Consider the following 56,430-nt stretch of genomic DNA (forward strand, 5'->3'; position numbering starts at 1 on the left):
GTCGGCAGCCCGCCTTGCAGCACATCATCTGCTTCTTGAACGGCTTTCTTTAATTTATCTGGATTCTTTAGTAAGAAATAAATCGCAAATGATAGCAGACCGCTTGTCGTTTCATGCCCCGCTATTAAGAAGGTAATAATCTGATAACGGATATTTTCATCTGACAGACGCTCACCTGTTTCAGGATCCGTTGCATGCAGCATTAGGGACAGCAAATCATCGCCCGTTTCATCTTGTTTTTTACGTTCTTTAATAATGTCATCTACTAACTGTTTCATGAAGTCGACATTATGCTCAAATTCTTTTCTTCTTTTGATCATTAACTTATCTGCAATCGGCCATCTCTTCGATTGGTCCATCGCTTCATTTAAGCCTTTCAGCATGCTTTCGATGAATGGATGCTGATTTTCTTTATAAAAGCTGTTAAATCGAAAATCAAAACCGCAAAGCCCGATCGTATCTAACGTAAGCTTTGTCATATCCTCTGCTACTTCAATTTCTTCATCAAGGCCTGATCTTTGCCATTTTTGCACAAGCTGCGTTGCAATATCGAGCATCATCTCGTGATAGCCCTTCATGGCCTGCTGGCTAAACGCCGGCATCAAGATTTGATGAGCTTTTCTCCAGTTTGGTTCTTCTGTCCAGCTCGTAAATAACCCATCCCCAGCAAATGCTCTTGCTTTATCGAGGCTAATCCCAATGTATTTATCAAAACGGCTCTCATCACATACTTCTTGAGCAAGCTCATGACTGGAAACAAAAACACTAGTTGTTTCTGAAAATTCAAATTGAAAGATCGGTCCAAGCTCATCTGCCAGCCGCCAAAAAGTTTGAGAAAGCTCTCCCTTTTTCAGCAGGGGAATATTTTTTAACGGTCCGTATGTTTTTGGTTTTGGAATGATTGATGTTTGTTGCATGTTCCCACTCCCTTTATTTCATTATGATGCAACGCTAATGGCGCGCCATAAACATTGCTCAATTTCCTCTAAAAATTCAATCGTTGGCTCTATTTCTTCAGCAAGGATCTGTTTATGAAGCTGTACAAAGGCGCCAAATACAATTGATAAAATGGTTCTACCAGAGAGATTTGGGTGAATCCCATCCTTCTTCCCTTCTTCAAAGATGTGAAATAGTTCATTTAATAAATGCTGCATTTTCTCTTTGCTCGTCTCATCTAAGTAATGTGACCGTTTATCAATTTCTAAAAAATAAAGACCGCTTGGATTCTCCTTTGTAAACAAAACCAAGCAATAAAATACATGCTTGAAGTAAGCCCTAATACTTCCCCTTGGATCTGGACTGTTTTTGTTCATTTTTTCGATAAATGCAGTGAGGCTGCGCTGGTACAAAATATTGACGAGTGCTTCTTTGCTATCGAAATACCGATAAATGGTACCTGCTCCGACGTTGGCTCTTTTTGAAATCATCGGCATCGTGGTGCCATCAAAGCCTCGTTCAATAAATAAGTCCAGTGAAGCCTTCATGATCTGCTCTTGTTTATCAGGAGCTGCTGGCATTTTATCCCCCTCCTCTCGCTTTAGGAATGAATGTTCATTCCGCATGGGGTATATTATATTAATATTTTAATTTCTTCTATTTATACTTAAACACACTTATTTTACCCCGTCACCACATTTTCTGAAAATAATAATAATTGAGAAATGATACCTAGTTACATTGCATCCAAAGGACTTATAAATATTGGCAGTTTTGTGACATGCGGGTGTCCTCAGCACTACATATTCATTCCTGATCGATTGGAGAATGAATGTGATCATCATAGGCATCAATATATACCTCCCTTTACTTGCGTGGACGGCGTATCCTCATGTACCCATTACAACATCATGATAAGCTTTTTTGTTCCATTCAATGATTTCTTTACTGGAAAGCATTTTGACCTTCACTCCTTTCCTTTGTTCAGACTATATTATTAAAAAGGGAATTCAGAAATCGGTGATATTGCTGCCAGTTAATCTACAACAATTTGAGGTGGAACATGTGTAATGTTGATGAGTACAACATTTTAACAGGAGCTTGGATTGATGCGCTTGGTACAATCATTTCTGCAATTGCAGAAATCAGATCTTTAGCAGGAATGAATGAAATCAATAATAAACTTGTAGCAATTGGAGAAGGTCTGCAAGCAGTCGGATCTTTTGTTATAGCAATAGCGCCTGAGGAGAATTCTTATGCTTTTACTGGAAACTTAATTGATGGTGCTGGTGCATCAACAAGCTCATTAGCTGCTTATTTACAAGATGTGGAGGGTGAAAATTCAGATAATCTTCGTCTAGAGATACTTGGTGATTCCTTTCAATCGATTGGTGCCTCTATCGCTGCTACTGGAGATTATATCATTGGAGAGCAACTATTTGCTGTTGGTAATTCGATTCAAGCATTAGGTGCTGGTTTAGAAGCAATTGGTGGCGTTTATGAATTAAAAAACAAGGAAGAAGGAGCACAAATTCTATCCACTTTGGGGGCTATTTCACAGGCAATTGGTTCAAACTTTGTTGCCCTTCTCTTAACTGATGAGTTCATAGCCAGCAACATATGTCCATATAAAGAGACTTGGAGGGGCTAGAAATAGACCTATATATTGAGACTACTTGCGCTCGCCGCTTATTCCTCTTTAAGCCATTTCAACCTTCCCTGATCCATATATCAACACTTTTAATAATCTTTTTTTCTGCATATTTTCTGCACATAAGAAGAGAAAGGACTAAAACAAAGATTATTTTAGTCCCTCTGGCAACTATCTCAGCTCTTGTTTAGAAAGACTCTTTTTTACACTATGCATTTATTTCGTCATGATTCAATTGGGCTGCTTCATTTTGCTCAAATTGTGATCGCAGCTCAATAATTGAGCGTTTTCTCACATTCTCTGGTTCTTGCTCAAGCAGCCACGTATAAAATCTTGCTTGCTCCGCCGTTTTGAAAGCCTGCATATATTTTTGCGCGGAACGTTTCTCTGCAACGCGCTGCTTAATAGCACGCATCTGCTTCCAGAATTGATAATAAGGAAGCTTGAGCTTGGTCATAAAGCCTCTGTCATCCTCAATGACATATCCCTCTTCTTTAATCGAGTTGTCATGAGATACTGCCTGATACCATTTATAAAAAGACGTCCAATCCTGGAACGCAGCCACTTTCTGCTTGGATGACATTCCAAGCTGTTCACTTAATCTTTTCACTTCAGCAAATGGTGCTTTTTCATAGCTCAGCTGCCGCTTCACAATATCAAGTAAAATAAGTTGATCTTGATCATATGTGATAATATGTGGATCTTTCTCTGGCAAAATGACTTCAAACACAAGAGATACATTGTTGTCACGTACGTATGATTTGATGTAGTCGACCTGCACATTGTCAAAGGTTGCAAAAAATAGCTCTTCGACCCAGGAAGCATGCGGATTTTGCTTCACATGTGATGTATACGATTTGGATGTAAACACCAATTCATCCTCCATTTCGTTATACCCAACAGTTCCTAAGTATCCATTTGCTTTATCATATACGGTGACAGGGAATTGTAGGTGATTCACTAAATGCTGCATTCTTGTCTCAGGACGCTCATCAATGTTAAAAAATTTATTATAGCTTCTAGAAACAATCTGCTTTGAAGCCATATTGACAAACAAACCTCTTGCCTTCACATTCACGTCGTCCCATTGCCGTTCACTAAAAGCCTTTTTTGTAAAATTAAAAGATGAAATGTGGTGCGGAAGCTTTAATTCCTGTACGTACTCATGCTGATCTAAATGAGCCAAAAAATCCTCCAGCGAAATATCTGGTTGAACAGAGACCGATTGTTTTTTCTCAGAGGCTCTATATACAGGATTGTCAATTTCATATGTCTCAATCCCGTCAGCTGTGATTTTCAGCACCCGCAGCTGTCCGCCAAATTCAACCTGACCTTCGAGGTTATAAGACCTATCTGCTGCTTGAATAGGCAGCCTGTATAAATTGCGATGTCCATGAATTTGAATGATATCTAATCCAGCTGTGTTTTGAACGAATAAGTGGTCAATGTCATCTGAATATTCCCCTACTCCGTGAATAAGCTGCTGGGTCGAGACATGCAGAAGCTCTTCTGGCAAATGAGCAAGCCCGCCATGGGTGACAAGATATGTCTGGCCATGGTACGTAAAATAAGTAAGCTGATGAAATGTTCTGACAAACTTTCTTACTTCTTTTAAATCAAAGTCCCCTGCTTCGATTTCAGGCGCAGTATGACGATTAAACATGTTGCTTCTTACTTTTTCGCCATGTGCAAACCGGTATAAATGCTGATCATGATTGCCTTCGATCACAATGACATTCCGGCATTCTCGATGTGCGAGCATCCATTCTAAAACTTCTTTGTTTTCTATTCCTCTATCAAGCAAATCACCTGCAAAGATGTAAAGTTCGTTTTCTTTGATGTCCCCTTGCAAATAGGTGTTAAGGGCTGTATGACAACCGTGAATATCACCGAAGACATGAATGGCCTCATATTGATCAAAGGATCGAGACTGATAGGTCATCACGTGCGGATATTCCTCTGGCTGCAAAACGGTCACCCACGACGGTACCTTTTCTGTTTTTAACCGTTCGTTCATTTGATACAAAACAGACTCCCTCACAACTTTGTGCGGTTCTCGTGAGCGATTTTGCAGGAGGGCTGTTTCAAGTGGCACTTGCGTGAAATCGACGACATACACCCTGTAACGATACGTAGAAGCTAACGACTTATATTGAGAAATCGACTTGCTTGTGACATGTGTCGCATCAATCACAGTAAAGTCTCCGCGTTCCATTCGGGCTGTGAGTAAATCAAATAATAAAGACCACACTTTATGATCATGCTTGCTCGTAATTTCCGGTTTCCCATTGACTGATAACTGCGGCGGCTGGGTCAACAAACGGATCTGATCAGCTGATAAAGTATATGGCTCTAAGCCTTGCTCTTTGATCCATGTTGATTTACCTACACCTGGGAGACCTCGTAAAAGGACTAAAGTTCTCATATTGGTTCTCCTTTAATGAGTGATATTTTACCTATTATAGATAAATTATGGATAAATCTCAATCTTTTATTGATTATGGTAATATATAGATAGAGAAGGAGGTTTTACACATGTCTAATGGAGAGAATGTTGCATTCAACATTGGAGATATCATATTTCAAGTATTTCCTCTTCTATTCATCGCATTTATCGTAACAAGCATTGTCATCGCATTTCGAATGATTAGAAAGAAACGAATGGAATTAAAGAAAGTCGAGGCTAGATTAAACCAAGTCATTGAAAAAAATCATTTAAAAGAGTAAAAAATCCGGAGATTAACCGGATTTTTTTGTTTTCATCACGATCCCTTGACGCTGCTGCATCAAAAAGAAAAAGACACCTAAAAGGACAAGCAGACCGCCTAACATTTGAAACAGTGTGACTTTCTCTCCAAGCAGCAATACAGCAAGTATCGTGGCCCCAACAGGTTCACCGAGAATACTCATTGAAATGGTTGTCGCATTGACATAGGTTAATAACCAATTGTTAATGACATGAGACATGGTGGGAATAATGGCGAGCAATAAAAAGATTCCCCATTCTTTTCCCGGATAGCCTGTAAAAGGAGTGTGCTGAAGCAGGTTGAAAAGAATTAAAAAAAGGCCGGCAAAACCAAATACACAAAAACTATAAATCCAATGAGATATTTTTCTCACAGCTTGTTGGCCTATTAATAAATAACAAACAACTGCAATCACACTTAAAAAGGATAAAATATCTCCTACAATTGCTTCCTGGCTATGCCCTATATCTCCCCACCCAATCATCAGTGCACCAACAATCGCCGCACACATCGTGAATATAGCAGACATCGTTGTTCGTTCACGGAAAATGAGAAATCCACCTATCAGGGACACCATCGGCTGAAGAGCGATGATAATCGTAGAACTTGCCACTGTAGTCAGCTTCAGTGAGCCAAACCACAACACAAAATGAAGTCCTAAAAAGAAGCCTGACATACATAATAAAAACCAGTCTCTACGCTTAATCGAGAGAAACTCTTTTTTCCGCGGCAGGATAAACGGAAGCATCAAAACAGCCGCCAAGATCATTCGATACATACTTAAAATAGCAGCAGGAGCACTTGACCATTTCACAATAATTGCAGAGAACGAAATGGCAATAATTGAAATTACAAGCGGCACTGCGATTGACTTCTTTAGAACAGTTGTATTTATTTCCATAAGCAGCTTCCTTTACATCAGCAGTAGATGAACTTCTCACCTTGTATGTCGTCATCTTACTATGTCCATTCACCTAGAGGCAAGATGATTTTTTAAAATGTTTGAAAGCTGTTTTCATATAAAAAAAGGCTCTCTTCACGAAAGCCCTCATTCATCATCTATTAATAGATAAACGGCCCGAACCGGACCATGAACCCCAACCACTAAATTCATTTCAATATCGGCAGAATTACTCGGGCCTGATATGAAATGAATGGCTCCTTTCGCCTGCTCTCCCTCCTCTACCAAGCAATTAAGAGCCGAGACGGCCTGAATCATCCGCGGAACAATCGAGCTTTTTTCTATACACACGATATACATCATCGGTAAAAAATGAAGCGCTCTTCCTTGACCTTGATGAGATGAAAGAACAACTGTGCCAGATTCTGCAAGTGTGTAATCACTGAACACAACCGCATATTTCGCTTGTTCTGCCTGCCTTATATTTTCATCCCTTGATGCATCTGCATCCCAGCTGGTGACCGAGATTCCTTCTTTTTGCAAGCAAGCAAACATAGGATTGAATCCATATTGCTCAAAACGTCTATCACGCGAGGTCATCACGGGACCCTCTCCATACTCTGTCATCAATAATCGTAATAGAGAGGGCACTTCCTCCGGCGTTGTTTCTATCACTCTTGTATGAATTTGTTGACATTGCTTCTTCAATTGCTCCACCAATTCCTCTTTAGACAGAAGTCCGTTTGTTTCCCACTGTACTTGATGCTTCCATCCCGGACGCTGAATAGATGTAGATGGAGAGGAGCCTTTGCCTAATTGCTGCTGGATATGAGCTAAAAACGAATTTCGATGAGAAATGGTTCCCTTCATGACCGTTCCTCCTTTTGTTTCTTTTTAAACCAATCCCGAAATCTTTCTTTACTTGGAGCTGGCAGGTCACGAATATCTGTCCAATTCTTTAAAGGACCCATTCCTTTTGAAATCCGTCCGTTTGAAGCCATATGATTCATCAAAACAGGTGCTGCTTTTGTTCCGAATTGATACATCCCGGGAGTCGATGCCCCCATTCCGAACATTTTCATCGCCATCATTTCAGCTTTAGGCGCTCTCCCCTCTTTCTCAACGATGACTTGTCTATGTTTAATTAATAGCTCATGAAGTGGAATCTTCACTGGACAAGCATCGGTGCAAGCTGCGCAAAGGCTTGACGCAAAGGGAAGCTCTTGATAGTCATCATAGCCGCCAAGAAGAGGTGAGAGAACAGCTCCAATCGGACCCGGATAAATCGATCCGTACGAATGTCCGCCAACATGCCGGTAAACCGGGCACACATTGATACACGCTGCGCACCGGATGCATTGCAGAACAGGCTGAAAGGCTGTACCTAATATATTTGACCTTCCGTTATCAACAATGACCAAATGAAATTCTTCTGGCCCATCGACCTCTTCTTCTCCTTTTGACCCCACGACAGAAATATAACTTGTTAATTTTTGGCCGACTGCGCTTCTGCACAAAAGACCAACAAGGACATCCAGCTCCTCCATTGTTGGAACAAGCCGCTCCATCCCCATGACAGCTATATGCGTCTTTGGTATGGCCGTGACAAGATCCGCATTCCCTTCATTTGTCACAAGACAAATGGAACCTGTGTTGGCCACAGCAAAATTACAGCCGGTCACGCCAATATCTGCTTCGAGGAATTTTTCTCGTAAGATTGCTCTCACAAAGCTCGTCATATCTTCAGGGGTTTCTGACATGTCATATCCGAGCTTTTCGTGAAACACGTCCCGTATTTGTTCTTTCGTCATATGAAGGGCAGGTGCCACGATATGTGAAGGCGGTTCATGATCATCTACTTGCAGAATATATTCACCAAGATCGCTTTCGATCACCTCACAGCCGATCTCTTCAAGTGCTTGATTCATTTCAATTTCTTCAGTGACCATTGATTTTGATTTGACAATCTTTTTGGCCGCTTTTTTTTGTGCCACACCTTGAATATACGCTGATGCCTCTTCCTTTGTTTTCGCAAAAAAGACATGACCTCCGCGTTCACTCACACTTTCGCTTAATTGATATAAGTAGTCGTCAAGGTGAGCAAGTGTATGTTGTCTGATTTCCTCGCCAAGTTCACGCCACTTTTCCCAATTGCCAAGCTCTTCGCTTGCAGTCATCCGCCTTTGATACAGGCGCTCTTGTGCCGAAGAAACAGCTCCTCTCATGACAGCGTCTTCTAAGCCTTCCCCGATTCGCTCTTTAAAGGCCTTCTCTCCAATTTTCATACTCATATGCCGTTCCCCCTCTTCGCATCAGCGGCTATTTAATACTTCTGCAATATGCATCACCTGGATTGGTTTTTCAAGGCGGTTCAATCTTCCGCCAATATTCAGCAGGCATCCACAGTCAGCACCAATGATATATTCAGCGCCTGTTTCCTCTATGCTTTGCACTTTTTCATCGACCATCTGCTCAGATATGGGTGTCATTTTTACTGAAAAGGTACCTCCAAATCCGCAGCAATTTTCTGCTCGGGGCAAAGGTTCTATCGTCAAATCTTTGACATTTGACAACAGTGTGAAAGGCGCTTCCATAATTCTTAGCAGTCTCGTCATATGGCAGGAGGTATGGTAGGTTGCTTTTCCTTTAAAACTCGCACCTACATCTGTTACGTGTAAAATATCTACAATAAATTCCGTTAATTCATATGTTTTCGCAGCAAGTGCCTCAGCCCGAGCTGTCCACTCTGGATCTTCTTTCAAAAGATGAGGATATTCTAAAAACATCGCCTTACAAGAACCTGATGGTGTCACGACATATTCAGCTGATTCAAAGGCTTTGATCATGTTTTTCGCTGCTTTGATTGTTTCTTTTGTATAGCCGCTGTTAAAGGCTGGCTGTCCGCAGCACACTTGTGCTTCTGGAAATTCCACTTCAACACCGAGCCGTTCTAACACCTCGACTGTCGCCTTTCCTACATTCGGCTGCATGGTGTCAATTAAACAGGTGACGAATAAACTGACTTTCATCGGCGAACTTCCCTTCTTTTGCTGCATTTTGATTCATCCTTCTGGTCATCTGATGACTAAATAACAGGCCTTAATTTCATTTTAATCCCAAATTTCTGAAATTTCAACGAAGTGGTTTGTCTAAAATTTGTACTTAATGCTCGTGTGGCAGCATGAAAAAAAACGCCCTTTTGATAGGCGTTTTTTGATGTTTAGTTTGAAATCAATTCACGAATTCTTTCTTCAATAGGCGTTAACGGACGGCCTAGTAATGATTCGAAATCTTGGCTTTCAACGGCTAGAGCACCATCGCGAATGCCGCTTTGAATGGCTTTGACAAATGGAACAGCCTCTTTTGGTACACCATTTGAAGCTAAAAATTCTCCAAATGTGTCTACATCGATTTTCTCTACTTTGATCTCTTTTCCGCTCACCTCACTGACAATTTGTGCAAGTTCAGTGTGCGTCCGAAGAGGTCCTGACAATTCATATATTTCCTGGTCATGCACCGGAAGTGTTAACGCATTTGCCGCCGCTTCTGCATAGTCATTTCTTGTCGCCCAGCCAACTTTCCCTTCACCAATAGGGCTTAAAAATGGTGCGCCGCTGACTGATGCCAGAATGGTGTCTTTTTCATTTTCTACATACCAATTGTTTCTTAAAAACACATGAGGGATGCCAGAGGCCAAAATCGCTTCTTCTGTTTTTGCATGGTCATGGGCAAGGACAAGCTGACTCTCTCTTGCATTGACCACGCTCGTATAAGCAATAAAGGATACATTTGCTGCTTTCGCCTCTTGGATGGCAGCCGTATGCTGCTTCACGCGGTCTCCATCAGCAGTTGAAATGATCAAAAGACGGTCAATGCCTTGAAACGCTGATGCAAGAGTGTCTGGCTGAGTAAAGTCTCCGTGGCGTACATCCACCCCAGCTTCCTTCAAATGCGCTGCTTTCTGCGGATCTCGAACACTCACCGCAATTTGTTCAGCCGGTACTTTTGTCAGCAAATGCTTAACGACGAGCGATCCAAGTTGTCCTGTTGCCCCTGTTACTAATAATTTCATTTGTTTGACCTCCTTATTTTGTCATTCAACGGTGATGCTTCATGGGTAGAACAGCTTCAGGCACAGCACATATTAGGTCATTTGTTATCATCATATCGGTTACAACAAAAGGTGTAAAAAAAGCTCAAAGGGTATGAGCTTCTTCTAATCTTCCTCCGTCAATAATTGCTTGATTGTCACTTGTCTTAGGCGATTTTCAAGTGCAGACTGCGCTTCTTTGAGTTCGTGCCGCAGTCTCGTATCCATGGCTTGACCGATCGGGCATGCGATGACTGGCTGATGAAAGTTAAATAACTCTTCACCCGCGCTTACATCTACAGCACGGTACACATCTAACAGCGTGATGTCCTCTGCCGGCCTTTTTAAATAAGCACCGCCTACTCCGCGGCGAATCTCAATGAGTCCCGCCCGTTTGAGCATCGCCATCATTTTTCGAACAATGACAGGGTTTGAATTGACACTCTCTGCAATAAAATCACCTGTACACTCTTTTGGAACACCTGCAATAAATGACAAAATATGAACAGCGATCGAATACCTGCTGCTAATTTGTTTCACAATCTTTCACCACCGTTGTAATCAATATAGTTACAATGAGTGATTTTGTCAATCAATAAACGGATTTTTCTTTTGGTCCCAATGCTCAAATGTCATCATATCGTATTCTTCCGCTGCATCAAGCTTAAGCGGTGCAATGCATTCAAGCAGATTCCCATCTGGGTCAAGAAAATAGATCGCTGCATGAAATTGCGGCGGATTATCGAGAACTAAAGGCTGTTCCTCTTCTGAAAAACCGAACATCGGATGAATACTAATACCTTTTTCAACCAGCCAAGCCTTGATCTGTTCGATACTGGACGTTGTAATTTGAAAGGCAACGTGCCGAGTCGAGGGATGGTATGGAAAGGCGTTTATATCTACTTTCCACAAGCCAAGCCAGCTCTTTCCTTTCTCAATCCATAAAAAAGCAACTCGTTCATTTTCGTGAGCGAGTGTCAATTCCAATTTTTCATAAAATGCAATAGATGCCTTCAAGTCACTCACAGGTAAATGTGCTTCATACAGACCTTTCATCATCATTAAAATCACTCCTTTTCTATCTTCTATTCTGCGGGAATTGATAAGATGCTGCCTCAGCAAAACGATGTATTTTATCCCCGTCATTGGTTTGAGAGGACTTGTATGTTTGATCGATTGCAGATAGGGGAAGGTGTTCAAATAAAAGAAAGGAGCGTTTCATATGCCTTGGATAATGAACGATTATCCGGCTGTATTTCAATCGTTAGACAGCGTCATTCGAAAAAAAGCGCTTGAGATTGCCAATAAAATGATACAGGAAGGCTATGACGAAAATAGAGCCATCCCAATCGCGATCAGTCAAGCGAAAGAGTGGAAAAAGAATGCCACGGAGAAAGAGATAGAAAATTTCTCATCTCATGGTTCTATTAAACCTTCTGAAGACAGCAGCTCCGCAAGACCAGAGCTCATGGATCATGCGCAGCATGTCGTCAAACATGACGAAGGATGGGCGGTTCAGACAGAAAAAGCGAAACGAGCAAGTGAGGTTAAAGAAACGAAACAAGAAGCAATTGACCGGGCAAAGGAGATTTCAGCTAATAAAGGAACTTCTGTTGTCATCCACCGAAAAAACGGGACGATTCAGGACGTGTTAAAGCCGCAATAAGACCGCTCGTAAGCGGTCCCAGCGTGTAGACAAACCCTCGCATTCGGTGTCAGGTCTGCGCTCCGGTACTCACGAATGTCAAATTCGCTCCGTTCCGGTGCTCGCCCTTCCTAGACTTCAAAGGTTTTCTATCACGCAGAAAAGAAGACAGAGTGAAGACCGCTCGTCAGCGGTCTTTTCTTTATGCATTTTTTTCTTTTTTGGCTGGTGCTTTTCTTTTCTTAGGCGCTGCTTTTTTTGCTTTGGCTGGTTTTGAGCGGTCGATCGAAGCCTGTAGAGCGGCCATTAAATCCGTCACATTGGATGCAGGATCTTTTTTGCCAGTCGTTTCTGGCTGAACGGTATGTTCTCCAGATATTTTATTGCCAATTAAATTCATCAGCTGTTCTCTGTATTCATCCTGATATGCCGCTGGATCGAATGTGGTGGTCAGCTGTTCGATCAAAAGGAGCGCTGTATCTAACTCTTTCTTGACAATGTTCTCCTCTTGGGGGATATTCGGTACGTCTGCTACTTGTCTAATTTCGTCAGGGAAATGAATGGTTTCCATCAGCAAAATATGTTCATAGCACCTAACAATCGCTAATTGCTCCTTTGAGCGGATCATCATCTTTGCCACACCAATTTTACCTGATTCCTCTAGAGCTTTTCTTAATAATGAATAAGCCTTCGCTCCGCCTGTATCTGGTGATAAAAAGTAACTTCTTTCATAATAGATTGGATCAATCTCCTCTATCTTCACAAAATCAATGATTTCAACGGCTTTTTCTTCATTTTCTTTTCGCAGTTTTTCTAGCTCTTCATCATCTAATTCAATAAATTTATTCTTCGCATATTCATACGCTTTCACGATTTGTTCTGGCGCTACCTCTTCACCGCAATTGGCACATACTTTCTTGTAGTTAATAGGCGTGTGACACTCCTTATGCAGCTGTCTTAACTTTATATCTTTATTTTCTGTAGCGGTAAACAGCTTGACTGGAATGTTGACCAATCCGAAACTAATGCCGCCTTTCCATACTGTATGCATCGCGTTGCCTCCGTTCTTTTCTTCTTACTATGTAATGTTTTCAGCAGACTTATGTATGTGAATGAAAATTTCATCCCACTCTAAGAACACATGATATAAGGAAGTGACATACAAAATGAAACCTATGCGATTAACGGCAGCACATGATATTCCGGCCGGTGCAGACTGGGTGTTTGAATTAAAATATGATGGCTTTCGGGCCATTCTTGTATGGGAAGAAGGCGAGATTCATTTAGAAAGCAGAGCTGGAAAACGGCTAAATGAGCAATTTCCTGAAGTGGTGGATCAGTGCGAACAATTAAAAGACCAGTTTGCTCCTTTTTTACCGCTGACGCTTGACGGAGAATTGGTCTTTTTACTGAGTGAACAGCAAAGCGATTTTGCGAAGGTTCAGCAAAGAGGCAGGCTGAAAAACAAAGAAGCCATACAACGACAGGCTGAACGATTTCCATGTCACTTCATTGCGTTTGATCTATTAAGATGCAGAGGAAAATCTCTCGTTGATTTACCGTTGATAGAAAGAAAAGAACGGTTACAGCAAGTATTTCAAGAAATAAAGCTTCCCTCATCTGTTCAGCTGGAGCACCCTTCCCTTCTTCAGGTCATTCATACAGATCCAAACCCCGAATACATGAAAGAGCTGATGACGACATATTTAGCGGAAGGACTCGTGGCGAAAAAAAGGACGAGTAAATGGCAGGACAATACTCGCTCAAAAGAATGGCTAAAAATCAAAAACTGGCGGTATGTCTCTGTCATTGTAACCCGTTTTGATAAAGAAAATGGCTATTTTCAAGGCTCCATTTATCAAAATTCGGCTCTCATCGAGGTTGTTCAATTTAAGCATGGATTTTCTAAAGAAGAAGAACAAACGCTGCGTACGCTCTTTCAAACAAAAGGCCAGTTAACAGGGGCATCATCATATGAAATCCCTCCTTCTATCGTTGCCAGCATTGCTTGTATATCCTTTGATGGATCAGCCTTAAGGGAGCCGCGTTTTTCTTCCTTTTTACTAGATACTGATCCAGCAGCGTGCACCTTTCAGCAAATGCTCAAACAGCTGTATCCACTCCCTGCTGTTATAGACGTCACTCACCCTGAGAAACCCATTGTGCCAGCCCTTCAACTGAACAAGGCAGATTATTTACTTTATTTGAGACAAGTGGCTCCCTACCTTTTGCCCTTTTTACGTGAAAGGCGTCTTACTTTAATTCGGTATCCTCATGGCACTGGAGACGAATACTTTTATCAAAAGTCGACACCTGATTATGCACCAGATTTTGTTTTGACAGATGAGGTTGATGATATTTCTTACACGGTCTGTAATGATCCTCGTACGCTTCTTTGGCTCGGTAACCAGCTGGCGATGGAATTTCATATTCCTTTTGAGACAAGAGATACCGATCGGCCGGCAGAAATCGTCTTTGATTTAGACCCGCCATCTGTCAAAGAATTTCACCTAGCCATAGAAGCAGCCAAGCGAATCAAAGCGCTTTTAGATGGACTCTTTCTCACAGCTTTTATCAAAACAAGCGGGGGAAAAGGACTTCAAATTTACATTCCATTAAAGAAAAACGCCTTCACATACGATGAAACGAGACAATTCACAGCTTTTATATGCCAATTTTTATGCGAACAAGCACCTAATCTCTTTACTCTGGAACGTTTAAAGAAAAATCGCGCCAATCGTTTATATTTAGATTACCTTCAGCATGATGCTGGAAAAACAATCATCGCCCCATATTCCCCAAGAGGAAACGAGCTTGGACTCGTTGCGACACCACTTGAATGGGAAGAACTGTATCAGAAAGAGCTTCATCCATCTATGTTTACCATGCCGGCTGTCATTGAGCGGCTAAAGGAAAAAGGCGATCCGTTTCGCCGCATGAGGCACCTTGTGAATGATGATGCTTTTAGACAAGTCTTACATCAGCTTCAAGACATTTTACCAGCTCATAAGATGGACTTTCGCGATCATTAAGCGTTACACTTATTCATTAGAGAGTAAGAAAGGGATGACCATCTTGACCGCACATTCATTTCGAAACATATCACTGATCTTCTTATGTCTTTCCGCAGGAATTGTGGATGTGATTGGCTATTTGAGTCTAGGACATGTGTTTACAGCAAATATGACGGGTAATATTGTACTGCTTGGCATTGCAGCAGGAAGTTCATTGCAGCTAACAGCCCTTCATTCCATCACTGCACTGAGTGGGTTCGTTCTAGGTGTTTTACTTGCCGTTGTGATGGGCGGGAAGCATGAAAAAACGTTTTGGCCAAAAGCCGTTACACGTATCTTTATTATAGAAGTGATGATCTTGCTTCTATTTGCTCTTATGACCATTTTTCCTTATACACAGGGTGCTTATTTTATGCTGATTATTCTTTTAAGTATGGCCATGGGCATGCAGACGACGGCCGCACGTAAATTAAATGTTGCTGGCATTTCCACAACTGTTCTAACGAGCACACTCGCTAACCTGTTTGAAGATTTGGCTCAGCGCTTATCACACAGGGAAAAAAGAAAAGCCCCTATTCAGCATGCGAGCTTGATGCGAATCGGTTCTATTGTCTTTTACTGCCTAGGTGCCGCTTTAGCTGCATACACTGATGCTTACGATCCGTTTATCATCATTTGGCTGCCTATCTGCATCCTTGGGGTCATTGTGATCACTGCTACATTCATGCACTTTCACCAATTGAAATAGCCAATCTCTCTCTAGATGGCTATTTCATCATTGTGATGAACCACTAATAACTTCTCACATAAAAACCAGGAGGACGCCCCATGATGGACGTGGAGCCATACGGATATCCAGAAAATGTCCCAAATCCACCATACCCAGGGAAACCGCCTAAGCCAGAGAACACACCAGGGCTCACATAATATCCGCCAAAGCCGATATGAGTGCCAACCGGTCCGATATGTGCTCCGCCTCCGTGAAAGCCTCCATATACCCGTGGATACATACAATCACCTACCTTCAAGATCCACCTCAGCTCATCATATGCATGACAAATGGAGCGGTGTTCGCGCTTTTTCTTTCACTTCTATGTGCAATAGACCAATTTGATAAAATTTGAATGAAAAGTCCTGCAAAAAATTAAATTAAGCAAAGAAAGGTGACCTTTTTAACTTGTTGCTCTGCCCTATGTTTATTTAGAATAATGGGGCAGGTAACAAATTTGCACACCCCCTTTGTTGCGAATTCTTCTTATTAAACGTTCTTGCAGCGTTTAATAAGAAGAGCCTATTTAAACAAAAAAACCCTTGCTGACGATCATCAACAAGGGCGAGATATGGATTAGTGATTAACCACCAATGATTTTTTCTGCTACTTCGAATGAACCCGCAACGTTTTGAGTTAGAACAGACGCAGCGATCGCTAAACCCACAACGAATAATACTTTTACTCCTGTTTTCATCTTAAATCAACCCCATTCTTTTCATATGTAAATCCGCTTCTAAACTTTTGTTCAAGTAAAAAACAGACTGCTCAAAAAGTGCTTGCTTTTCACAATATTTTGCCGCAAAATGCGAAAGCTCTTTTACTTCATGATATTCATTCTTCTCTTCTAACTTTCTTAATTTTTCATCAATTTGCTGAAATCTTTGTGGCGCATTCGTTAAGTAAAGATCATGTACGATGCCTATTTTGAGCTGAAACACTTCATGAGAAGCATCTTTTATTCTGGCATATGCAGCCTCTATATATTGGCTTGCACGCTGCTTTTCACCAATCACACAGAGTTCCCGGCTGATCAGATACGTAGAATGGAAAAAGAAATCTGAATCATAATACTCTTGATGGGACAGCGCTTTTTCAAGATGACGTATCGATTCTTTCGGTTTGTTCCAAAATGAATATAAAATAGCCACATTGTGGTGATGCTGAACCAGCATAAAGTCATCCTGCTCGCTTGTCAAAACCTCTTCCGCCAGACGATAATTCTCAAGCGCCTCTTCGTACCGCCCGATCTCTGTTAGATTAGCTGCAACGAGAGAGTATGAAAGTGCCGTTCTTCTTTCATAATGCTTGTGACGTTTATAGACGTGGAGGGCTCTGCGAATATAGCTTAATGAGAGCATAATATGACTAAGTCGATAGTAAAGCCATGCCACCTTAAAATCAAAATCAGCACGTTCTATCTCACTTGGAATTTTATCTAAGAGCTTTTCAGCACTTTGATACATTTGCAATGCTACCTCATAATTTCCTTGGTGCTGCTCATACACACCCTCATAAAAATCGAAATAATAGGCAAGGCGATGAGACAGATCATCATCCTTTTTCCCATAATGACCTTCTATACTTTTCGTTGATACATCACCCTTTTGCCCTCTCAAATTGTACATGAGAATGTGATGCCTCTTCTCAAGCAGAGAATAATACATGAGGATATCAGCATCGTCAATTTCCTCTACTGCTTGTTTCGCTTTAGCAAATAATCGTTCTGCCTCATCTGCATGATCTTTTTTGATTTCCATGTTCCAGTCATTTAATAGTGATGCCAATTCCGCAACAGGAACTTTGCTCATTCTACACCCCCAATCACCTTCAGCTACATGACATGATTTCACTAAATATGGAACTTCTATTAGCAATTGCTAATTAGTCCATTTGACATCATTTTAATATGAATCACCTGAATCTTCAACAACCGTTTCCTTTGAAAATGCGTTTCTTTCTCCTAATCAATGATGTTTGCGCTAAAAATCCCGTCTTTTTTCGGAATTAAAGTAACCAATCATCTCGTAATGAAATGAAAAAGCCCTTTTTTGAGCTTTTTGTCCTTGAACGCTTGTGAGTAACGCCTTCATTTTTGTTTGAAAGATCAGCGGCAGAAAGAGAACCCATGGAACTAATCGCAAAATTTACCGAACGAAAAGTCACTTTTAAAAGCTGTTCAATTAATCTATCGCATAATACGATATTACGTCATGCTCCGCCAAAAACGACGCCAGTTATACGCAAATAAAAAAACAAATCAATAAAGCTTTAAAAGTGTTAAAAGGTTTATTCATACATTGTGAAAATTATCACCTTATATAAATAGGTAAATTTAAGGTATTTTTACAAAATTCGACACAAAATGCTTTTTCTCTTTGATACTATTGAATTAACCTATTTACAAATAATAGGTTAATTCAAATTAAGGAGTTGTTTTGTTTGAAAAAATCAACATTAAAAAAAGCTGTATTATCTATCGCCTTTTCTGCAACAATGTTATTTTCTATGAATACTGCAAGTGCTGCTTCGTTAGAGTGGGTCAGAGATGCTTATCCTGATCAGTGGGATTACGTATTAATTAAACAAAATGGGGTAAGTTACACTCAAGTTTGGACAAGTAGTAACAGTTATTTCCTTGTGAAATGCGAAGTATTATCTAACGGAAAATGCTTTGTTTCAAAATAAAACTTTCACAAAACGACTTCCAATTTCGGGGTCGTTTTTTACTATAAAGTAAAAAAATTCTTCTAAACGGGAGCTTTATATAAAACCTCATTGAGAGCGTAAACTAGGTTTAGGTAAGTCTTTTTTAAACATGTATACAATCTTTCACTCATACTGATTTCATTATTTATCTTTTAATGGTTAAGGATCATCTCTTCCTTTAGATTTTCCTTTACAATAACCCTATTAGCATTTTACTATATATCATATGATCAATAACTTCCGCGCCTCAGTAGCTCTAGAAGGGAAGAGCGCCGTAAAACAAATTGTAGCTGGCGGGTCGCAAGGCAAGGGTTTCAGAAGCACCGAAAAGCACACGAGCTGAGACAGGTGAAATTCCTGTCGGTGAAATTCCGTAGGGAAGCGTGTTGCCCCTAGCCTATGCTTACGAAAGGAGTGCGGGTTCGAATCCCGTCTGAGGCTTATTAGGTCGATGGAATTGGAGGATAAAACATCATGCATGTGTTTGAAGAATATGTAAGCAATATCGGTAATCCAAAGCTGAAGCAGCGCACACAAGACATTTTACAATGGATTTTAGACACATTCCCTCAATTAGAGCCAAGAATTGCTTGGAATCAGCCCATGTTCACAGATCACGGCACGTTTATTATTGGGTTTAGCGTGGCAAAACATCACATTTCTGTCGCACCAGAAGGAAAAGGAATTGATCACTTTTCAGCTGAAATTGTACAAGCTGGTTATGATCATGGGAAAAAGATGTTTCGCATGAAAGAAAGCTTGCCCATCGATTATCCTCTACTTAAAAAAATCATCGAATTTAATATCGAAGACAAAGCGGATTGTTCAACGTTTTGGCGAAAATAATCAACACCCCGATCTGAGCCATTAACAGATCGGGATATTTTGCTGCAACATGTTATTTTGTTCTCTTCCTTACAACTTTCTGCTCAAGCCACTCATAACATGACAAAATGGTATTAACGCTCCTTTGGCATATCGGCAAATATACAACAGCGACCGCTGTTAAACACGCTATGACAGCACCTGCTAAGACATCAAATGGATAATGGACACCTACCCAAATCCTTGAAAAACCAACGGCGCACGCAATGATCAGCCAATAAACATGGCGTTTGTGAAAAAGCCAAAAGATCAGACAAACAGAAAAAATAAAGATGGTATGATCACTCGGAAAAGAGTTATTTACTTCCTTTTGAATCAAAAGATTGACATGACTCATTTCGGCAAAGGGCTGCTGGTTGGAATAAAAAATTCCTGCAATTTTGCCAATTAACTCTGCCAATATGAAAGTAAATCCGGCAGATACGACCATCGCCCTATTGCTGCTTCGATTTTGAAACCAAAAGAACAGACACATGAGCGCTGCTAACAGCACTGTATATTCAGCTAGTCCAATGAATATCGGATTCAAGTAACCATGATCGATACTGAGCTGATTCACCCCCCTAAATAAATCTTCATTATATCCCTGCATCTCATTTCATCCCTTTTCACTTGATTTATGACAAGGATAATTGAAATGAGATGACCGCTCCATCGATCGAACGAACAAACCATGGAATCATATGACATGTTTGTCACTTTGCCGTCACCTGAACATCATTCACTAACTGCTTATAGAGAGTGATGTTGCTCCCATTCCTTTTTTAGCAAAGCATATTGGTACGTGTTTTCATATTTAGGGGTGCCGTCCTCATATGTAGTAAATGAAATAAACTCAAGAAAAAGGCCTTCTTTCCGCATGCCTAGTCGCTCACATAATGCCTGCGAACGGACATTATCATCTTCTACATAGGCATAAAGCCGCCTTGCTGCCTTTTCTACAAATAAATAGGACAAAAGAGCCTCAGCACTCTCACGTGCATACCCCTTTCCTTCATATGCTGCATTGAAATTCCAGCCGATTGAATACGTATCAGGCTCCTCTTTTAAATGAAACAACTCACCGATAATCTGTTGGCTTTCTTTTAAACAAACCGCTACATATGAATGGTCTTCTTTTCTCTGTTGCACTTTAGCCACAGCTTCTTCTAATGAAGAAATTCGATCACTAAGAAAACAATTTACTCTTGGATTAGACAAGTACTCAAGCATCCCTGCCGCATCTTCATCGCAAAACGGTCTAAGAACTAAACGATTCGTTTCTAATTGATTCATAGATGACTCCTCTTTGCATACTTTCGTGTTTTCTAGTCTCTCCATATTTTAGATGACATACACTAGCTTTGACAATCAAGTTGTTGTGAACTGTATTCAATAACTGTAAAGGGGTCATGGGCGCTGGATTAGCCAAACAAATCAAAAGCAAATACCCCAATGTATACAAAGAGTATAAACAATTATGTACAGAACAAGGAGATGACTTGTTAAGCTCCGTTCAACTCATCACAACTAATGACGGAAAAACAATTGCCAACTTATTTGCTTAAACTGGATACGGAAGAAAAAGAATGCAAACTGATTACGATGCCTTACGCAGCTGCTTACAAAGCCTAAAAGACACAGTAACCCATTCACATGAAGAGAAAAACCGAACTTCCATCGCCATTCCTTACGGGATAGGCTGCGGACTGGCGGGCGGCGATTGGACGATTGTTGAAGACATGATTGAAGAGGTATTGGGTGATTGTGAAGTGACGGTTTATTGGTTTAGATAAAGTGAAAAGAAAGATTTAATTAGAAAAGAATATTGTGTTTTTCGATATTTTTGCTTTCGTGAATCGGTTTCTTTGACATGCTAATCAATACACAGTTGATTCCATATGTATTGATTTTTATTTTGTTGCTAAGTGTTGAATAAGAGCACCATTTCTGCTTGGAATGATGCTCTCAATATGTTCTCTAGTCTTTATTTCTTTAATCTATCAAAACGAATTTTATAACATCTCAAAAAGTTACTCCAATGTAGAGAGGTATTTTTCTAAATGTTTTTTACCAGAATTACTTTTAGGTATAATACCTAGATGATTATATTTCCAAATAGTTTTTCTTTCATGAGGGTTTGTATTCAAAAGGTCATCATAATTAAATTCTATATTAAAATGCCCCGTTTCATCAAATATCATTGTGAAGTTTGTCCAAGGTTCTTGACCATTTTGTTCAAACTCTCTCTTAAGTTCTTGGATACAGTCAACTAATTGATGCCATCTTTCTTTGTATTCATGTTCACTCACTTCAAAAAGTTCAGTGATCTCATGACTATATACCAGTTTACCCTCATTTTCTTTAGATGAAAAATAAAAGTAAACAGTTTGAGAACCTTCAACTACCTCACCATATAAATACACCTTTCCCCATTCAATTGGTATTGTTCCCACTACAACATCAACTATCTCTTTATATAAATGTTCTATTTTTTCTTCATTCATTACTTTTTACCTCCATACACATTGTCGAACCTTTTGATTTCCCATTCATCATCACCGCTTTTATATTTAATATCAAAAGTTTCTGGGCGTAAAGAATCCGCTTTATAGTTAGGTGTAATCTTCACTTTAACTTCATCACCATTTTGAAGAGCATCAGCCCAAGTATTTTCAAGCTTTTTCCACTCACCTTTGTTTAAATTCCCATTCATCGGCACAAGATTATCAATATCTCCAGATCCTTTAAAAATTGAAGCAATTAAATGCCCACCATCATCATCTAGTAATCGATCAGGCTTTCCTGAATTGGACTGAGCATATTGGTTTCTTTTGATCTCTCCGTATTTTAAATCACTTGCTTCGACTTTGACAATCCTTCCGTAGTGATCGGTTGTGTAGGTGTACCCTTGTTTTGTTGTATAAACGACATTTGGTTTTAATACTTTTTTACGTTTCCATCTTACATAGTGATCTCCGTAACTGACAACAGCCGGTGGTGATTTAGGTGCTGGTAATCGTCTGCCTGTCTGAGAGATTCCGTAGCCTGAATTGTTGTCGAGTCGCTTTGCCATGGAGAGGAGTTTATTTTTGAGATTTTCGCCGTCAAAAACGTTATACGGTAGCTTCGGTCCACCAGCCCTTTGAAACTTTGGTGAATATGGCAATAGGCTAGGAATTGAGACTCTGTCGATTGATTTTGCTCCTTGTTCAAGCCCTTTCTTCACTGTTGTTTTAGCCGCTGTTGTCCCTGTTTTTGTGATGGCTCCTGCCCCTTTGGAACCAAAGACGATTTCTGCTAGTGAACCAGTTGCATAGGCGAACCAGTGTGAACGAGAATACGCATCACCATCTACGACTTCTTTTTGGAATGAGTCTGAAATCGATTTTCCAATCGCTTTCGATGTTTCAATTGGGTGTGAAACAGCTGTTACGACCGATTCAACGGCACCACCAGGGTCTGTCACAAGATCATATATTCCGGTCACTGTATCTTTGGCCACATCATATAGACCAACTGCAGCACCTTTTACACTATCAACGAATACCTCTGATGCTTCTTCCTGCGCTTTGATTTGGAGCAGCTGGCTGTAATACATTTTTTGATCGTAAGAAAGATTTTCATATCCAATTTCGTCTACAATCTCAAAGTATTTCGCTTCTGATATACACGAAGGATCATTGAGCTTTTCTTTCAATTCTTTAATTCTTCGTTTCTCTTTTTCTTCTTTTTTCACTTTTAAATATGCTTTCACCTGTGCATCGATTTTATCATGATTCTTGTACACACCTGTCTCATGAAATGCTTTTGCATCATAATACATGGGCTGAGCGTTCTTTCCTTTTCCTGTAGCAGCCATCATCTTTGCATAAAAAGTTTTGAGGTGATTCTCAATCGCTTCTGATTTTGCGTATTCTGTTTTTAGCTCATGATCTATTTTATGTAAAGCATCAATTGTCTCTTTTCTTTTTTTGTTCGCATCGTCTAAATGTTCATTGACCTCTTTACTTGAAAATGTGTGTAATTCAATTAAATCACTGATATCGTCAAAAATAGTGGAAAGAGCTTCTTTTTGTTCCTTGACCATATCTTTATTGTTCTGAATGCCTTGCTTCAATTGAGCATCTAGGAAGTGCTCATCAATAAATGTACTCCCGCCTAATGATTCACCATCCAGCTTTCCTTTCACTCCATCTAAAAAAGCCTTTTGCATATCGATAAAATCAAGATAAGTGTCTGTGTATAGTGCAAGATCATTATAAAAAGCTTTGATATTATCTGCACCTTTTCCAGTAAACTCATCTAATCCCGATACGCCTTTTAATGCTTTTTTCACAAGTTTCATCTCTTCTTGAAGCTCATGATAGGCCTTTGACCTCTGTTCGACAGCTGATAGTAAAGATGGAGCATCTAATATTTTCATATAAAAAAGACTCCTTTTATGGAATATTCTTTTACTAGAATACCATAAGGAGCCTGACACTTTAATCCACTTTATCGTTTTTTAACCAATTATCCTCCGTAGTGGTGGATTAAAACCCTATCGCTTTTATGATCCTGCACCTCTAGAGAATAGTAACACTACCTCATTTTTAGCATCTGCTTGAGTTTGTTGTCCAACAGGCATTCCAAGAATTGTACCTAATAGCAAAGCAGTAGTAATCATCATCATTATTTTTTTCATGATCATATGACCTCCTTTCCTATAAGCGTACAAGATTTTAAAGCCAGAAGACTTCGAATTACTGAGATGTTAACGAATGAAATAAACAGTGTCCCCGTCCCACCGCTGCATCACGGAATAAATTAAAAATATTACGTCTTTTCCTTAATATATAACTCTTGCTATTACACTTATTAAAATAGCTAAAATTGTTAAGAACATAACTATACCAATAATTAATGAATGTTGTCGCTTCTTCATACTTAGAATAGCTACATACTCTCTTATAAAGGCATTTATCCAAAAATAAAGCTTTGTCTTAGAACCATAACCATATATTTTTAAACCCATTTCTTTAGCTATTAAAGATGCTCTTAATATATGGAAATTATTCGATACTAATACAGCCTTATAGTTCTTACTCAATCTACTCATTATATCTTTTGAATAAAGAATGTTTTCTTCCGTTGTTTTAGAGCGTGTTTCTTCTATTATGACATTATCATTTAAACCTTTTTGTTTAGCATAGTTTGCCATTGCTTTCCCTTCGGGTAAACTTTCATCTTCTCCCTGGCCGCCAGAAAATATTATTTTAATACTTTCATTATTCTCATATTTGTTACGGATTTCAATAGCTTTATCAATTCTACTTGCTAGTAAAGGGGGTACTTTATCATTTATTAAGCCACTACCTAAGACAATAATAAAATCAGGACGTTCAAGTATAGGCAATTTTTGCAATAAATATGTGTTTATAAAAACTGTAATATGTAATATAAAATATGCATAAACGAGTGTAATTCCAATACTAATAAACCCTATCTCCCTAATATACTGATAATTATTTAAAATCTGAATACATATTATATATAAGATTAAACTAAATAAAACGATTAATGTTAAGCTATTTGTAAACCTTTTACCTTCTAATTTTCTTATTTTAATTCCATTATATAAAAATAAAGGTATAAACCACCATAAAAAACTGGAATAGAAGACCATAATAATAACTAGTAAGAGTATGCCTAAATTGGGTATCATAGGAACTTTACCTAGCAGTGAGATGAGGCTAAAGGGAAATAAACCTATGGAAGTTATTACCAAAAAACCGTTAATCATATTTCTTCGATCATACAATATTGATAGTATTAAACCGATTACTGATATTATAAATAGAAACCATAAAAATAAAATCAGCCATATATCCATAATATTCTCCAATTCATAATTATTTAAGAATCCATAAACATGCTATAATGTTTATGGATTCTTATTTTTTTCAAACTTAGACTTAGATATTTCTTTTATCTTACTTACTATAGCTCTTCTCTCTTCCCATTTGACAAGGTATGCTTGATTCTTCTTAATTGGACTCAATAAGCTCAATTTAAGATTTTCACTCTTACCATCTTTATAACCTGATACTTCATAAATATAATACTTGTTTGACTCCCCTTGATCATTTGTCTCATGTTTTATTTTAGGGTCCTCAGTATTATAAATATAATAATCATTTGTTTTATAGTAACCTTGATCAGAAAATAAATAATACCCTCCGAATGATGCAATTCCTATAATAACTAAAAATAATATTAATGCTAACTTAGCCATAATTTTATTCTCCTCTTTAATCTAATAAAGTGCTGTATATATAATTACAACAATAATCATTATTGACACACTTGATAAGAATATATACTTATTTCTATTTATTTTTGATACTATAGAATCTTCACTGTATATATACCGACTTTTAACCATATATAATCCTACTATGAAGAAGTTAAGAATTAGTATACTGTCATTCACGATAAAATCTCATCCCATAAATTCTATATGAAAAGATTTTATAATAACACTAACAAGGTAAAGAGACATAATGCTTATGGCTATGTTTTTTAATATACTAGATGATAATCCATATAACCCCATAACAATAAATCTCAGCAAAGCATAAGGCACTAATATACTTCCCCAAAATATAGCTAGCATATGAATAATACCTAAAATTAATAAAAAGGTTAATCTACGAGACATAAATCTATGCCGGTATATTAATTAACAAAATACCACATATTGCAAAACCTCTAATGAAATCTAAACTCTTTATTCTTTTATTCATTGCTTACTCCTTTTAAATTCTAAATTGCATACGTATAATAACTTCATTATCTGAGATGCAATTTAGACATCCATTATTTTTCCTTACATCTTTAACATATCATATTATAATAAGGCTCACTACAATATCATGTGACAATCACTGTATCTATATAACAATATTGTCACTTTCAAAATTATAACATGCGAACAAATCACCAAATGATTGGTGATTTAATGCAGTATTAGTTATCTATAACTGAAAAAATTCATATTTTCAATATTAGCTTCTATGACCACCAGTTAAACCAGCTCTGTACAATGCAGTACCGCCTTTCGTGTATGAAACTGCCCTCAACAATGCTTTTGAACCATATTTATTTCTAATGCCATCCATAACATAACCCAACTGTCTTTTTTTCTCTAATCCTCTTTCATCAAATAAAGTTAACTGCTGGTTAGCATCTTCTTCAATTTTACTTAATGTGACTGAAATACTTCTAACCGTCTTATGCTGATAAAACGTGTTAAACAACTCAATACACGTGTTATAGATGTCCATAGTGATATTGGTTGGGCTTTCAATTGTCTTACTTCTGTGGAACCCTCCAGAATATTCTTCTTTGCTGTATCCGATACCTAAGCTAATCGTCCTCCCTACTTTGTTATGATCTCTCGTTCGTTTAGCTACCTCTTCGCATATTCCAAGAATCACTGCTTTGATTTCTTCTTTTGTCGTATAGTCTCTGAGTAGAATCTGACTTTTCCCGAAACTAACTTGTCCCTGTAAGACTGGAGCGCCTATCTCAGACAAATCAATTCCCCAAGCATGGTGGAACATTTGGTTACCCATTACTCCGAATTTCTTTTCTAAGGTTTCGAGTGAATATTTAGCTAATGCACCAACTGTGTATATGCCCATTCGATTCAAGTTTTGTTCCATTCGTCTACCTATTCCCCACATCTTAGAGATTGGTCTAACTGGCCACAGTTTTTCTGGAATGTCTTCATATCTCCATCTAACTATACCGTTCGGTACTTTCTTACTTTCTAAATCAAGAGCGAGCTTGCTAATTAACATGTTGTCTCCGATGCCGATTGTACAAGGTAAACCGAACTCTCTCATTATTGCATCTTGTATATGTTCAGCAATTTCCTCAACACTGTGCCACATCCTCATAACTCCATCGACTTTTAAAAACGATTCGTCAATGGAATAAGTGTGTACATCGCATTCTGGGACATATCGATAAAACAATTGTGTAATTTTTGTTGATACGTTAATAAATGTATCCATCTTAGGATTAACTATATGGATTCTTGGATCATCTGGAATTTCAAATAACCTTGAACCAGTTTTAATTTTAAAATCTTGTTTAAGTTTGGGGCTTGCTGCTAACACGACACTCCCTTGTCTCTCTGTGTTGCCCACTACAGCTAAATAACACTCTAGGGGATCTAATCCCAACATAACTACTGATATGGAAGCATAAAAAGATTTCATGTCTACACACAGTATCTTGTGATGTGGAAACTTGGTGTAATCAACCATAAGAAACACCCACTATGGCATCTAACAAAACAAAGTGAATATCATCTGACATATCCTTTATATGTAGCATCTTCTTTTCGTAATTGATGTATTGTGTGAAACCTTTATGTTGATTGACAACTCCTGACTCATAAATTGAAAAAATTAATGGCTTGTTAACACTCATTGCGTAAGCAATTGTTGCTTCAAATTCTTCTGCTTGTTGTTCATCTATAATTGGTTTATCTGTTTTTTTCGTTTCTGCTAGGTCTTGTTTAAGTCGTGCAACATGCTCAGGCAACATCATAGCTGTCCATTTAATCGTTCCTCTGTCTCTAAGCATTTAACCACTCCTTTTGAATGATTAAATAGTAACAGAACAAACGTTCTTTATTAATAAGTTTAGAGAACTTTTGTTCGATGTAAATATTGGTATTTAAAAGCCCTCCTTTATTTGGAGGGTAATGTGTTAGTTATTGTTTTCATCTTTATTTTTTATATGTTCTTCGAGAAATTCTCTAAGTGATTCTCTTTTTGGGTATATCCCTAGATGCTCGTATGCCCAAATTGCTTCTCTTTCTGATGAATACATTCCTTGGTTCAATACATCTTCGTAATCTAAGTCTAAAGAGAATTTTCCATTTGCATCTAATTTTAGAGTTAGATTTGTCCATTTTTCTGGATTAATTAATTCATACGCTTGTTGTAGCTCTTCAAATAAATCATGTAATTTTATTAAATACTCGTTATAGATTGATTCACTTACAGTATGATCTTCAGGTATATTATGTGAGTAACGATATTCATTTTCACCCATTAATTTATAATAAAAATTAATCTCTGCAGAATCGTCGAGTACCTCTGCATATAAACAAACTTCTTCCCATTCTTTTGGTATCATTTCATTAATAGTTTTTGCAATTTCACCATAAAGAGTATCTAGTTTCTCTAATTCCATTTTTATCCACCTTTTTGATTTTTGATAATTGTTCTTTTAAAATCACCATCTGCTATTGAATATTTAACAATGAAACGATCTGGTCTCATTGAATCATTTTTATAAACAGGTTCGATCTTAACTGATACAGTCTCAGGCAGCTTTTTCCTCAAGGCTGCCAACCATTCCTGCTCCATGTTATACCATTTCCCGCCACTTCGATTAATCTGTGAATTCATCGGAAGCAGGTTATCAATATCACCTGAACCTTTAAAAATTGACGCAATTAAATGCCCACCATCATCATCCAGTAATCGATCTGGCTTGCCTGAATTAGATTGGGCGTATTGGTTTCTTTTGACCTCTCCGTATTTTAAATCACTTGCTTCGACTTTGACAATTCTTCCGTAGTGGTCGGTTGTGTAGGTGTACCCTTGCTTTGTTGTATAAACGACATTTGGTTTTAATACTTTTTTACGTTTCCATCTTACATAGTGGTCTCCGTAACTGACAACGGTTGGCGGTGATTTTTGTGCTGGTAAGCGTCTGCCTGTCTGAGAGATGCCGTAGCCTGAGTTGTTGTCTAGACGCTTAGCCATGGAGAGGAGTTTATTTTTAAGTTTTTCCCCGTCAAATACATTGTACGGGAGCTTCGGTCCACCAGCCATTTGAAATTTTGGTGAGTACGGCAATAGATTCGGAATAGAGACTCTGTCTAATGATTTTGCTCCTTGTTCAAGCCCTTTCTTCACTGTAGTTTTCGCCGCCGTTGTCCCCGTTTTTGTGATGGCTCCTGTCCCTTTAGAACCAAAGACAATTTCTGCTAGTGAACCAGTCGCATAGGCGAACCAGTGTGACCGTGAATCCGCATCACCATCTATGACTTCTTTTTCGAATGAGTCTGAAATGGCTTTTCCAATCGCTTTCGATGTTTCAATTGGGTGTGAAACAGCTGTTACGACCGATTCAACGGCACCCCCAGGGTCTGTTACAAGATCATAGATGCCAACCACTGTATCTTTTGCCACATCATATAGACCAACTGCAGCACCTTTTACACTGTCAACGAATACCTCTGATGCTTCTTCCTGCGCTTTGATCTGGAGAAGCTGGCTGTAATACAATTTTTGATCGTAAGAAAGATTTTCATATCCAATTTCGTCTACAATCTCAAAGTATTTCTCTACTGATATACACGAAGGATCATTGAGCTTTTCCTTCAATTCTTTGATTCTTCGTTTCTCTTTTTCTTCTTTTTTCACTTTTAAGTAAGCTTTCACCTGTGCATCAATTTTATCATGATTTTTGTACACATCTGTCTCGTGAAATGCTTTTGCATCATAATACATGGGCTGAGCGTTCTTACCTTGTCCTGTAGCAGCCATCATTTTTGAATAAAAAGTTGCAAGATGTTTTTCAATCGCTTCTGACTTTGCGTATTCTGTTTTTAGATCATGGTCTATTTTATGTAATGCCTCAATCGCATCTTTTCTTTCTTCGTTCACATCATCTAAATGCTCATCTACCTCTTTGCTGGAAAACGTCTGCAATTCAATTAGATCACTGACATCGTCAAAAATAGCCGTAAGGGCTTCTTTTTGTTCCTTAACCATATCTTTATTGTTCTGAATGCCTTGCTTCAATTGAGCGTCTAAGAAGTGCTCATCAATAAATGTACTCCCGCCTAATGATTCATCATCAAGCTTTCCTTTCACTCCATCTAAAAAAGCCTTTTGCATATCGATAAAATCAAGATAAGAATACGTGTAAAGTGCAAGATCATTATAAAAATCCTTGATATTATCTGCACCTTTTCCAGTAAACTCATCACCTAATCCCGATACACCTTTTAATGCTTTTTTCACATGTTTCATTTCTTCTTGAAGTTCATGATAGGCTTTTGACCTTTGTTCTATAGCTGATATTAGCGAGGGAGCATCTAATATTTTCATATAAAAAAAGACTCCTTTAATGGCATATTCTTTTACTAGAATACCATAAAGAGTCTTACACTTTAATCCACTTTATCGTTTTTTAACCAATTAATTTACTAATTAAAACTTGCTCAGTGTAAAAGACAAATCCCCCATCGCCTTGGCAATGAGGGTTTTCTTTATTAATACTGAGACATATACTGATCGCGTTTCGATGGGTGAACTTCGGTGCGGATTATGACCTGCATTTTCTTTGGATATTATTTTCGATCACGAACATTGTAAAGATTTTATGTTTTCATAAATGACATTGTGGGTGTTTCGTGGACGATTAGTGGGTGCGCCCACTAGCTTCAAATAAATGATTGAAGGATTATTCCTATAATAATAGTAAGGGAGTACGTGCGTGACGCTAGAAATAAATTTTGATATAGATAGACAATTATTGGATAAAGCTATTGATCAAAAATTAGATGATTCCTTTATAAAACATCAAAAATCCCAGGTGACGTTAACGCCGTTCAAATGGGTACTATCGGGAAACGTGTTATGCGACGTGCTGCCGGTAAAGCATCCGAGAAGTTAATGAAAAAGATATTCAAATAAAAAAGCCCTTTGCGGGGCTTTTTTATATTGTAATAGCCTTTTCTGTAACATGATAAGTTTTAGAAGTAATAATTTTATCAAGCGACCAACCGGCAGCGAATAACACAGAAAAAATTGTTAAACTTAGAAATAACTTTTTCATCATAACGCCTCCGTCATCTTCAATATTTGTTGTTGAGCTTTGATGGTCCTTTTTAAATATTCTCTGTTCATTTCAAAATTCCCTTTTTGATAATTATAATCCGCAAGCTTTTCTGATAATTCTGCTACATCTTGCCATAAATTTTTATCTTCTAAATAAACAAGGCTTTCATTTACCTCCAATTCATTATATTCTTCATAGAGCGCATAAATGATTTTTAATTTAGAGATATATTCTTGATCGTCTGCAATATTTGCTCTGCTTATACCATCGGTAAAGTATTGATTTCCTTTATCTGTTTTACCTTTTTCGTAGAATAACCATGATAACATGTAGAGGGTTTTGATTCCCGAAATGGTTTCGGCGTGTTCTTTGATTTGAATTGATTTTTGGAATTCATCTTCTGCATTTTCAATTTTCCCTGCTCTTTTTTTGACTAGTCCTATATTATGGTGTATAACACCAACGATCCTGCGCGCTTTCTTTTCATTAAGCTCTTGAACTAGACTTAAAGCTTCTCTATAATAAGATTCTGCTTCGTCTAAACGATATAAGTCGTACATATTCGCTCCAAATTTAATATTACAACCTACTACTTTTGCTTTGTAAAATTCACTCGTTGAATACATTTCTTTTGCTTTTTCCAAGTGGTTCAATGAAACAAAATGTTGATCAATGCGATAATAAGCGTCAGCTAGTTTATAATGGAATTCTGCTCTCTCGATATCATCAGGTACATTCTTCAAATGTTCTTCTGCCACCTTGTAAAAATTAATAGCAGCAACATAATTTTTGTTGTGGAATTCGTGCATACCTCTAAAGAAGTTTGAATAGTAGTCAAGCGTCCCTTTGACGTGGGATTGTTTGTGCTCGATTTCTTTGAGTAAGTTGGGTAAAGTGGGGCGTTGTTGATTCATTTCAATAGGCTCAAGGCTCTCAAGCATAAGTCGATGCCTAAATTCCATCAATTGATAGTAAAGTAGTAAATCTTGATCCTCTTCCATATTCTCTATTTCTCTTTCTACCTGTTCCTTTAAATACTCTGCATCTGGCACACTGAATGTTCTTATAAATCTATACCATTCATTTATCTTGATACCAACTTGAGAAGAACCGGCATCCCCTTCCATTCTCTATAATGACATATATTATCATTTTCAGAATAATTCCACACCGAAAAGAAACCGCAATTATTCTATTAAACCAAAATACATTGAAATGAATACATGAATCTATCTCATATTATAAAAAAATACAGTTCAAAGTCACCATTAACGCTTAATATGGATTTTGTAACAATCTTTGTAATATAAAGTGAAGTGATTTTAATACCAGTAATATAAAGAGAATAGGGAGAATTTCACTGTTTTTTTTGATACATTATTTTATAATTGAGGCATAAACAACAAGACTTTTCTAACAATATAAACAGCCTCTTCATTAAATTTTTCGGAGGCGAATTTAACATGACATTCAGAGAAAAATTTGTTCCTGTACTACTCAGTGCAACTTTATTAACTTCTGGTTTTGGTACGACTACTGCTTTTGCAGCAGAACCAGCTAAAATCAACACCACCAGTACATACGAAAGTGTATAAAACCTCTTTACAAGAAGCAGCTACAAATAATAATATCAGTCCTGTTCAGTCCAGGGCTTGAGCCACTCAAACTGCCACAAACGGGGATGTTTCTACTCAAGGGGTGGTGTCAAACTTTTCCTCGGTACTTTACGTTCTGGTGGTTGGGTGCTGTCGAAAGCGTTGAAACCCTTTAAACCAAAGGCTGCTGCTTGGATTAGAAAGAATTCAGTTAAAATTGCAAAAATAATGGGGAAAAGTGGACGGAAAAACAGTTCACAAATTGCTTTTATCAAATTGGGCGTGCCTAGAGATGTTGCTAAGACTTTGGTAAAGTTCATCATTAATCTTCTTTGAATAAATAAAAATGCTATTAGTTTTCTAATAGCGCTTTTTTATGGAGGGTATTCATGTCTTTTTCTTATGTTATTTCACTGACTTTTTTAGTGCTCCTTTTAGTATCGATCATACTCTATACTATTTTAAGAAAGAAAAAAAACATTGTAGATGAAGCCCCTGGCACCATTGTTGCCTCACTTCTTATTTTACTAATATTATTTTCCCTAAGTTTCGTTATCGCAATTCCGAGCGCCTTGCTTTATTTAGTCTCATTAGGAGTAAACTTTCTTTTTGGAGAATACATAACTTATGATTCGTTTTTTTCTTTGATGACTTTCTCATTGCTGGTTAGTATCATTGTAATTTTTTGGTCATTCATAGTGTTAATCATAGGAAAAGGAATCACTTTTTTGTTAAAGGTACCTAAATGGGCCACCTATATTTTAGAATTTTTTGCTTCATGGGCCCTTATTTATTTCTCGATTAAATATGTACTCAACTTGAATATAGTTGAAGTTTCTATTTGGGGCAACGGTGTATTGATTTTATCTTTTTTTGTTAGTTTTTTATATATTGGTCTTGATATTATTTCCTCGGCACTTGATCAAAAAAATCAGGACATAGAAGAAGAACCCCCTATCCAATAAAAGACAGGGGGGTTACTCATTTCAATGCTTTTTCTAACACTTATAGACATTCGCATATATTTTATTTTAATAGGTTTCTAGCCTGACTTTTGCCTTATTGCTTAAAGCGGATCGGCTTTTGATTATTAAATACGCATGGTTACAGTCTCCTTTTATTTGATCTAAGCCGCACCTGATTGTTAGCCGTCATAATTGATTTTGTGAACAGCAGGAACCTTAAAGAAAGAGCCTGCTCTGATCATTGCTTGATGTATAATTCTCTAGATTTTTTGCGGGTGATGAATGTTTTATCTAAAACACCCACAAAAACAAAAACCCCCTGAAGCCAATGGCTCCAAGGGATTTCCCGATTAATACTGAGACATATACTGATCGCGTTCCCATGGGTGAACTTGTGTTCTAAACATATCCCATTCGATTTCTTTTGATTCGATGAAGTGTTCGAATAGGTGATCGCCTAGTGCGTTGATCATGACTTCGTTTGATTTCAGCAGCTCAAGCGCTTCTGCAAGTGTTGCAGGCAGGTCAGAGATGCCGTTTTCAAGACGCTCTTCTTTGTCCATGACATAGATGTTTCTGTCGATTGGCGCTGGTGCGTCTAGTTTGTTTTTGATTCCGTCTAGACCTGCTGCAAGTAATACGCTTAGTGCAAGGTATGGGTTTGCAGATGGGTCTACGCTGCGCACTTCTACACGTGTGCTGATGCCGCGTGATGCAGGGATACGGATCAATGGGCTGCGGTTTTGTGCACTCCATGCCACGTAGCAAGGTGCTTCATAACCGGGTACAAGACGCTTGTAAGAATTCACCGTAGGGTTTGTGACCGCTGTAAAGCTTGTTGCATGCTTTACGATACCTGCGATAAAGTGTCTAGCCGTCTCGCTTAATTGTAAATCTGCTTTTTCATCAAAGAATGCGTTTTTGCCATTTTTGAATAATGATAGGTTACAGTGCATACCAGATCCGTTTACACCGAACAATGGTTTTGGCATAAATGTCGCATGAAGACCGTGCTTTCTCGCAATCGTTTTGACAACGAGTTTGAACGTTTGAATGTCATCACAAGAACGGATCGCGCCTGCATATTTGAAATCAATTTCATGCTGTCCAGGTGCTACTTCGTGGTGAGATGCTTCAATTTCAAAACCCATTTCTTCAAGCTCTAGTACGATATCACGGCGGCAGTTTTCGCCTAGATCTGTTGGTGCAAGGTCAAAGTATCCACCTTTATCGTTTAATTCAAGCGTTGGCTCGCCTTTTTCATCTAGTTTAAATAAGAAGAATTCTGGCTCAGGTCCAAGGTTGAAATCACTAAATCCTAGTTCTTCCATTTCCTTCAAGACACGCTTTAAGTTGTTACGAGGGTCTCCATCAAATGGCGTCCCGTCTGGCTTATAAATGTCACAAATAAAGCGTGCAACTTTACCTTTTTCTGCTGTCCAAGGGAAAATAACAAATGTGTTGAGATCTGGGTATAGATACATATCTGATTCCTCAATACGTACAAAACCTTCAATAGATGAACCGTCAAACATACATTTGTTATCGAGAGCTTTTTCTAACTGGCTCACAGGAATCTCAACATTTTTAATCGTTCCGAGAATGTCTGTAAATTGCAGACGGATGTACTTTACGTTTTCCTCATTTACTAATTTTACGATATCTTCTCTTGTGTACTTTGCCATTTCGTAAAACTCCTCCCCTACAAAAGGTAAAATGTTTATAGCAATGCTTTTGCTAATCTGTTAACGGAAAAACCTTGACATATCCCCCTGCCTAAAGGTCGTTCCTTGTTGGAAACGTCCAGCCTGAATGAGTTCCTTCTTCAGTAGCTTCCTGAGTTCATCATCTGTCAAGTTGTGCTTCGCTGTGGTTTTCTCCTCAGTCTTTGTTTCAGACGCAGGATGCTCCGACTCAGCTTTGGCAAAAAGCTTTTTGATTCCTGCCATGTTTACACCTTGTTCGATGAGGTTTTTAATTTCTAGTAATTTATCAACATCATGGAAAGAAAATAATCGGCGATTCCCATCACTTCTTGCTGGAAATATTAAACCATTTTCCTCATAATAGCGAATTTGTCTTGCAGATAATTCTGTTAGCTGCATGACAATCCCAATTGGGAATAAAGGCATTGAGCGGCGAATGTTATCACTCATCTCAACTGTCTCCTCCTCTTAGCTTAAATTTATTATATGTCATGTTATATTATGTGTCAACGAAATGTTAGGAATATTAACATGGATTTTTTTATTGAGCAGGCACTTCGATAAAACCTTGTTCCAATAAGGCATCTACAGCACTGCAAATCGCATTTTTCACATGGGCATACGTGAGGCCGCCTTGAACGTAGGCAGTATAAGGAGGCCTGATCGGACCATCGGCTGATAATTCGATACTAGCTCCTTGCACAAAAGTGCCAGCTGCCATAATGACATCATCCTCATAGCCCGGCATATAGCTTGCATGCGGTGTGACGTGACTGTTGATCGGAGATGCATATTGAATGGCCTGGCAGAACGCAATCATTTTTTTAGGATCTCCAAATTCTACAGATTGAATCAAGTCCGTTCTTTTCGCATTCCACGCAGGGTTTGTTTGGAACCCAAGCTTTTCAAGAAAACGAGCCGTAAACACTGCACCCTTTAAGCTCTGCGCAACGACATGCGGTGCTAAGAAAAATCCTTGATACATTTCCTGGAGCGCATACAGCGATGCACCCGCTTCACTGCCGATGCCTGGAGATGTCATTCGATAAGAACAAGCTTCTACCCATTTCTCTTTTCCGACGATGTAACCGCCTGTTTTGGCAAGACCGCCGCCTGGATTTTTAATGAGAGAACCAGCCATAAGATCCGCTCCCACATGACACGGCTCTTGTAATTCAGTAAATTCACCATAACAGTTGTCAACAAACACAATGATTTCCTCATTGATCTCTTTCACAAATGAAATCATTTGTCCTATTTCTTCAATTGTAAAGGATGGTCTTGAAGCATAGCCTTTTGAACGCTGGATGCCGATGACTTTTGTTTTAGAGGAAATAGACTCTTTTACTTTGTCGTAATCAACTGATCCATCTTGGCGCAAATCAATGGCTTTGTAGTCAATCTTGAAGTCTTTTAACGAGCCTGTCCCTTCTTTGCCGCGAATCCCGACTATTTCTTCTAGGGTGTCATATGGCTTCCCTGTCATGTAGATCAATTCATCGCCAGGTCTTAGCACACCGAATAAGGCAATGGAAATCGCATGTGTTCCGGAGATAATTTGCGGGCGCACAAGGCCGCTTTCTCCTCCGAATACATCCGCATAGATCTTTTCCAATGTGTCTCTCCCCATATCATCATAGCCATATCCAGTTGTCGGATTAAAGTGAGAGTCACTGACTTTATGCTTTCGGTAGCTTTCAAGCACCCGCCACTCATTTTGTTCGCTCGTTTGATCAATTTGCTGATGCATGTGTAAAATCTCTTGTTCTGTTTCTGCTGCTACTTTTTCTAAAATGGTGCCATGTTTTAAAGTGTGAAACATCTTCATTTAGTTCCTTTCCTACAACATATACTTCTTGATTTGACCTAATATGGTCTGCTCCTCACCACTAAATCCGGTGATGTCATAAAGCTCTGCTTCTTTTTGAAATTCTAGTGATTCCACGAGGGTTTCTGACTTTAATGCGGATATGAGCTTCCCTTCATACGCTGGAATCTTCACGTGATATGGCTTTAAAAAGTTTTTTTTCAGCTCAGCCATAATATCCGCTTTCAACCGCTTCACATCTTCCTCGCGTCTAGCACTGATTAAAATATGTCGCTGCTTTGAAGATGGGATAAAATCCGGTCTGATTTGATCTTCTTTGTTATAGACGGTCAGCATAGGAATACGGTCTGCTTCTAATTCCTCTAAAAGCTCATGAACCGTCCGTTCGTGTCCTTCGTAATCCTCATTAGATGAATCGATCACATGAAGCAAATAATCTGCTTCCTTCACTTCTTCGAGTGTGGAGCGAAATGCGGCAATGAGTGTTGTTGGAAGGTCTTGAATAAAACCAACTGTATCTGAAATCAGCACACTGTAGCCAGATTCTAATGTCATCTTACGTGTCATTGGATCAAGTGTCGCAAACAGCAAATCTTCTTCATGACTATCAGCATCTGTTAACTGGTTAAACAAAGTGGATTTTCCGGCATTCGTATACCCGACAATGGCAATTTGGAACACACCATTTTTCTTCCGTCGTTCTCGGTATCTTGTTCGGTGTTCTTTTACTGCAGATAGCTGCCCGTGAATTTCGTGAATGCGGCTTCGTATATGGCGTCTATCTGTTTCAAGTTTGGTTTCACCTGGACCTCTTGCGCCAATTCCGCCCCCTTGTCTTGAGAGGCTGATCCCTTGTCCACTTAGTCTCGGCAAGGCATACTGAAGCTGGGCAAGCTCTATTTGCAGATTCCCCTCTCTTGTACGGGCTCTTTTAGCAAAGATGTCTAAAATCAATTGCGTACGATCAATAATTTTCACATCTAGGGCAGTCGCCAACGCTTTTAACTGGCTTGGAGAGAGCTCATCGTTAAAAATAATAACATCACATGCTAATTCCTCGCAAAGTACTTCAAGCTCTTCTACTTTCCCTTTTCCGATGTATGTTGCGCTGTCTTGTCTATTTCTTTTCTGCGTCATCACGCTGACAGCTTCACCGCCAGCTGTTTTGGTTAAGGAAGCTAATTCTTCCATTGAGTATTGAAAGCGTTCATCCGTTACATGCGGCAATTGACAGCCGACAAGGATCGCTTTTTCAGTCATTTCATGTTCATTCAACGTCAGTTGTTTCCTTTCTGTACTTAAGTTTTCAGTAGTACCATCATACCAAACACATCACACGTATACCACTATTCGGAAGGTTTATTTTAGCGTCTCTTCACAAAAAGGATACGCCATTTCAAGAAGGCGTATCCTCTTTCATTTGAAGGTCGTGACTTTTAATGGTCAGCAAATCTTTCTTATCGTAATGATCAACAAGAAGCAGTCTCATCGCCTGGGTTCGAATGGCTTTTTCAATGGTGTTTCGCACAAACCGGCCATTGCTGAATTTTGCAGGACTTGTGGTACTCTTAATGTGCATCAAATAATCTCGCAGCTTCCATTCTGCTTCTTGGGTAAAGACATATTCCCTGTCAGCCATCATTCGTTTTGCAATATCCATAAGCTGATCGACTGTATAATCAGGAAAGCTGATATTGATTGGAAATCTTGATTGAAGGCCGGGATTTAAAGACAGAAAATGTTCCATTTCCTTAGAGTAACCAGCAAGGATGAGAATAAATTCGTGCTGTTTATCCTCCATATGTTTAACAAGGGTATCAATCGCTTCTTTTCCAAAATCCTTTTCTCCTCCGCGGGCAAGAGAATAGGCTTCGTCAATGAACAAGATGCCGCCTAGTGATTTTTTAATTAAATCCCTTGTTTTCTGCGCAGTATGCCCAATGTACTCTCCGACGAGATCACCGCGTTCAGCTTCAATTAAGTGCCCCTTTGAGAGGACATTCATTTCAAAGAATAGCTTTCCGACAAGCCTCGCAACCGTTGTTTTCCCTGTGCCTGGATTCCCTTTGAACATCATATGAAGCGCTTGTTTTCCTACCTTTAATCCTTGTTCCTGTCTTTTTTGATTGACAAAAATCCAGGCATAAATCTCTTTTATGTTTCGTTTCATTTCATCCATACCGACAAGGCTGTTCATTTCACGCTCTATTTCCCGTAAGATGCTGTGTTTTGCCTCATTTTTCTGCAAGGCTTCTAGGTATTCTGCCTCTGAATCTGCATCAACCAATACTTGCTTTTGTCCGTTAAGTATAATATTGATTTGGCCGTTGTTTTTATATGTGACAGCTCGCTCCAACGTATTCACCTCTCGCTCTTCTCTCTTTATTCTATTCGGGTGGAGCTGTAATCGTGACAATCGCCCGCTTAAGCCCAGGTTTGCTGTCAAAATGACCCGAGATACCTGTTATTGTAGGGATTTCTGCGGTTTCCCAGGAAATGATGTGCTATCTCTATTGTATTCATCCATTTTGGGCGGACAAACCAACAATTTGCTTTTTCTTAGAAAAATGTAGCTTTTTGATCACAAATGATGCAGAAAAGAGTCTCAATGATTTCCGCATTTTGTACAGGCAATTCTTCTATTTCCTCATAAAATAAAGACGAGGTGATGAATAGATGGTGAAAATTTTTATTGATCCTGGCCACGGAGGAACAGATTCTGGAGCTGCTGCGAATGGACTTTTGGAGAAAAATATAACACTTCAAATTGCGCTTTTACTAAGAGATATCTTGATTAGTGAATATGATGGGGTTTCCGTCCGCTTAAGTCGTTCAATTGACCAATCCGTCACTTTATCCCAGCGTACGAATGCGGCAAATAGCTGGGGAGCTGACTATTTCGTGTCTATTCATATTAATGCTGGCGGGGGCACAGGTTTTGAAAGCTTTGTGTATCCTGGCGTTTCAGCACCGACCACCACGTATCGCAATGCCCTTCATGATGAAATTGTCCGCTCGGTTGATTTTGCCAACCGCGGCAAGAAAACTGCAAACTTCCACGTTCTTCGGGAAACTTCTATGTCCGCTATTTTAACAGAGAACGGTTTCATTGATACGACAGCTGATGCAAATAAGCTCCGCAATGCTTCCTTTCTTCAAGGCATTGCTCGCGCTCATGCCAATGGATTAGAGAAGGCCTTTCAGTTGAAAAAAAAAGCAGGTAATCTTTATAAAGTGCAGGCAGGGGCTTTCAAGGTGAAAGCCAATGCTGATAAGCTGGCTGCCACACTTAGATCCAAAGGATTCGAAGCATTAGTCGTACTAGAAGGCGGTATGTTCCGGGTACAAGCTGGGGCTTTTCGTTCAAAGCAAAATGCGGATGACCTCGTAGTCAGATTGAAGCAGGCTGGTCACGACGCATTCGTTTTCCAATAAACTGAAGCTGTTATAACGAAACAAACCGGCTCAAGTCATCTGCAGAGCCGGTTTGTTGTCTATTGATTTATGCTAAGATGTTCACGACAAATTGAGACCACGTTTCAAGACGATCGAAGTATTCAGGCTTTTTCAAGTCTGCTGCTTTCATCCATTTTCCTGAGATTTGATCTATTTCTTTTACTTCCACATGAGCACCAGGTGATAATTCAAGTGCTGATAACAGCCCAATATGCACACGGCCGACACTGTTGTCATCATCATTGATTAATCCAAGGGTTTTCATCTCAAGTTTGTCTTCTTCTTGAATCGAAAGTTCCTCGTCCAGCTCACGATCCGTATTTTCTTTTAGGATCTCAGCAAAATCTTTTCCTTCGATAAAATTCATATGACCGCCAAAACCAAGAGATAACTTATGATGTAATCTTGTCTCTCCCCCGCCTTGAAGTCTTTCATATACATACACTTCGTCTTCACGCTTAATGACGACATAAGGAATCGGCTGTTTGAAGTCAGGATTTTCTTCTGCATCCCCTCTTCGCATCTGCTCGAAGTGCTCTTCGATTTCTTTCATGATCGTTTTGATTGTTTCCTCTTCACTATTCACCCCATTAAACGCAAGTGTTTCGTTTTGGAAAACACGTTTGCGCGGTGCGACTAAAATGATTTCATCCATTTTTCCCATGTTCAGTAACCTCCAGTTTGTAACACGTTGTAAGAAATGGCAAAAAGCCAAAACGAGTGATGCGTTTTGACTTTTGCGTTTTACTTATGATTCATCTCCAAAGAAGAAGTCGTCATCTTTTAACGGCTCAACTGTTGCTTTTTTGTAGCCGTTCCCTTTCATTGAGAAGAAATCATGTGACTTTGTTTTTGTATTGAGTCCGTTCAATACAATCGGGTTAATCTCTTCTTCTTCAAAGTAAGGGGCAAATCCAAGGTTCATTAACGCTTTATTGGCATTGTAACGAATGAACTTTTTCACATCATGCGATAAATTGACTTGGTCATAAATATCCTCAGTGTAATGAAGCTCATTTTCATAAAGCTCGTTCAGCAAATCAATGGAGAAATCATATAGCTCTTTTTGCACGTCAGGTGTTTGTTTGTTGTAGATTTCTTGCGCTAATAACCCAACGTACACACCGTGAATCGCTTCATCGCGCAAAATCAAGTTAATAATTTCACCACTTTGCATGAGCTTTCCTTGTCCATAGAAATAAAGCGGGTAGTAAAAGCCGCTATAAAATAGGAAGCTTTCTAAATAAACAGAAGCAACCATTGCTTTAAACAAGGAAATAGGATCATCCTTTTGAATCGAACGGTATAGACTTACAATCATATCCGCTTTCTTCTGCAAGAATTTATTTTTCTTGACCCATTCAAACACTTCACTAATGGTTTCAGTTGGTGCAAGTGTCATGAAGATATTTGAGTATGATTTCGCATGTACCGCATTTTCCATCATCGCCATAAAGTTCAACACCGCTTTACGCTGATGACCGTCTACATGTTCTGCCACAATCGGCATCCCTGTATTTCCTTGTTCTGTATCAAGTAAAGTCAGTCCAGCAAGTACCTTCATGTACGTATCCCGCTCTTTTTCACCTAAATATTTCCACGTCAAGAGATCCCCGTTTAAGGAAATCTCTTCAGGAAGCCAGAACTGCTTCACATTTTGGTTGTAAAACATTTGTGTAAAATCGTCTTCGTGTTTTGACCAGTTGGCTGCATCATAAATTTTTGTCACGTTAAACTCTCCTTTAATCAAACAACACAAGAAAGACAGCCTTCCTGCCCTGTATCCTTCGTTCTTGCATAATAAAGTGTCTTAATGCCTTTATGGTGTGCATAAAGATCAATGCGGTTTAAGTCACGCGTTGTCATCGTATCTTTTAGGAATAATGTAAAGCTGATTCCTTGATCGACGTGCTGCTGAATCGTTGCGATCATATCGACCACTTTAAACATGTCCATATCGTACGCTTCTTTATAGAAGAACCAGTTTTGCGCTGAAAGACCTGGCATTGGGTAATATGTTTTGCTGTTGCCATATGTTCTTTCTTCGATACGTTCCATAATTGGCATAACAGATGCTGTTGCCGATTGAACATAAGAAATCGATCCTGTTGGTGCAATACATAATCTATAGCTATGGTACATCCCATTTTCCGCTACAAATTCTTTAAGTGCTGCCCAGTCTTCTTTTGTTGGAATGTGCATGCCTTCAAATAGTGCTGCCGCTTTTTCTGTTTTTGGTGTGAAATCATTCTCCACATATTTATTAAAGTACTCACCAGTTGCATAGCCAGAACCCTCATAACGGTGGAATGTTTCTCCTTTTTCTTTTGCAAGCTCACTTGAGCGTTTAATCGAGTAATAGTTCACCATCATAAAGAACGTATTAGCGAAATCTCTTGCTTCTTCACTTTCATATGCCATTTGGTTTTGAGCTAAATACCCGTGAAGGTTCATTGCGCCAAGCCCAATTGATTTCATTGCTTTGTTTGCTTTTCTAACAGCCGGTGCATTGCGAATATCCGTTGTTTCAGATACAAGCGTTAACGAGTCTGTTGCAAGCTTGACTGTTTTTTCAATTGATTTGTTTTTCATGACATTCATGATATTTAATGAACCAAGGTTACAAGAAATATCCAGACCGATCTCATCTTCTTGATCATAGTCCGTGTAAGAAGATACCTCTGAAGCCTGAAGCACTTCTGAGCAAAGGTTTGAGAATTTCACACGTGAAATATGGTTCAGCGCATGCTCTCTATTCACATTATCTTGGAACATGATATATGGATAGCCTGATTCTGAGCGCAAAACAGCCAATTTTTCAAGAAGTTTTCTCGGATTGACTTTTTCTTTTTTGACTTTCGGGTTTTCCACAAGCTCGTCATACATTTCTTCCATGTCCATCTCATCAAGATGCTGTCCATATTCTTTATAGACTGTGTGCGGATAGAAAGTGTAAGCTGTTTTATCTTCTCTTGCAAGCTCGATAAATTTGTCTGGGATGACAACACCAATGGAAAGTGTTTTCACACGAACATCTTCATCAGCAGAGATTTTTTTCGTATCTAAGAAATCATTGATATCTCTGTGGAAAATATTGAGGTAGGCACTGCCTGACCCCTGTCTTTGTCCCATTTGATCTGCATACCTGAATGCATTATCAAGAAGCTTCATCACGCCTACGACACCTTTTGTCGCGTTTTCTACATCTTTGATTGCTTCGCCTTTTGCACGAAGTTTTGACAGGTTCAAACTGACGCCGCCGCCTAGTTTCGAAAGCTGCATGGAAATATCAATCGCTCTTGAAATATCGTTTAAAGAGTCATTCACTTCAAGCAAGAAGCAGCTCACCAGCTCACCGCGTCTTTTACGTCCAGCGTTTAAGAATGTTGGAGTACTTGGCTGATATTCTTGGTTGATCATTAGTTCTACAAACTCAAGTGCTTTTTCTTTGTCTCCGCCCGCGAAGAAAAGAGCCACAACTGAAATGCGGTCTTCATAGCGTTCAAGGATTTTCTTTTTATCATTTGTTTTCAGTGCATAATCATTGTAAAACTTAAACGCACTCATAAATGATGGGAATCTAAATTTTTTGGCATATGCAGCTTCGAATACTTCTTTAATATCTGCCATGCTGTATTGCCTTAAAAATTCTTCCTCATAGTAGTCGTTTTCTATTAAGTAATCAATCTTCTCTTCTAAGTTGTGAAAGAAGACCGTGTTTTGATTAATATAATCTACGAAATAACTATGTACAGCTTCTTTGTCCTTATCGAACTGAAACTTTCCTTCTTTTTGAATCATAATCTCGTTATTTAATTGTATCCACTTTGGAACCTGATTTTGTGACAATTCTTTCTACCTCCTGTGTAAACAATTCAACATCCCTTTTTGTTCCGCTTAGTTCAAAGGTGTGCAAAATAGGAACTTGATATTGTTTAGAAATCGTATCGGCACTTTTTGCAAAATTATCTCCCCACACTTTGTTGCCACTCACCGCTACACCTAGTAAAAGGTGAGCATTTTTCTCTAAAAAGGACTGAGTGGTACTAGGGACTTGTCCAAATCCTGTCGTAAAGGTGACGAGAATAAACGGCGTATCCAAAAACTCTTCTCCAGTCAATTTTTGTTTGTCTGTAAAAGGGGTCTTGTCCAAAAAGCGTTGAACATTTCCTGTTTTTGAATCAAATACGATTTGAATCAATTCCATCACGACCTAGTTTTTAGTATTGTTGATCATTTCGTTATTCACTATATATAGTATACTATGTTTTTTTAAAACACAACATATAGATGTTCGAAACGAAAAAAATCAACCAACCCGGCCGAACATTCATAGCCGAACTCGTACGTTCAAATAAATAGAGCAGAGCAGGATCTAAAAATAGACTGCCCTACTCCCTATTCAACTGAAACCGAAATCTATCATAACACGAAAAAAAATCGCTTAGTAGACTAGACTTTTTGTTTTATTTTTTGTAGGCATCGCACTGTAAATCTTCTGACACTTCTGTTATTTCCACTTCAACACCTAATTCTTTTAGCACCGCTTCAAGCGCAGAAACGATTGAAGCTTCTCTCACTAATTCTTTCCCATTTACAGAAACACTTGTTCCATATTCGAAACAGGAGTCGTCTTCACAAGTTTGTTCCCAGTGATTAATTTTAATTTTGTGTGACATGAACTCATCCTTTTCTGTCTAGATGTCTGATGCATGATTATAGTGTAGCGACTTCACATACATTTGTAAATTGACGTGCTTACTCTTCATCAAGCCCATCATCATATTCTTCGTCCCATTCATCTATGTATTCCGTTTTAACGAGGGTCAGCTCCCCTTCTTTTTCATCAAACCGGTACACATGTACTTCATCATCCTTAACAACAGCAAAGTGATTATTTTTTAGCGCAACAGCTGATTGTAAAAGGCCTTCTATATTTCCATTATCATTTTGATAAGAATGGTTATGCCAGCTTTCCTGTCTCGTTTCAATGTTTGAAATGGCGCACGATCCAAATAAGACAACGATTCCAATCAAAAGGAGTATCACTCTAATCCTTCTTAATTCAAGTTCTGCATTTTCCATATAAATCCCCTCACCTTTTTAAAAGTCCAATAAGGAATCATACGCAAAATGGACAGAAAAGTTTCACGGCATACAAAATAGCCCCTCTGCACTGACAAAAAACGTAGCGGGTTCCGGCCGGTTTATTCGCAGATGCATGGGGCTATTAGATACAAATTGTCCTATTCTAATTCTAGATTTACATTTTTTTGAGGTGCAAATGTAGAAATGGCGTGTTTATAAATAAGCTGCTGCTTCCCTTCTGTCTCAAGCAGCACTGTAAAATTGTCAAATCCTTTCACTTGACCGCGAAGCTGAAAGCCATTCAGTAAAAATACGGTGACAAATGTATTGTCTTTGCGGATCTGATTCAAAAATTGGTCCTGAATATTAATCGGTTTCATGTTTCGTCCTCCTTGATTCTGATAACTACAGTTTCGCTTTAAGTCCAAGCTTTCCTGCTATATATGCGAAAATTTCCTCTTTTTTGTCTGAAAAGTGGCAAGGTGGTGTCATATCAAACCAGGTGACATCCATTTTATTACGGAACCACGTAAACTGACGCTTCGCATATCGCCGGGAATTTTGCTTTAATTGCCGGATGGCTTCATTAAGAGAGCAGTCACCTTGAAAATAGGCATACAGTTCTTTATAACCAATCGCTTGAACAGACTGACAATCCTTCAAACCAGATTGATATAGCGCTCTCACTTCTTCCATTAAGCCCTCATCTAACATCATATCAATTCTTTGATGAATGCGCTCGTACAAAAGCTCTCGCTCCATTTTCAGCCCAATGAAGGCTGTGTCGTAAAGAGGAACTTCCTGATGCCCGTTTTGCATCTCAGACATTTTTTGACCGGTTGTATGTATCACCTCTAGCGCCCGGATCACACGGCGGACGTTATTCGGATGGATCGCTTTTGCAGCGTCAGGATCTACTGCTTTTAGCTTTTCATGCAGCCGAAGCGGCCCATGCTGCTGTTCAAACAGCGTCATTTCCTCTCTAAAGGCGGGGTCACTTTTCTCTTCGGTAAATGTGTAATCATATAAAACAGATTGAATATACAGACCTGTTCCGCCGACAATCATTGGCGTTTTTCCTCTACCCGCAATCTCTTTGATTTTCAAACGGACAAGCTGCTGAAATTCAGCTGTAGAAAACGATTCATCCGGCTGTTTCATATCAATTAGATGGTGCGGGACGCCATCCATTTCTTCAGGGGTGATTTTCGCTGTTCCAATATCCATTCCTTTATAAACCTGCATAGAATCTCCGCTGATGATCTCTCCATTAAATGCTTTGGCTATATCAATGCTCAGCTTTGTTTTGCCGACAGCCGTCGGTCCTACTAACACAATCACTGGTTGTTTCGCTTTTTTCATAACATCACTCTCTTTTACAAACTGCCTACAGTATAGCATAACTTCTGTTTCTCTCCTATATACTGCCCATCACCAGCCGAGTGGTTCATTTCCAACCACTTCATATGTTTTTCCTTTTAAACGATGGGTATGCGTTGGCCTCTCTTCATCTGGACTATAGACGACACCTCCGTATGGGATGGGGACAGGATCTGTATAAGCAGAATATGTGACTTCCTGAATTTCGTGATAATGTGTGCCATCGGCTCTTGGGATAGCAGGTCCTGTGATGCCATAGTATCTGTGAAAATGACCCCTTTCAAAAGAAGTGACCCCTCGATAGTAATGCGTATGCTTGTCAGTACTGCTTCCATTTACAGGCTGAGAGATCCCTTCTATTAAATGATAATGCTCTTCTGTTACATCCGTACGTGCTTTATATGCATGAGCATGCGGCGGACATTTTGCCCAATCAGATGGATACAGGCCCATTTAAGACATTCCTCCTTATATTAGGCGGTCACCCAAACACATGTAGGCCATTTGCATACACTGATGTCAGTTACAGTGATTTTATGTGAGAGGAGCCTTTTTTTATGAATTATTTTGAAACACCGCCGTTTATTCAAGAAGACATGAGAAGACCTTTTGGATTTGGACGCCCTGGCTTTGGGTTTGGAAGACCTGGCTTCGGTTATGGGAGACCTGGATTTTTTGGACCTCCATTTTTAGGTGGTTTTGCCGGAGGACTACTTGCTGGATCCCTTCTCGCTCCAGGATATGGATATCCTTATCCACCGCCATATCCGCCATATGGACCATACCCTTATTATTAAATATGACTATTTAGTGAAAACATCCTTTCATAAAATGAATCAATTGACACACTAGTTTTTCATGGGTTAACATTTACTTTACCGACCGTTCAGTAAAGTAGGTGTTTTTTTTATGTCTAAAACCAAAAAAGAACAAATTTTTGAGGCAGCTGCTCGTACGATTTTAAAAGAAGGATTAAGTCAGCTGACCCTTCAGCAGGTAGCAGAGCATGCAAATATGACCAAAGCCGGCCTGCTTTATCATTTTTCAAGCAAGGAAGAGCTCATCCAAAAAATGAATGAGCACGCAATCGTCTGCTTTCGTCAGCAGCTCGAGTCGTATCAGGAAACATGCAAAAACGAAAAGGCTCCTTATGTACGAGCATATATTTTGGCGACATTAAATGATCTTGATATGCAAAATACGACCCAGTTATGTACAAGCATGCTGGCCACTATGTCATTTGATGAAGCGTTATTGAACCCTTGGCGTGATTTTTATGCGGAGTTCAAAGAGAAAGCAGCAGAGGAAATAAACGATCCTGCGCTGAGCCAGCTGATCCGCCTTACATGTGATGGGATATGGTTTTCAGAGATGTTTCAGCTTGAACCACTGAACCGAGAGGAAAAAACCCTTTTACTTCATCGGATTTTACACATATTAGAGGAGGGATGATGATGATCCTCGGATATCTTTTTTTAGCTGTTGCCATTTTTTCAGAAGCAATTGGGGCCGCGATGTTAAAACTATCAAATGGCTTTACGCGCTTTAAACCTAGCGCTGTCGTTGTCGCTTTCTATACACTTGCTTTTTATATGCTGTCATTAACACTTAACATCATTCCACTTAGCATGTCGTACGCAACATGGTCTGGGGTTGGTACCGTCCTCACGGCTTTTTTTGGCGTGCTCTTTTTTAAAGAAACCTTGAACCAGAGAGCAATCATTGGAATGGCTATGCTTGTCTTAGGGGTCGTACTTTTAAATATGTCATAAAGGATGTGAAGAGATCATGAAAGGAATGCTCTATTTAACAGGGGCCATTTTGACGGAGGTTTTTGGCAGTACGATGCTGAAGCTTTCGCAAGGTTTTACACAAGTGCTGCCGAGTATTGGGGTGCTGATCGGATTTGGATGTGCCTTTACTTTTCTTAGTTTGGCACTTAAAACAATTGAGCTCTCATCCGCCTATGCCACATGGTCTGGCGTCGGAACAGCACTCACCGCTCTTGTAGGGCTCGTGTTGTTTAACGAAACCATTCATATGAAAGGCTTCATCGGTCTTGCACTCGTGATATGCGGTGTGATTGTCTTAAATCAGTCCAAGAAACAAAAGGAAGAAAACAAAGAACAAATGGATCAAACCGAATGGACGTCATAAAAAAAGTCATTTTCTCCATGTAAAAGAGAAAATGACTTTTTTGCCTTAACGGCCGACTTGAATGGTTTCTTCTAAGGAAATGTCCACATTTCCCTGAACAGCTCTTGAGATCATACATGAGCTTTCGGCTTTATGTGCAAGCTTACGAGCTAGTTCAATATCATACGTGGAAGCGGACTCTTTGAGGATAATGACAGGTCGATGAATGATTTTCTCATATGTAAACACACCATTTGTCACATCTACGACGGCCTCAGAGCTCATCGATAGATCCTCTTTCTCTAATTGACTCCGCTCCATCATGGCGGCAAGTGTGATGATATAACACGTGGCCGCTGCACCTAAGAGCATCTCATCTGGATTTGTTCCGATGCCCGGGCCATCCATTTCTTTTGGAATCGAAATCTTCGTTTTTAATTGCTCACATGTAATTGTACCAACATCGTTACGCAGACCAGGCCAATTTGCCTGAAGATGAAAATGATGACGCGCCATATCCGTCTCTCCTTTTGTTATCACTTTTTATAGTGTAACAAGAATTCACCCTGCTTGTCTTAAGATGTGCACAATCCTTATGTATATTCTTCATCCAGCACCGTTCGAATCGCCCTCACATAACGGTAGAACGCTTCATTTTTCGTACTCGACCGCCTCCGAAAATCGAAACTGTCAAATAAAGCTTCACGTTGACTTCTACTAATCTCAAGCTGCACACTTTGCCCTGTTTTTGTAAGATTATTAATATTATGATTGCTCGTTCCGCTTAGGGATGCGTGTGCAACAGCAAGTTCAGCAGAAAATCCATTCCGCTCTAATGAGTTCACAATTTTCTCTGCACGGTCGTAATCGGTTCCGCCTACAAGAGTATGGTCAATTCCTTCCTCACCTCTATAGCCGTGCACTGCTAATACATAATCATGTGCTTTTGCCTGTGCGACTCCGATAGGTTCATCAAAGTTTGTGCTAGTAATATGAAGTTCTGACGCATTCTCTCTTAAACCTTCAAATAAATACGTAGAAAAATCGTTATCAAAAAAATGGACGATCTCGCTAACGCCGCCTTCAATTCTCCCGCCATGGGGTGACATCACAAGAAGACGGCTACCAGGCACTGGGTTGGCTGTAATTTGATAGCTGCTAGTTGATTCGTTCTCTTCCAGTTCTTTAAAATTGCGATAAATATCATTTGAACCGCTTTCGTCTTCCCCACCTGATGAAGATGAAAATGGCTCATCATGTTCCTGTGCTTGCATGGTATAATAAACGCCCCATCCGATCGCAAGCAGGAGAAGCAAAGCAAAAAACTTCTTCATTCCCGTTCTCCTTTAACAGATTTCTAAGCCGTTTCTATGATTAATATTGAATCATCATTTCTTTTCATTTTTTCCACATTTTCTCTTCAAATTTGATCATAACACTCTAGATCATGAGATTCCTCAAAAATAAGATAATTGCATTTATATACACAGAAACGTCTCTCCTGTTTGAAAACAGAGTTAGAATAGTATGACAAACAAATGAAGTTATGTTTAAAATGACCTAGTCCTACCCAGTCTGTTTTCTTTAATTCGGCTTTTTTTTATGCGAATTTGATTTTTTTCAACTGTGACGCATCACATTTGTATGAGCATTGACCCTGTCCAGCCCCCCCTTTTTTCTGCAAAATCCATTGTTTCACTGGTTCTCTAAGAAAAACTCTCCCACCTATCATCGGCAGATTCTATATGATTTCCACCTTTTTCTATTATTTTACAAAATGTAAGCGTTTTTCTTTTTAGAAGAAATGAGCAAGCCGCCAATATGAAGAAAAGGAGGGACAAGAATCCGAACAAAGCAGCTTTCAGTCTCATAACGTAAGAGTGTACGAGAATTGATAGCTAGAATGGAGGGCATCACATGTTTGGATTTTCCATGGTGCAAATGGTCAGAACGCATGCTAGTAAACTGGATCAGCCGTTAAGAGAAACCGTCCTTCACCTTTATAAACCCTTTAAGTGGACGCCTTGTTTTCTTCATCGTTTTTTTGAAGGAAGATTAAAGAAGAAAAAGAAGCTTCGTGTGATCATTGAATTTAAGGAGGATGCAGTCGAAGCAGGTATTCAAAGCACAAAGCAGCTAATGAAAAAAAATAGAAAAACAAAGATAAAACAGCACTTTACCCACATCGATTGCTGCGCAGCTGATTTGACACCTGCTGCTTTAGAGGAACTGTTAGCGAATGGGGAGCATATTCGAAAGATTTATTTAGACCGACAAGTTCATGCGCTGCTCGATGTCGCAACACAAGCAAGTCATGCTGACCAAGTCATCCGAAATGGCACGACATTAACCGGTGAAGGCATGACGGTGGCTGTCATTGACACAGGGATTTATCCGCATGAAGATTTAGATGGACGGATTCGCGGATTTGTGGATTTAGTCAAACAAAAAACGAAGCCTTATGACGATAACGGGCACGGTACTCACTGCGCTGGAGATGTGGCTGGAGACGGAGCCGCATCAGACGGCTTATACAAGGGACCTGCCCCAAAAGCAAATCTCATTGGCGTGAAAGTGTTAAATAAACAAGGCGCTGGATCACTTTCTACTATTATAGAAGGTGTTGAGTGGTGCATACAGTTCAACGAAGATCATCCCAATGATCCAATTCATATTATGAGTATGTCACTAGGCGGAGATGCTCAGCGTTATGATGATGAAGAAGATGATCCGATGGTGCGCGCTGTCAATGCTGCTTGGGATCAAGGCATTGTTGTCTGCGTCGCTGCTGGAAACTCTGGTCCTAACAGTCAAACGATTGCGAGCCCGGCTGTCAGTCAAAAAGTCATTACGGTCGGCGCCTATGATGACCGGAATACACCAGAATCAAGTGACGATGTCGTGGCACCATTTTCGAGCAGAGGCCCAACTGTATATGGTGAAGCAAAGCCAGATATCCTTGCACCAGGAGTCAACATCGTATCTCTCAGATCACCAAGATCCTTTTTGGATAAACTAGATAAATCAAGCAGAGTCGATGATGATTATACAACGCTATCTGGCACATCAATGGCAACACCGATTTGCGCCGGTATTTGCGCCCTTCTTTTAGAGCATTCCCCGGATTTAACACCTGATGATGTCAAAGCCCTATTAATAGAAAATACAAGCAAGTGGTCTGGAGATAATCCAATGATTTATGGAGCAGGTGCCATTGACGCAGAGAAAGCGATAAAAGAATAAATAAAAAAGCCCTTTACGTTTTTACGTAAAGGGTGTTGTTTGTCTGTTTTTATGTGTGAAGTCTTTCATCTACTTGAGCAGCTGACATGTTATGCTTCGTTCTCATACATCTCATCTCCTTTTTGAATGTGCGTACGCGCTTCGATCACAATTTCAAAAAAAGTGGAAGATTCCTTGTACATGTCGCGTTCCTTATAATAATTAGCCGCATCAAGTGCTAATTCCTCTAAATCAGCAAACATTTTTTTGCTTCTTAGACCAAAAAGTGCCGATCTCAATTGATCACCGCTGTCTTTCTCTATATAGAGCGCCTGCAAAAATTGGAATTTCAACTGATAAATCTCATCTTCCAATAAACAAGCCTGATTCATTCCTTTGGTTATGGCTTCACTCGCTCGCTCCATATGTCCGAGTTTAAAACAAGTAAGAGCAAGTGAAAACAATGATTTTATCATCGTGGCTGCTTGGTCTTTTTGATAAAGCGAAATGGCTTGTTCAAAAAAAACAGTCGCTGTATGGTACGTGCCCATGCTATAATGACAAGTTCCTAAGTTGTTAAGAGCCATCGCTTTAAAATAAGACGTGCATTCTTGTCTTTCCATCGCTTCACAGACCTTTAACGCTTTTTCTAAATAAGGAAGCGCTTTTTGGTGCTGATTTACATCAATCCAATTACCTGCCATCACAAAATCACATTGAATGCTTCTTTTTCCATAAAGCTGATGTTTCTTATAGATGTCTCTCGCTTTTTTGGCATAGTGCATAGAGAAATAGGTTTGTTTCATATGATAGTATACTTCAGCGATTTTATAGTAAAATTCCGCTTTTTCGATTTCATCTGTCACCAAGATCAGTTGATGTTCCGCATGCTTGTAATATGAAATGGCCTCGATATATCGGCGCTGGATAAACGCATACATCCCATGGAAAAAATGAAAGTAATAGCCTAGTAAGCCTGTCATCTCATCTTCTGCATCTTCAATTTCTTTAGGAAAGGACACAGCTTGAAGCGTTTCACTCCCTGCATGGACTGGCGTTAAGTGCTGAAGCATCATTTGATGGCGAAAATCCATTAGAGAATAATAAAGTAATAAATCTTGATCCTCTTCCATCTCATGAATTTCTTCTTCAACAAGGCGCTTCATGTCGTTTGCCTGTTCCACTTCAAATTTGCAAATATGCGTGTACCATTGATTGATCTTTACACCTACTTCGGAAGATGGTATTTTGTGTGCCATCCACTTCAGCCCCATTCTATCATATCAAACTGATAACTATTATTTTACATAATTTATGTTTTTAAGGCAAATTGTAAGTTATTACATAATTTATGTTCATTTTGCATATTTCTATCTTTTTTACCAAGTTTAAATAGAGTACTTTTGCCCATCAAAACGGTTTTTCTACGAAGATGGGTCAAATTCTCTTAATACTTCTTTTAAAGCACTGATATAACGTCTGAATGCTTTTTTCTTTCCTTTTCTCGTATCAAAATTATCGAAAAAGGCTTCTCTCTGCGCCGTACTAATTTCTAGCTGAACACTTTCACCACTTGCATTTCGATTATTAATATTTTTGGGATCTGTTCCTGAAAGCCGTTCCCCCTCTTGCACCATTTCTGCGGAAAAGCCACGATCTTTTAATTCTCGTACAACAGCTCTTTGCATTTCTGGATTTGTCCCGCCAACTAGCGTATGCCTTTTATCACTTTTATAGCCGTGGATGGAAATTGAAAAGGGATACGTTTTAATCATTTGAACCAAAATGGGTTCATCAAATTTTGTACTCGTGATATGCAAGTCTCGATTATTGTCTTTTTTTGTACCTTCAAACAAATACGTAGAGTACCTTTCTTGAAATGCTTCTACAATTTCACTTGTTCCTGGTTCAATTTCACCTCCATGAGGAGAAAATACGAGTAAATCACTACCACCCTTTTCGTGAAATTCTATCTCATAGCCGTCCCTTTCATGTCGTATGAGCTGTTTAAAACTTTCATATTGATCACCTTTTTTTCGCTCTTTCTTATACTTTTCTACTTCTTCTTGATGTTGTTTTTGCTCTTTTTTTTCTTGAACGGAATGGCTGCATTTCACCATTAAAAGAGCACACAGGATCAGAAAGATGAATCCACTTATAAGTAGCCTTTTCATTTCACCGCTCCTTTTCATTCTCTTAGATGCCTTCTTATCGCATTATTTTACTATCAATGACTAAGAGAATTCAAAGAATGTCCGGCTCTTTTTAACGAATCAGGAGAACTTACCTGTTTTTTTTATGTTGTCTAGGTATTTCAGACTTCTTTGAAACGCTCCGTTTGCAAGTAAAAACTAAATCCTATGACCTTATTTCAGTTTCAGTAAAAATATCCTACAAAAATGGAAATATGACTCTTTTTCCAAACAAAAAAGCTGTAAACAAAAGGTGTATACCCTTCTGTTTACAGCCAATTACTGTATATCCATCTTTAAACTCTTAATTCATTCTCTAAGGCTGTTAGCACTTCATCTTGTGATAACCCTTGTGCAAGTGAAATTTCACTCACTAACATGCCTCGTGCATCTTCAAGCATTTTCTTTTCACTTGAATTTAATGCTTTCTTCTGATTTCGTCTCATCAGATCTTTCACAACGTCTGCACCATCTTCGATCGTACCTGTTTTTAGCTTTTTCAGATTTTCATCATATCTTTGCTTCCAAGTAAGCGCGTCGTCGTTTGTTTCTTCTGCAAAATTGTTCATCACAACTTTCAACGTTGCTTGATCAACTACCGGACGTATACCTAGTTGATTGATTCTGCCTCTTGGGATCATCATCTGCATATTCGGCATTTGAATCAGAAAATATTCCTCCGTCTTACCTAAAATTTCTTTTTCTTCCATTCCTTCAATCACACCGGCTCCATGCATAGGATAAACAATTTTATCACCTATTTGAAACAAATCCGCCACCTCCGAAAGTATTCACAATATGATTATAACACATTTCAGCAGAGGATAAAAATTTATATTTTATCATGTTATTTTAGCACTAGTCAATTCTTTTCATTTGAGTTTTTAAAGAAAAAGCCTTTTTTACAAAAGAAGCACCACCATCCAGTCCTCGTGTATCTTCCGTGCATATACTAGCATTGAGTCACATTTAGGAGGGATGACAATGTGCAAATGCAAGTGCAAACATTCCCACTCAAACTGTTATAAGAAGCATGACGATCATCGCCATGTTGATCCATGTAAAGAAAAGAAGTTTTATCATAAAAAAGATGATTGGTTTGAGAGCGATTTTTGGGATACTTCTAGAAGCTACGATCCCTATTATTATCCTAAAAGTGTCTGCAGCAGCTGTAAGAAGCGTCGCAGAAGAAAGCATAGCACCTCATTTTAGTGTTTGACGCTTCACCTGCTTTTTGTTTTCCCGGCTGAAAAGCCGGTTTTTTTTCTTGTGTAATGCACTTTTTCTTTCATATGGATAGGCTCATGAAACGGGTGACCCTCATAGGATATGGCAACCTGACAAAAAGGATGAGATACAAAATGAACAATATGAATAACCAGACCAATCATTACCACCAAGGAAATCCCTATCACACGTTTGAAAATGTGTATACAGCCAATCATGAGCATGTGATCGCACCAAACATGCAGGAGCATATGAATATGCCAAACCATTATCATACTGGTAAAAAAGATGCTTATAGCGGACACTACCCGCATCACCATTCACCATATTCTCCGTATACGAATCAGCATGATTCATTTTCACATGTTCCAATGAAAGATCACCAACATC

The 56,430-nt window shown here is 39.0% G+C and carries 63 protein-coding genes (2 of these 63 only partly in view); 18 read left to right on the plus strand and 45 right to left on the minus strand.

Going from position 1 to position 56,430, the window contains the following annotated elements; all coding sequences use genetic code 11:
• Positions 1-917: the 5' portion of a bifunctional cytochrome P450/NADPH--P450 reductase gene (locus R0K30_RS12045; RefSeq protein ID WP_410610865.1), read on the minus strand. The gene continues 2,227 nt to the left of window position 1, outside the view; only the first 917 of its 3,144 coding nucleotides appear in the window; the start codon lies at positions 915-917; its stop codon lies beyond the left edge, outside the window.
• A 21-nt stretch (positions 918-938) separates the two neighbouring features.
• On the minus strand, positions 939-1,517 hold the full coding sequence (locus tag R0K30_RS12050; protein WP_410610867.1) for a TetR/AcrR family transcriptional regulator: 579 nt from the start codon (positions 1,515-1,517) through the stop codon (positions 939-941).
• 482 nt (positions 1,518-1,999) lie between these two features.
• On the opposite strand from R0K30_RS12050, the gene R0K30_RS12055 reads away from it, so the two are divergent.
• Positions 2,000-2,587, plus strand: a complete 588-nt coding sequence (locus tag R0K30_RS12055; protein ID WP_099725725.1) for a DUF6944 family repetitive protein — start codon at positions 2,000-2,002, stop codon at positions 2,585-2,587.
• A 208-nt stretch (positions 2,588-2,795) separates the two neighbouring features.
• Here the strand turns inward: R0K30_RS12055 and R0K30_RS12060 are convergent, their stop codons facing one another.
• Positions 2,796-5,012 carry an RNA ligase gene (locus tag R0K30_RS12060; protein WP_410610869.1) on the minus strand — a complete coding sequence of 739 codons (2,217 nt, stop codon included), beginning with the start codon at positions 5,010-5,012 and terminating at the stop codon, positions 2,796-2,798.
• A gap of 110 nt (positions 5,013-5,122) precedes the next feature.
• Here R0K30_RS12060 and R0K30_RS12065 point away from each other — a divergent pair, with 110 nt between their 5' ends.
• Positions 5,123-5,314 (plus strand): hypothetical protein, encoded by a 192-nt coding sequence (locus tag R0K30_RS12065; protein ID WP_099725727.1) that lies wholly within the window; start codon positions 5,123-5,125, stop codon positions 5,312-5,314.
• Between the two features lie 12 nt (positions 5,315-5,326).
• Here the strand turns inward: R0K30_RS12065 and R0K30_RS12070 are convergent, their stop codons facing one another.
• The 7 genes from R0K30_RS12070 to R0K30_RS12100 all read right to left on the minus strand — a co-directional run bounded on the left by R0K30_RS12070 (position 5,327) and on the right by R0K30_RS12100 (position 11,387).
• Positions 5,327-6,235: a DMT family transporter gene (locus tag R0K30_RS12070; RefSeq protein WP_410610872.1), complete on the minus strand. Its 909-nt coding sequence runs from the start codon at positions 6,233-6,235 to the stop codon at positions 5,327-5,329.
• A gap of 147 nt (positions 6,236-6,382) precedes the next feature.
• The gene (locus R0K30_RS12075; protein WP_410610874.1) at positions 6,383-7,105 is read right to left on the minus strand and encodes a LutC/YkgG family protein; all 723 of its coding nucleotides are present in this window, start codon (positions 7,103-7,105) and stop codon (positions 6,383-6,385) included.
• Positions 7,102-8,526, minus strand: coding sequence for a LutB/LldF family L-lactate oxidation iron-sulfur protein (locus R0K30_RS12080; RefSeq protein WP_410610876.1), 1,425 nt, complete (start codon positions 8,524-8,526; stop codon positions 7,102-7,104). The genes R0K30_RS12075 and R0K30_RS12080 overlap by 4 nt, the downstream gene beginning before the upstream one ends.
• A 21-nt stretch (positions 8,527-8,547) precedes the next feature.
• The gene (locus R0K30_RS12085) at positions 8,548-9,264 is read right to left on the minus strand and encodes a (Fe-S)-binding protein (RefSeq protein WP_099725731.1); all 717 of its coding nucleotides are present in this window, start codon (positions 9,262-9,264) and stop codon (positions 8,548-8,550) included.
• A gap of 191 nt (positions 9,265-9,455) precedes the next feature.
• Positions 9,456-10,307 (minus strand): SDR family oxidoreductase, encoded by an 852-nt coding sequence (locus R0K30_RS12090; protein WP_367307598.1) that lies wholly within the window; start codon positions 10,305-10,307, stop codon positions 9,456-9,458.
• Between the two features lie 144 nt (positions 10,308-10,451).
• Positions 10,452-10,865, minus strand: a complete 414-nt coding sequence (locus R0K30_RS12095; protein WP_099725734.1) for an Rrf2 family transcriptional regulator — start codon at positions 10,863-10,865, stop codon at positions 10,452-10,454.
• Positions 10,866-10,913: 48 nt separating this feature from the next.
• Entirely contained in the window at positions 10,914-11,387 is a 474-nt protein-coding gene (locus R0K30_RS12100) for a VOC family protein (protein ID WP_410610879.1), read from the minus strand.
• Between the two features lie 160 nt (positions 11,388-11,547).
• Between R0K30_RS12100 and R0K30_RS12105 the strand changes: the two genes are divergently transcribed.
• A complete protein-coding gene (locus tag R0K30_RS12105; RefSeq protein ID WP_410610881.1) occupies positions 11,548-11,991 on the plus strand; it encodes a DUF2188 domain-containing protein in 444 nt (147 codons plus the stop codon).
• A 181-nt stretch (positions 11,992-12,172) separates the two neighbouring features.
• On the opposite strand, the gene ku is transcribed toward R0K30_RS12105, so the two are convergent.
• Positions 12,173-13,021 (minus strand): non-homologous end joining protein Ku, encoded by an 849-nt coding sequence (gene ku, locus R0K30_RS12110; protein WP_327925238.1) that lies wholly within the window; start codon positions 13,019-13,021, stop codon positions 12,173-12,175.
• A gap of 115 nt (positions 13,022-13,136) precedes the next feature.
• Here ku and R0K30_RS12115 point away from each other — a divergent pair, with 115 nt between their 5' ends.
• Positions 13,137-15,002, plus strand: a complete 1,866-nt coding sequence (locus R0K30_RS12115; RefSeq protein WP_410610884.1) for a DNA ligase D — start codon at positions 13,137-13,139, stop codon at positions 15,000-15,002.
• Positions 15,003-15,036: 34 nt separating this feature from the next.
• Positions 15,037-15,732 (plus strand): YoaK family protein, encoded by a 696-nt coding sequence (locus tag R0K30_RS12120; RefSeq protein WP_099725740.1) that lies wholly within the window; start codon positions 15,037-15,039, stop codon positions 15,730-15,732.
• A gap of 43 nt (positions 15,733-15,775) precedes the next feature.
• Here R0K30_RS12120 and R0K30_RS12125 read toward each other — a convergent pair whose 3' ends face one another.
• Together R0K30_RS12125 and R0K30_RS12130 are read right to left on the minus strand one after the other, a co-directional pair.
• The gene (locus R0K30_RS12125) at positions 15,776-15,994 is read right to left on the minus strand and encodes a hypothetical protein (RefSeq protein WP_099725741.1); all 219 of its coding nucleotides are present in this window, start codon (positions 15,992-15,994) and stop codon (positions 15,776-15,778) included.
• Between the two features lie 457 nt (positions 15,995-16,451).
• Positions 16,452-17,564 (minus strand): response regulator aspartate phosphatase, encoded by a 1,113-nt coding sequence (locus tag R0K30_RS12130; protein WP_410610886.1) that lies wholly within the window; start codon positions 17,562-17,564, stop codon positions 16,452-16,454.
• Positions 17,565-18,195: 631 nt separating this feature from the next.
• On the opposite strand from R0K30_RS12130, the gene R0K30_RS12135 reads away from it, so the two are divergent.
• Both R0K30_RS12135 and R0K30_RS12140 read left to right on the plus strand, forming a co-directional pair.
• The gene (locus tag R0K30_RS12135; protein ID WP_410610888.1) at positions 18,196-18,441 is read left to right on the plus strand and encodes a transcriptional regulator; all 246 of its coding nucleotides are present in this window, start codon (positions 18,196-18,198) and stop codon (positions 18,439-18,441) included.
• 495 nt (positions 18,442-18,936) lie between these two features.
• Positions 18,937-19,308, plus strand: a complete 372-nt coding sequence (locus tag R0K30_RS12140) for an iron chaperone (RefSeq protein WP_410610890.1) — start codon at positions 18,937-18,939, stop codon at positions 19,306-19,308.
• Between the two features lie 52 nt (positions 19,309-19,360).
• Here R0K30_RS12140 and R0K30_RS12145 read toward each other — a convergent pair whose 3' ends face one another.
• Together R0K30_RS12145 and R0K30_RS12150 are read right to left on the minus strand one after the other, a co-directional pair.
• Complete coding sequence (locus R0K30_RS12145; protein ID WP_410610892.1) at positions 19,361-19,939, minus strand: undecaprenyl-diphosphatase; 579 nt, start codon at positions 19,937-19,939, stop codon at positions 19,361-19,363.
• Positions 19,940-20,079: 140 nt separating this feature from the next.
• Complete coding sequence (locus R0K30_RS12150) at positions 20,080-20,622, minus strand: GNAT family N-acetyltransferase (RefSeq protein WP_334749228.1); 543 nt, start codon at positions 20,620-20,622, stop codon at positions 20,080-20,082.
• Between the two features lie 116 nt (positions 20,623-20,738).
• Between R0K30_RS12150 and R0K30_RS12155 the strand changes: the two genes are divergently transcribed.
• The gene (locus tag R0K30_RS12155; RefSeq protein ID WP_230030196.1) at positions 20,739-20,894 is read left to right on the plus strand and encodes a macro domain-containing protein; all 156 of its coding nucleotides are present in this window, start codon (positions 20,739-20,741) and stop codon (positions 20,892-20,894) included.
• Positions 20,895-20,915: 21 nt separating this feature from the next.
• Positions 20,916-21,122: a macro domain-containing protein gene (locus R0K30_RS12160; RefSeq protein ID WP_410610895.1), complete on the plus strand. Its 207-nt coding sequence runs from the start codon at positions 20,916-20,918 to the stop codon at positions 21,120-21,122.
• Positions 21,123-21,359: 237 nt separating this feature from the next.
• On the opposite strand, the gene R0K30_RS12165 is transcribed toward R0K30_RS12160, so the two are convergent.
• The 10 genes from R0K30_RS12165 to R0K30_RS12210 form a co-directional block, all read right to left on the minus strand.
• Positions 21,360-21,833, minus strand: a complete 474-nt coding sequence (locus tag R0K30_RS12165; RefSeq protein WP_099725746.1) for an antitoxin YezG family protein — start codon at positions 21,831-21,833, stop codon at positions 21,360-21,362.
• A complete protein-coding gene (locus tag R0K30_RS12170) occupies positions 21,833-23,752 on the minus strand; it encodes a T7SS effector LXG polymorphic toxin (RefSeq protein WP_410610898.1) in 1,920 nt (639 codons plus the stop codon). The genes R0K30_RS12165 and R0K30_RS12170 overlap by 1 nt, the downstream gene beginning before the upstream one ends.
• 126 nt (positions 23,753-23,878) lie before the next feature.
• Positions 23,879-24,013: a hypothetical protein gene (locus tag R0K30_RS12175; RefSeq protein ID WP_257736826.1), complete on the minus strand. Its 135-nt coding sequence runs from the start codon at positions 24,011-24,013 to the stop codon at positions 23,879-23,881.
• A 144-nt stretch (positions 24,014-24,157) separates the two neighbouring features.
• Positions 24,158-25,201, minus strand: coding sequence for a YdcF family protein (locus R0K30_RS12180; RefSeq protein ID WP_410610900.1), 1,044 nt, complete (start codon positions 25,199-25,201; stop codon positions 24,158-24,160).
• Positions 25,202-25,252: 51 nt separating this feature from the next.
• Entirely contained in the window at positions 25,253-25,603 is a 351-nt protein-coding gene (locus tag R0K30_RS12185) for a DUF1093 domain-containing protein (RefSeq protein ID WP_249705378.1), read from the minus strand.
• 772 nt (positions 25,604-26,375) lie between these two features.
• Positions 26,376-27,644, minus strand: coding sequence for a Y-family DNA polymerase (locus R0K30_RS12190; protein WP_410610903.1), 1,269 nt, complete (start codon positions 27,642-27,644; stop codon positions 26,376-26,378).
• Positions 27,637-27,966 carry a YolD-like family protein gene (locus tag R0K30_RS12195; protein WP_410610905.1) on the minus strand — a complete coding sequence of 110 codons (330 nt, stop codon included), beginning with the start codon at positions 27,964-27,966 and terminating at the stop codon, positions 27,637-27,639. Before R0K30_RS12195 ends, R0K30_RS12190 begins: the two co-directional genes overlap by 8 nt.
• Positions 27,967-28,092: 126 nt before the next feature.
• Entirely contained in the window at positions 28,093-28,581 is a 489-nt protein-coding gene (locus R0K30_RS12200) for an immunity protein YezG family protein (protein WP_268486056.1), read from the minus strand.
• Between the two features lie 2 nt (positions 28,582-28,583).
• Positions 28,584-30,512: a T7SS effector LXG polymorphic toxin gene (locus R0K30_RS12205; RefSeq protein ID WP_410610906.1), complete on the minus strand. Its 1,929-nt coding sequence runs from the start codon at positions 30,510-30,512 to the stop codon at positions 28,584-28,586.
• Positions 30,513-31,241: 729 nt separating this feature from the next.
• Positions 31,242-32,372 (minus strand): response regulator aspartate phosphatase, encoded by a 1,131-nt coding sequence (locus tag R0K30_RS12210; protein ID WP_410610908.1) that lies wholly within the window; start codon positions 32,370-32,372, stop codon positions 31,242-31,244.
• Positions 32,373-32,708: 336 nt separating this feature from the next.
• Here R0K30_RS12210 and R0K30_RS12215 point away from each other — a divergent pair, with 336 nt between their 5' ends.
• Complete coding sequence (locus R0K30_RS12215; RefSeq protein WP_410610910.1) at positions 32,709-32,840, plus strand: hypothetical protein; 132 nt, start codon at positions 32,709-32,711, stop codon at positions 32,838-32,840.
• A 92-nt stretch (positions 32,841-32,932) separates the two neighbouring features.
• Here the strand turns inward: R0K30_RS12215 and R0K30_RS12220 are convergent, their stop codons facing one another.
• Positions 32,933-33,160, minus strand: coding sequence for a hypothetical protein (locus tag R0K30_RS12220; protein WP_249704904.1), 228 nt, complete (start codon positions 33,158-33,160; stop codon positions 32,933-32,935).
• A gap of 69 nt (positions 33,161-33,229) precedes the next feature.
• Here R0K30_RS12220 and R0K30_RS12225 point away from each other — a divergent pair, with 69 nt between their 5' ends.
• On the plus strand, positions 33,230-33,805 hold the full coding sequence (locus R0K30_RS12225) for a hypothetical protein (RefSeq protein ID WP_410610913.1): 576 nt from the start codon (positions 33,230-33,232) through the stop codon (positions 33,803-33,805).
• 350 nt (positions 33,806-34,155) lie between these two features.
• On the opposite strand, the gene glnA is transcribed toward R0K30_RS12225, so the two are convergent.
• The 5 genes from glnA to spoVK form a co-directional block, all read right to left on the minus strand.
• Entirely contained in the window at positions 34,156-35,490 is a 1,335-nt protein-coding gene (gene glnA, locus R0K30_RS12230) for a type I glutamate--ammonia ligase (protein WP_060596374.1), read from the minus strand.
• 60 nt (positions 35,491-35,550) lie between these two features.
• On the minus strand, positions 35,551-35,961 hold the full coding sequence (locus R0K30_RS12235; protein ID WP_327925248.1) for a MerR family transcriptional regulator: 411 nt from the start codon (positions 35,959-35,961) through the stop codon (positions 35,551-35,553).
• 91 nt (positions 35,962-36,052) lie between these two features.
• On the minus strand, positions 36,053-37,333 hold the full coding sequence (locus tag R0K30_RS12240) for a methionine gamma-lyase family protein (RefSeq protein WP_367307750.1): 1,281 nt from the start codon (positions 37,331-37,333) through the stop codon (positions 36,053-36,055).
• 18 nt (positions 37,334-37,351) lie between these two features.
• Positions 37,352-38,614 carry a GTPase HflX gene (hflX, locus tag R0K30_RS12245; protein WP_410610916.1) on the minus strand — a complete coding sequence of 421 codons (1,263 nt, stop codon included), beginning with the start codon at positions 38,612-38,614 and terminating at the stop codon, positions 37,352-37,354.
• A 121-nt stretch (positions 38,615-38,735) separates the two neighbouring features.
• Complete coding sequence (spoVK, locus tag R0K30_RS12250; protein WP_048239875.1) at positions 38,736-39,695, minus strand: stage V sporulation protein K; 960 nt, start codon at positions 39,693-39,695, stop codon at positions 38,736-38,738.
• Positions 39,696-40,015: 320 nt separating this feature from the next.
• On the opposite strand from spoVK, the gene R0K30_RS12255 reads away from it, so the two are divergent.
• Positions 40,016-40,774, plus strand: coding sequence for an N-acetylmuramoyl-L-alanine amidase (locus tag R0K30_RS12255; protein ID WP_410610919.1), 759 nt, complete (start codon positions 40,016-40,018; stop codon positions 40,772-40,774).
• A 67-nt stretch (positions 40,775-40,841) separates the two neighbouring features.
• Here the strand turns inward: R0K30_RS12255 and R0K30_RS12260 are convergent, their stop codons facing one another.
• The 9 genes from R0K30_RS12260 to R0K30_RS12300 form a co-directional block, all read right to left on the minus strand.
• On the minus strand, positions 40,842-41,459 hold the full coding sequence (locus tag R0K30_RS12260) for a hypothetical protein (protein ID WP_099725755.1): 618 nt from the start codon (positions 41,457-41,459) through the stop codon (positions 40,842-40,844).
• A gap of 84 nt (positions 41,460-41,543) precedes the next feature.
• Complete coding sequence (gene nrdF / locus R0K30_RS12265) at positions 41,544-42,524, minus strand: class 1b ribonucleoside-diphosphate reductase subunit beta (protein WP_024424085.1); 981 nt, start codon at positions 42,522-42,524, stop codon at positions 41,544-41,546.
• Between the two features lie 17 nt (positions 42,525-42,541).
• Positions 42,542-44,644 (minus strand): class 1b ribonucleoside-diphosphate reductase subunit alpha, encoded by a 2,103-nt coding sequence (gene nrdE / locus R0K30_RS12270; RefSeq protein ID WP_099725756.1) that lies wholly within the window; start codon positions 44,642-44,644, stop codon positions 42,542-42,544.
• Positions 44,604-44,996 (minus strand): class Ib ribonucleoside-diphosphate reductase assembly flavoprotein NrdI, encoded by a 393-nt coding sequence (gene nrdI / locus R0K30_RS12275; protein ID WP_041816236.1) that lies wholly within the window; start codon positions 44,994-44,996, stop codon positions 44,604-44,606. Before nrdI ends, nrdE begins: the two co-directional genes overlap by 41 nt.
• Before the next feature lie 265 nt (positions 44,997-45,261).
• Positions 45,262-45,474 carry a hypothetical protein gene (locus R0K30_RS12280; protein WP_099725757.1) on the minus strand — a complete coding sequence of 71 codons (213 nt, stop codon included), beginning with the start codon at positions 45,472-45,474 and terminating at the stop codon, positions 45,262-45,264.
• 79 nt (positions 45,475-45,553) lie between these two features.
• A complete protein-coding gene (locus R0K30_RS12285; RefSeq protein WP_099725758.1) occupies positions 45,554-45,880 on the minus strand; it encodes a YmzC family protein in 327 nt (108 codons plus the stop codon).
• 161 nt (positions 45,881-46,041) lie between these two features.
• Positions 46,042-46,263, minus strand: a complete 222-nt coding sequence (gene hfq, locus R0K30_RS12290; RefSeq protein ID WP_003211269.1) for an RNA chaperone Hfq — start codon at positions 46,261-46,263, stop codon at positions 46,042-46,044.
• Between the two features lie 25 nt (positions 46,264-46,288).
• Positions 46,289-47,245 carry a tRNA (adenosine(37)-N6)-dimethylallyltransferase MiaA gene (gene miaA, locus R0K30_RS12295; RefSeq protein ID WP_256499594.1) on the minus strand — a complete coding sequence of 319 codons (957 nt, stop codon included), beginning with the start codon at positions 47,243-47,245 and terminating at the stop codon, positions 46,289-46,291.
• Between the two features lie 69 nt (positions 47,246-47,314).
• Entirely contained in the window at positions 47,315-47,716 is a 402-nt protein-coding gene (locus R0K30_RS12300) for a YmaF family protein (protein WP_099725760.1), read from the minus strand.
• Between the two features lie 104 nt (positions 47,717-47,820).
• Here R0K30_RS12300 and R0K30_RS12305 point away from each other — a divergent pair, with 104 nt between their 5' ends.
• The 4 genes from R0K30_RS12305 (at position 47,821) to erbB (ending at position 49,420) form a co-directional block, all read left to right on the plus strand.
• Entirely contained in the window at positions 47,821-48,060 is a 240-nt protein-coding gene (locus R0K30_RS12305) for a spore coat protein (protein ID WP_099725761.1), read from the plus strand.
• Between the two features lie 112 nt (positions 48,061-48,172).
• Positions 48,173-48,715, plus strand: coding sequence for a TetR/AcrR family transcriptional regulator (locus R0K30_RS12310; protein WP_410610925.1), 543 nt, complete (start codon positions 48,173-48,175; stop codon positions 48,713-48,715).
• 2 nt (positions 48,716-48,717) lie between these two features.
• Complete coding sequence (erbA, locus tag R0K30_RS12315) at positions 48,718-49,035, plus strand: SMR family multidrug efflux transporter EbrA (RefSeq protein ID WP_099725763.1); 318 nt, start codon at positions 48,718-48,720, stop codon at positions 49,033-49,035.
• Between the two features lie 16 nt (positions 49,036-49,051).
• Positions 49,052-49,420 (plus strand): SMR family multidrug efflux transporter EbrB, encoded by a 369-nt coding sequence (gene erbB / locus R0K30_RS12320; RefSeq protein WP_099725764.1) that lies wholly within the window; start codon positions 49,052-49,054, stop codon positions 49,418-49,420.
• A gap of 45 nt (positions 49,421-49,465) precedes the next feature.
• Here the strand turns inward: erbB and R0K30_RS12325 are convergent, their stop codons facing one another.
• Together R0K30_RS12325 and R0K30_RS12330 are read right to left on the minus strand one after the other, a co-directional pair.
• Positions 49,466-49,915 (minus strand): OsmC family protein, encoded by a 450-nt coding sequence (locus R0K30_RS12325; RefSeq protein WP_099725765.1) that lies wholly within the window; start codon positions 49,913-49,915, stop codon positions 49,466-49,468.
• A gap of 77 nt (positions 49,916-49,992) precedes the next feature.
• The gene (locus tag R0K30_RS12330; RefSeq protein WP_410610928.1) at positions 49,993-50,733 is read right to left on the minus strand and encodes a poly-gamma-glutamate hydrolase family protein; all 741 of its coding nucleotides are present in this window, start codon (positions 50,731-50,733) and stop codon (positions 49,993-49,995) included.
• A 583-nt stretch (positions 50,734-51,316) separates the two neighbouring features.
• Between R0K30_RS12330 and R0K30_RS12335 the strand changes: the two genes are divergently transcribed.
• The gene (locus tag R0K30_RS12335) at positions 51,317-52,642 is read left to right on the plus strand and encodes a S8 family peptidase (protein ID WP_410610931.1); all 1,326 of its coding nucleotides are present in this window, start codon (positions 51,317-51,319) and stop codon (positions 52,640-52,642) included.
• Positions 52,643-52,731: 89 nt separating this feature from the next.
• On the opposite strand, the gene R0K30_RS12340 is transcribed toward R0K30_RS12335, so the two are convergent.
• The 3 genes from R0K30_RS12340 to R0K30_RS12350 all read right to left on the minus strand — a co-directional run bounded on the left by R0K30_RS12340 (position 52,732) and on the right by R0K30_RS12350 (position 55,583).
• A complete protein-coding gene (locus R0K30_RS12340) occupies positions 52,732-53,880 on the minus strand; it encodes a Rap family tetratricopeptide repeat protein (protein ID WP_256499591.1) in 1,149 nt (382 codons plus the stop codon).
• 165 nt (positions 53,881-54,045) lie between these two features.
• Positions 54,046-54,795 (minus strand): poly-gamma-glutamate hydrolase family protein, encoded by a 750-nt coding sequence (locus R0K30_RS12345; RefSeq protein ID WP_256499590.1) that lies wholly within the window; start codon positions 54,793-54,795, stop codon positions 54,046-54,048.
• Positions 54,796-55,109: 314 nt separating this feature from the next.
• Positions 55,110-55,583 carry a CarD family transcriptional regulator gene (locus R0K30_RS12350; protein WP_099725769.1) on the minus strand — a complete coding sequence of 158 codons (474 nt, stop codon included), beginning with the start codon at positions 55,581-55,583 and terminating at the stop codon, positions 55,110-55,112.
• A gap of 591 nt (positions 55,584-56,174) precedes the next feature.
• Here R0K30_RS12350 and R0K30_RS12355 point away from each other — a divergent pair.
• Positions 56,175-56,430 carry the 5' portion of a hypothetical protein gene (locus tag R0K30_RS12355; RefSeq protein ID WP_410610934.1) on the plus strand. The gene runs 146 nt beyond the window's last position, so the window shows 256 of its 402 coding nt (coding positions 1-256); the start codon lies at positions 56,175-56,177; the stop codon falls past the right edge of the window.

Source organism: Bacillus sp. SIMBA_154 (genome assembly GCF_046536015.1).
Classification (GTDB): Bacteria; Bacillota; Bacilli; order Bacillales; family Bacillaceae; genus Bacillus; species Bacillus pumilus_P.

What these genes read in the sequence shown, in the direction of transcription:
- R0K30_RS12050 (WP_410610867.1), bottom strand. Translation starts at nt 1,517, where the DNA reads ATGCCAGCAGCTCCTGATAAACAAGAGCAGATCATGAAGGCTTCACTG.
- R0K30_RS12055 (WP_099725725.1), top strand. Translation starts at nt 2,000, where the DNA reads ATGTGTAATGTTGATGAGTACAACATTTTAACAGGAGCTTGGATTGAT.
- R0K30_RS12060 (WP_410610869.1), bottom strand. Translation starts at nt 5,012, where the DNA reads ATGAGAACTTTAGTCCTTTTACGAGGTCTCCCAGGTGTAGGTAAATCA.
- R0K30_RS12065 (WP_099725727.1), top strand. Translation starts at nt 5,123, where the DNA reads ATGTCTAATGGAGAGAATGTTGCATTCAACATTGGAGATATCATATTT.
- R0K30_RS12070 (WP_410610872.1), bottom strand. Translation starts at nt 6,235, where the DNA reads ATGGAAATAAATACAACTGTTCTAAAGAAGTCAATCGCAGTGCCGCTT.
- R0K30_RS12075 (WP_410610874.1), bottom strand. Translation starts at nt 7,105, where the DNA reads ATGAAGGGAACCATTTCTCATCGAAATTCGTTTTTAGCTCATATCCAG.
- R0K30_RS12080 (WP_410610876.1), bottom strand. Translation starts at nt 8,526, where the DNA reads ATGAGTATGAAAATTGGAGAGAAGGCCTTTAAAGAGCGAATCGGGGAA.
- R0K30_RS12085 (WP_099725731.1), bottom strand. Translation starts at nt 9,264, where the DNA reads ATGAAAGTCAGTTTATTCGTCACCTGTTTAATTGACACCATGCAGCCG.
- R0K30_RS12090 (WP_367307598.1), bottom strand. Translation starts at nt 10,307, where the DNA reads ATGAAATTATTAGTAACAGGGGCAACAGGACAACTTGGATCGCTCGTC.
- R0K30_RS12100 (WP_410610879.1), bottom strand. Translation starts at nt 11,387, where the DNA reads ATGATGATGAAAGGTCTGTATGAAGCACATTTACCTGTGAGTGACTTG.
- R0K30_RS12105 (WP_410610881.1), top strand. Translation starts at nt 11,548, where the DNA reads ATGCCTTGGATAATGAACGATTATCCGGCTGTATTTCAATCGTTAGAC.
- ku (WP_327925238.1), bottom strand. Translation starts at nt 13,021, where the DNA reads ATGCATACAGTATGGAAAGGCGGCATTAGTTTCGGATTGGTCAACATT.
- R0K30_RS12115 (WP_410610884.1), top strand. Translation starts at nt 13,137, where the DNA reads ATGAAACCTATGCGATTAACGGCAGCACATGATATTCCGGCCGGTGCA.
- R0K30_RS12120 (WP_099725740.1), top strand. Translation starts at nt 15,037, where the DNA reads ATGACCATCTTGACCGCACATTCATTTCGAAACATATCACTGATCTTC.
- R0K30_RS12125 (WP_099725741.1), bottom strand. Translation starts at nt 15,994, where the DNA reads ATGTATCCACGGGTATATGGAGGCTTTCACGGAGGCGGAGCACATATC.
- R0K30_RS12130 (WP_410610886.1), bottom strand. Translation starts at nt 17,564, where the DNA reads ATGAGCAAAGTTCCTGTTGCGGAATTGGCATCACTATTAAATGACTGG.
- R0K30_RS12140 (WP_410610890.1), top strand. Translation starts at nt 18,937, where the DNA reads ATGCATGTGTTTGAAGAATATGTAAGCAATATCGGTAATCCAAAGCTG.
- R0K30_RS12145 (WP_410610892.1), bottom strand. Translation starts at nt 19,939, where the DNA reads ATGCAGGGATATAATGAAGATTTATTTAGGGGGGTGAATCAGCTCAGT.
- R0K30_RS12150 (WP_334749228.1), bottom strand. Translation starts at nt 20,622, where the DNA reads ATGAATCAATTAGAAACGAATCGTTTAGTTCTTAGACCGTTTTGCGAT.
- R0K30_RS12155 (WP_230030196.1), top strand. Translation starts at nt 20,739, where the DNA reads ATGGGCGCTGGATTAGCCAAACAAATCAAAAGCAAATACCCCAATGTA.
- R0K30_RS12160 (WP_410610895.1), top strand. Translation starts at nt 20,916, where the DNA reads ATGCAAACTGATTACGATGCCTTACGCAGCTGCTTACAAAGCCTAAAA.
- R0K30_RS12165 (WP_099725746.1), bottom strand. Translation starts at nt 21,833, where the DNA reads ATGAATGAAGAAAAAATAGAACATTTATATAAAGAGATAGTTGATGTT.
- R0K30_RS12170 (WP_410610898.1), bottom strand. Translation starts at nt 23,752, where the DNA reads ATGAAAATATTAGATGCTCCATCTTTACTATCAGCTGTCGAACAGAGG.
- R0K30_RS12175 (WP_257736826.1), bottom strand. Translation starts at nt 24,013, where the DNA reads ATGAAAAAAATAATGATGATGATTACTACTGCTTTGCTATTAGGTACA.
- R0K30_RS12180 (WP_410610900.1), bottom strand. Translation starts at nt 25,201, where the DNA reads ATGGATATATGGCTGATTTTATTTTTATGGTTTCTATTTATAATATCA.
- R0K30_RS12185 (WP_249705378.1), bottom strand. Translation starts at nt 25,603, where the DNA reads ATGGCTAAGTTAGCATTAATATTATTTTTAGTTATTATAGGAATTGCA.
- R0K30_RS12190 (WP_410610903.1), bottom strand. Translation starts at nt 27,644, where the DNA reads ATGGTTGATTACACCAAGTTTCCACATCACAAGATACTGTGTGTAGAC.
- R0K30_RS12195 (WP_410610905.1), bottom strand. Translation starts at nt 27,966, where the DNA reads ATGCTTAGAGACAGAGGAACGATTAAATGGACAGCTATGATGTTGCCT.
- R0K30_RS12200 (WP_268486056.1), bottom strand. Translation starts at nt 28,581, where the DNA reads ATGGAATTAGAGAAACTAGATACTCTTTATGGTGAAATTGCAAAAACT.
- R0K30_RS12205 (WP_410610906.1), bottom strand. Translation starts at nt 30,512, where the DNA reads ATGAAAATATTAGATGCTCCCTCGCTAATATCAGCTATAGAACAAAGG.
- R0K30_RS12210 (WP_410610908.1), bottom strand. Translation starts at nt 32,372, where the DNA reads ATGGAAGGGGATGCCGGTTCTTCTCAAGTTGGTATCAAGATAAATGAA.
- R0K30_RS12215 (WP_410610910.1), top strand. Translation starts at nt 32,709, where the DNA reads ATGACATTCAGAGAAAAATTTGTTCCTGTACTACTCAGTGCAACTTTA.
- R0K30_RS12220 (WP_249704904.1), bottom strand. Translation starts at nt 33,160, where the DNA reads ATGAACTTTACCAAAGTCTTAGCAACATCTCTAGGCACGCCCAATTTG.
- R0K30_RS12225 (WP_410610913.1), top strand. Translation starts at nt 33,230, where the DNA reads ATGTCTTTTTCTTATGTTATTTCACTGACTTTTTTAGTGCTCCTTTTA.
- glnA (WP_060596374.1), bottom strand. Translation starts at nt 35,490, where the DNA reads ATGGCAAAGTACACAAGAGAAGATATCGTAAAATTAGTAAATGAGGAA.
- R0K30_RS12235 (WP_327925248.1), bottom strand. Translation starts at nt 35,961, where the DNA reads ATGAGTGATAACATTCGCCGCTCAATGCCTTTATTCCCAATTGGGATT.
- R0K30_RS12240 (WP_367307750.1), bottom strand. Translation starts at nt 37,333, where the DNA reads ATGTTTCACACTTTAAAACATGGCACCATTTTAGAAAAAGTAGCAGCA.
- R0K30_RS12255 (WP_410610919.1), top strand. Translation starts at nt 40,016, where the DNA reads ATGGTGAAAATTTTTATTGATCCTGGCCACGGAGGAACAGATTCTGGA.
- R0K30_RS12260 (WP_099725755.1), bottom strand. Translation starts at nt 41,459, where the DNA reads ATGGGAAAAATGGATGAAATCATTTTAGTCGCACCGCGCAAACGTGTT.
- R0K30_RS12280 (WP_099725757.1), bottom strand. Translation starts at nt 45,474, where the DNA reads ATGTCACACAAAATTAAAATTAATCACTGGGAACAAACTTGTGAAGAC.
- R0K30_RS12285 (WP_099725758.1), bottom strand. Translation starts at nt 45,880, where the DNA reads ATGGAAAATGCAGAACTTGAATTAAGAAGGATTAGAGTGATACTCCTT.
- hfq (WP_003211269.1), bottom strand. Translation starts at nt 46,263, where the DNA reads ATGAAACCGATTAATATTCAGGACCAATTTTTGAATCAGATCCGCAAA.
- miaA (WP_256499594.1), bottom strand. Translation starts at nt 47,245, where the DNA reads ATGAAAAAAGCGAAACAACCAGTGATTGTGTTAGTAGGACCGACGGCT.
- R0K30_RS12300 (WP_099725760.1), bottom strand. Translation starts at nt 47,716, where the DNA reads ATGGGCCTGTATCCATCTGATTGGGCAAAATGTCCGCCGCATGCTCAT.
- R0K30_RS12305 (WP_099725761.1), top strand. Translation starts at nt 47,821, where the DNA reads ATGAATTATTTTGAAACACCGCCGTTTATTCAAGAAGACATGAGAAGA.
- R0K30_RS12310 (WP_410610925.1), top strand. Translation starts at nt 48,173, where the DNA reads ATGTCTAAAACCAAAAAAGAACAAATTTTTGAGGCAGCTGCTCGTACG.
- erbA (WP_099725763.1), top strand. Translation starts at nt 48,718, where the DNA reads ATGATCCTCGGATATCTTTTTTTAGCTGTTGCCATTTTTTCAGAAGCA.
- erbB (WP_099725764.1), top strand. Translation starts at nt 49,052, where the DNA reads ATGAAAGGAATGCTCTATTTAACAGGGGCCATTTTGACGGAGGTTTTT.
- R0K30_RS12325 (WP_099725765.1), bottom strand. Translation starts at nt 49,915, where the DNA reads ATGGCGCGTCATCATTTTCATCTTCAGGCAAATTGGCCTGGTCTGCGT.
- R0K30_RS12330 (WP_410610928.1), bottom strand. Translation starts at nt 50,733, where the DNA reads ATGAAGAAGTTTTTTGCTTTGCTTCTCCTGCTTGCGATCGGATGGGGC.
- R0K30_RS12335 (WP_410610931.1), top strand. Translation starts at nt 51,317, where the DNA reads ATGTTTGGATTTTCCATGGTGCAAATGGTCAGAACGCATGCTAGTAAA.
- R0K30_RS12340 (WP_256499591.1), bottom strand. Translation starts at nt 53,880, where the DNA reads ATGGCACACAAAATACCATCTTCCGAAGTAGGTGTAAAGATCAATCAA.
- R0K30_RS12345 (WP_256499590.1), bottom strand. Translation starts at nt 54,795, where the DNA reads ATGAAAAGGCTACTTATAAGTGGATTCATCTTTCTGATCCTGTGTGCT.